This is a genomic window from Brytella acorum, from assembly GCF_029309905.1.
In the GTDB taxonomy this organism is placed as follows: Bacteria; Pseudomonadota; Alphaproteobacteria; order Acetobacterales; family Acetobacteraceae; genus Brytella; species Brytella acorum.
On record NZ_JARBJP010000006.1, the window covers coordinates 115,344 to 173,014 of the forward strand.

A 57,671-nucleotide genomic window follows, 5' to 3' on the forward strand; every position below is an offset into this window, starting at 1 on the left:
CTTCATCGCGTTCAAGCATCTCCCGCGCATGATGAGCGAGTGTTTCGAAAAACTCGATCTTGAGACGATAGCCTTCCTCGCCGCCCGAATTGCCGTTCGGAAGATAGAGGCCGCCGATCGTCAGCCTGTCGATTTCGATTTCGATGTATCGCGCCGCGTCATGGCTGAAACCGGGAAGGCGGCGATGGCGCACTTCAAAGGGTTTGCGGGCAATGACGGCAACCCCGTTATAGGCTTTCTGCCCGACGATGGCGACGTGGTAGCCAGCCTCGGCGAAGCTTGCGGGAAACTGGTGTTGCTCGCACTTGATTTCCTGAAGGCACAAAACATCGACCGGATGGTTGGACAGCCAGTCCAGAACGAGAGTTTCGCGTTGACGGATCGAGTTGATGTTCCAACTCGCGAAAGAAAAACTCACGCTCAGGCCAGGGAGAAGCTTGTTCCGCAACCACAGGATGTCGCTGCGTTGGGATTGCTAATCGTGAAATGGGCGCCCATCAGCTTATCGACGAATTCAAGCTCGGCGCCCGCGAGCAGATCCATGCTGACCGGGTCCACGAGAACCTCGGCGGAGTCACGCTTGATGAGGATGTCGTCGTCCCGTCGTTCACGATCCAGGCGGAACTGATACTGGAAGCCGTTGCATCCTCCCGCTTCGACGGAAACCCGCAATGCCAGACCGGCATTGTCGGGCTGCTGGGAAATGATATCGACGATACGCGCGGCAGCCGATGCTGACATCGAAAATGCGGGTATATCGGTTCCGGCAGGGAGCGTGCTCTGGGTCATGTCTCCCTATATAATGTGGACACCTTAAGTCTGAAAGGGAAAGCGCGCGTGATGATCGGCCAGAATGTTGCATCTTACGCGGTGAGGGTGGATCAGGCGCGCGGGCGTCTGCACCCCGAATCCGAAGCACCGACGCGCTCGCCCTGGCAGCGTGATCGCGACCGGATCGTGCATTCGACCGGGTTTCGCACGCTGCAATACAAAACCCAGGTCTTCATCAACCATGAAGGCGATTTTTTTCGCACGCGCCTCACGCATTCGCTGGAAGTGGCGCAGATCGCCCGTTCCATCGCGCGACAGTTGCGGCTGGACGAGGATCTGACCGAGGCCCTGGCACTTGCGCATGACCTTGGTCATACGCCGTTCGGCCATGCCGGCGAAGATGCCCTGAAACTGAGCATGAAGGGCTGGGGGGATTTCGACCACAATACCCAGTCGATCCGCCTGGTGACGTTCCTGGAGCGCCGTTACAACGATTTCGACGGCCTCAACCTTACCTGGGAAACGCTTGAGGGACTCGCAAAACATAACGGTCCCGTCGTCGATCCATCGCTCTATCTGCGGGATTACGACTCGCGGCATCACCTTGATCTCGGAAGCTATGCCTCGGCCGAGGCGCAGGTCGCCGCCCTTTCCGACGACATCGCCTATCACGGGCATGATCTCGATGACGGGTTGCGCGCGGGCCTGCTCCAGTTCGAGGATATCAAAGACCTGCCGATCGTCGGGGAGGAACTGGTGCGCGCCCGGTTGGGGGCGACGCGGGGAGAGGTCTTCGATCGGGACGGACGGATACGCCATGAGACCGTCCGGCAGGTGATCAACAGGCTCGTGACGGACCTTCTGCGGCAGACGCGCGCCAATATCGAGGCGCTGGCGCCAAAGAGCGCGGATGACATCCGTCATGCCGTGGCGCCCGTCGTGGCGTTCAGTCCCGACATGGCGGCGGCGAATGCGGCGATCCGTGCGTTCCTGTATGAGCGACTTTATCGGCACTGGCGCGTCAAGCGCATGACCCGCAAGGCGCGGCTCGTGACGGGTGAAATTTTCGCGGTCCTGGCCGAAGATCCGACGCTTCTGCCGGACGGATGGCGCGAGCGCGCCCTGGTCGAGGGCGGAGAGCCGCATCGGGTGGTCGCGGATTACATCGCGGGTATGACGGATCTCTTCGCGATGGAGGAACATCGACGGTTGACGGAACTCTCTGCACTGGGCTGATAAGGCGACCATCGAACCTCAAGGAACCGATCAAGCGATGTCCGACCCCGTACCGACCACCGACTGCCTGTTCGCGCGCTATCTGACGCAGGTGCGCGAGGCGCTCCGGGCTGTCGTGCCGGAACTGCCGGACGAGCTCATCGAGCGTGTCGAGCTCACCCCCGCGCGCGATGCCGCTCATGGCGACATGGCGACCAATGCGGCGCTCCTCGCGGCGAAACCGGCCCGACGCAAGCCGGTCGAGATCGCACGGGAACTGGCGGCCCGGCTCGTCGCATTGCCGGGCGTCGCCGCCGCCGAGCCTGCCGGTCCGGGCTTCGTCAACCTGAAGCTCCGCCCCGAGGTCCTTCAGTCGGTCGTACCGAGCGTGCTTACGGCAGGGCGGAGCTACGGCGATTCCCGCATCGGGCAGGGTCTTCGCGTCAATGTGGAATACGTATCCGCGAATCCGACGGGTCCCATGCATGTCGGTCATTGTCGCGGTGCTGTCGTCGGAGACGCGTTGGCGAACCTGCTTGCGAAGACGGGCCACGCGGTTCGGAAGGAATATTATATCAATGACGCGGGCGGGCAGGTCACAGCACTCGCCTGGGCGGCTTACTGGCGCTACCTTCAGGCGATCGGGACAACGCTGACGGAAGAGGCTTTCGCGGCGCTGACGCCGAGTGGCCTGCAATATGGGGGCGATTATCTCGTTCCCGTGGGTGAGGCGATCAAGGCGCGGCACGGAAATGCGCTGGCGGGGCCGGATGCGACACCCGCTGATCCCTCCGTCTGGTTCGACATCGTGAAGGCGGAGACGCTGGAAGTCATGATGGCGTCGATTCGTGAGGATCTGGGCCTGCTCGGAATACATCACGAGCTGTTTTCCAGCGAGGCCGCCGTTCTTGCGAGCGGACAGGTGGACGCCGCCATCGCGGCGCTTGATGCGAAGGGACTGCTTTACGAAGGAGTGCTCGAGCCGCCCAAGGGAAAGACACCAGAGGATTGGGAACCTCGACCGCAAACGCTGTTCCGTTCGACGGAATTCGGCGACGATACGGATCGTGCGCTGCGCAAGTCCGATGGGACGAACACCTATTTCGCCAACGATATCGGCTATCATTCCCAGAAAGCCATGGACGCCGATGTGCTGATCGACGTTCTCGGGGCCGATCACGGTGGCTATGTGTCGCGCATGAGGGCCGCCGTCAGCGCGTTGACGGATGGAAAGACAGGGTTCGAGGTCGTGATGTGCCAGATCGTGCGCATCGTGAAGGGCGGCGAACCGGTTCGCATGTCGAAGCGGGCAGGGACGTTCGTGACGATGCGCGACCTCATCGACGAGGTGGGAGCGGGCGCGGTCCGTTTCACGATGCTGACCCGCAAGGCGGACGCGCAGATGGAGTTCGATCTGGATGCCGTCGTTGCCCAGACGCGCGACAATCCGGTTTTCTATGTGCAATATGCCCATGCGCGTTGCTGCTCGGTCCTGCGCGGCGCGGCCGAGGCGTTCGGCGCGGAGTTCACCTCCGGCCCTTCACTGCTGGCAGCGGACACGGCATTGTTGTCGTCCGACGCCGAGCTTGCGCTTCTGCGCCGGATTTCGACCTTTCCGCGTCTTGTCGAGGCTGCGGCACAGGCGCGTGAGCCTCACCGGATCGCGTATTTCTGCGGCGAACTGGCTGGAGACTTTCATGCGTTGTGGAACCGGGGGCGCGAGGACACGACGTTACGTTTCATTCATGAAGGTGATGCGGCGGTGAGTCTGGCCAAGGTTGCGCTTGTGGCGGCTACGGCCTCATGCCTGCGCGCGGCCCTGGCCATTCTGGGCGTTGAGCCGCTTGAGGAACTGCGATGAGCGAAGATCAGGACTGGCGCACGGATCGCGATGCAAAGCGCCCGCCATCGACGGCGGAACGCGCGCGCGAGCGCATGAGCGCGGATTACGACGACGATGATCTTCCGCGTCGTCGGGGATCACCGGGGAAACTGGCGGCGCTGCTCGGCTCGGACGAAGCGACCCGCAAGCTGCTTTTCGGGGCGATCGGGGTTGGTGGAGTGCTGCTGGTCGGCATTGGCGGCTGGTCGCTGATGGGTCATCACACAAGCGGGATTCCCGTGCTCGGACCGCCTCCCGGTCCGGTGCGCGATGTCCCGGTCGATCCTGGCGGCATGCAGATTTCCGGTTCTGACGATGCGGTTTCGGATACGACGGGACAAGGGGAGGCCCATCTCGCTCCGGCTCCCGAGCAACCCCATCCGGATGCGCTGGCTCGTCAATACGGGCAGCCCGCGACGCCGCCGGAAACGCAGACGAAGACGTCATCGCCACCATCCGCCGAGACTTCGGGGGCATCAAAGGCCGATCTCGGAGACGGTGATACCGGGGACGATCTCGCACCGGTTGGTTCGGCCCCTGCCAAACCGGCGGAAAAGCCCGCAGCGGTTGCTCCGGCCCCGAAAGCAGCGCCTGCGTCCGGAGCGGCTGAGAAGAAAGCCGCGGAAGTGCCGCCCACGCCCCGGCAGCCCGCACCCGCTGCTTCTCCGGTCGCTCCTCCGGCAGCGCCGTCTTCTACGACGACGGGTGGCTTTGCCGTCCAGCTGGGGGCGCTCGATAGCGATGCGGAAGCGCAGCGCCAGTGGGAGATCGTCCGGAAGCAGGCGCCGGACCTGTTTGCCGACCGCAAACCTGTGGTCGAGCGTGCGGATCGCGGAGGGCGGACCTATTTCCGCCTGCGGGTCGCAGGCTTCGACAGCGCCCAGAGCGCCAAAGCGTTCTGTATCAAGGCTCATGCGCGCAGCGTCGCGTGTACGCCCGCCCGTTTCTGATTCGCTCGTTACCGGATGGATGTGAGCGGTACTGTCATGGAAATGCCCGGCGGGGGTGACGGGGTCATTCCCGCGCCGCATCTCTGTCTGGACGGCTTCGAGGGGCCGCTCGATCTGCTGCTCGATCTGGCCCGCGCCCAGAAGGTCGATCTGGCCCGGATTTCGATCCTGCAACTCGTCGAGCAGTATCTGACGGTCGTGGAGCAGGCGCGCTCCATCCGCCTCGAACTGGCTGCGGACTGGCTGGTCATGGCGGCATGGCTGGCATGGCTGAAATCCCGGCTCCTGCTACCGGCCGAGAACGCTCCGGACGATGACGCCGAGGAGGCGGCAGGGCTTCTGCACGAACGTCTCATCGAACTTGAACGCATGCGGGCCGCGGCGTTGTGGCTGGCCACGCAGCCGCGGCTGAGGGATGACGTCCATGCGCGCGGCATGGAGGAGAACTTCCGGGAGATCGACCGCACCGGGCTGCGTGTCGAAGTTTCGGCCCTGATCGGTGCCTATCTCTCGGTCATGCGACGTCGCAACCGGCGTCGGCATTACGCGCCGGTACGATTGCGATACTGGACCGTCACCGATGCGGTCGCGGCGTTGCGCCGTCTTCTGAACGCGCCCTCGGCTCCCGGATGGCAGAGCCTCACGGCGCTCGTGCCCGCCACGGAAACGACGCAGCAGGCCTGGCGCGCGGCGATGGCGGGCGCGCTCGTCGCCGGTCTTGAAATGGCGAAGGAAGGCTCAGTCGAACTGCGCCAGGAAACGCCATTCGCGGCTATTCTGTTGCGCGCGGCTGAAACGACGACGGCAATCCCTCATGGAGAGGAGATCTGACATGACTGTGCTGTCCCGTGCCATCGAGGCCATGATTTTCGCGAGCCAGGAGCCTGTTGGAGAGGCGTCTCTGCGCGATTTTCTCGAACAAAACGGCGCGTCACCCGAGGATCTGCCGCAGATGATCGCGGAGATTTCCGCTCGCTATGACGGACACGGCATCGAATTGGTGTCTGTCGCAAAGGGATGGCAGTTTCGCACATGCGTGGAGTTGGCGTCCATGCTCACGACGGTTGTCGAACGGCCCCGTCGCCTCAGCCGCGCCGCGATGGAAGCTCTGGCGGTCGTTGCCTATCATCAGCCATGCACCCGTGCGGAAATCGAGACTATTCGCGGCGTCGCTCTCAATCAGTCCGTGCTCGATGCCTTGCTCGGCGATGACCTCATCGTTCCCAGGGGTCGCAAGGAAGTGCCGGGGCGGCCGGTTCTTTGGGGTACGTCGGGAAAATTTTTAAGCGCGTTCGGACTTGTGGATCTGAACGCGCTTCCCCGGCGCGAGGAGCTGCTGGTCGAGCCGGTATCCGCCGAGGCGCCTGACGAGGACGGTATCGCGCCTGTTTCCGAGGACGGGCCCACGTGATACTCATGCGCGCTCCGCCGGATTGAAGATTGGGTGCATGTTCGATTTCAGTTGGTCCGAAATTGCGCTGACGGTCATCGTCGCGCTGGTTTTCATCGGACCCAAAGACCTTCCCGTCGCTCTGCGCACCCTCAGCAAGGGTGTTAAAGCCATCCGTCGCATGGCCTCTGAATTTCAGTCCCATGTCGATGAGATGGTGCGCGACGCCGATCTGGGGGAAGTGCGCGATCAGTTCAGGGATCTGAAAACCTTTAATATCCGGGATCGCTTCGACAGGGCGATCGACCCCGACCGCAGTATCGTGCGCAGCTTCGAGCCGCCGCCATCCCTCTCCGTCCCACCGTCGTCTTACGCGCCTGTCGCGGAGGTCCCGGTTCTGGAAGAAAGCGTTTCGGCGCCGGCCATTCTGCCTCCTGCTCTGGGACGGCGTCTGGCGCGCGAGCGGGCAAAATGGTACGCACCCGCGATCATTCCGCCGCCGACGGTGACACATGGCCGTCGTCGGGTATCACTTGGTCAATATCCCGATGTCACGGAACCGGATGCCCATACTTCCGGCGTCGCGGAGACGGAAGAGGGCATGCGCTGATGTCTCAGGACGGCAACCCCATCGAAGATCAGGCCATGCCGCTCCTCGATCACCTGATCGAGCTGCGCAAGCGCCTGATCTGGTCGATCGCGAGCTTCGCGGTCGCTTTCATGGTCTGCTATCACTTCGCGGGCCGCATCTATCTTTTTCTCGCGGCCCCGTTGGGCGAGATCATGCGCCAACAGGGCGAGCAGCCTCACCTCATCTACACGGCGCTGTATGAGGCATTCTTCACTTATGTGCGTGTCGCGGTGTTCGGCGCGGCATTCCTCTCCTTCCCCGTAATTGCCATTCAGGCGTGGATCTTCATCGCGCCAGGCCTTTACCGGAGCGAGAAGCGGGCCTTTGCGCCCTTCCTGATTGCAACGCCCATCCTGTTCTTCACCGGCGCGGCGCTGGCCTATTATTTCATCTTTCCCATCGCCTGGCGGTTCTTCCTATCGTTTCAGACCGCTTCAGGCGGCGAGCAGGGGATGCATATTGAATTACAGGCGAAGGTGTCGGAATACCTGACGCTGGTCATGAAGCTCATTCTGGCGTTCGGCGTGTCGTTCGAACTGCCCGTCGTTCTTGCGCTTCTGGCACGCGTTGGCATTGTCAATTCCAGGCAGCTTCGCAAATTTCGTCGGTATGCCGTTGTTATTGCAACTGTTGTTGCGGCGGTTCTCGCGCCGCCGGACGTTATCACCCAGGCAGGCCTCGCGATTGCGCTCGTGATCCTGTACGAAGTGTCGATCGCGGTGGCACGTCTGGTCGAGCCCCGTAGCCTCCCTGAAGACGCCTAATTTCCAGGACGGATAACATCCATGCATGATCTTCGCGCTCTTCGAGCCGACCCTGAAGCTTTCGACGCCGCGCTCGCGCGACGCGGTCTTCCTGCCGTGGCTGGTGCGATCGTCTCCCGGGACGAGCAGCGTCGCGCCGCGCTTCATGCGCTTCAGATGGAACAGGCTGCCCGGAAAACCCTGGCCAGGGATATCGGTCTTCGTAAGAAATCCGGGGAGCAAACGTCTGATCTTGAAGAAAAGGCGGTAGCCCTGCGTGATAAGATCACCGCTCTGGAAGCGCAGGCGACGGCTGTTGATCGTGAGATCGCCGACATGCTTGCCCGGTTGCCGAACCTGCTGGACGAGGGCGTCCCTGACGGGGCGGATGAGAGCGACAACGTGACCGTCAAGCAGTTTGGCACGCGGCGGGAATTCGCTTTTACGCCAAAGCAGCATTTCGAACTTGGCGAGGCCCTGGGCATGATGGACTTCTCCACGGCCGCCAAGCTGTCAGGATCTCGCTTCACGGTCTTGCGCGGCGCGCTTGCCCGTCTCGATCGGGCGCTCGGCCAGTATATGCTGGATGTGCATACGGATGAGTTCGGCTATTCCGAGACAGTCGTGCCGCTGCTGGTCAATGACGATGCGATGTATGGCACGGACAAACTGCCCAAATTCGCCGAAGACTCCTTTCGTACGGAAGACGGGCGCTGGCTCATCCCGACGGCGGAGGTTCCGCTAACGGCCAGTGTGGCTGGTGAAATTCTCGACGCCAGACAGTTGCCCATTCGCATGACCGCGCTGTCGGCATGCTTTCGCTCCGAGGCGGGATCAGCAGGGAGGGATGTTCGCGGAATGCTTAGGCAGCACCAGTTCTCGAAAGTCGAACTCGTTTCTGTGGTGTCGCCCGAGGAGAGTGAGGCCGAGCATGAACGCATGACACGCTGCGCCGAGACCGTGCTGGAGCGACTGGAAATTCCGTATCGTCGTCAGCTTCTATGTGCGGGCGATACCGGGTTCGGTGCGGCACGAACCTATGATCTTGAAGCCTGGTTGCCGGGGCAGGAGGCGTGGCGGGAGATTTCGTCATGCTCCAATACGCGTGCTTTCCAGGCGCGACGCATGAACGCCCGTTACAGGGCTGCAGAGGGTATTGCCTTCGTTCATACCTTGAATGGCTCGGGACTTGCCGTGGGTCGGACCCTCATCGCGGTCATGGAAAACTATCAGGAAGCGGACGGCAGCGTGGCCGTGCCCGAAGTGCTACGTCCCTACATGGGTGGGCTTGCGAGCATAACGACCTGAAGGGCATTTCCGCCCATGCCATGGCGCATCGCGCATGGTCGTGACGAGAGCGTAGAGGTGGCCAGTGTCTAAAGATCACGCGAATGACAGAGGCGATCCAGGAGCGCGAGGGGAGCGGCCGACGCTGGAGAGATGGACGAAAATCGCATTTCTTGCGGCGCATACGCCCGTGGCTCAGGCCGCGTTGCAGTCACTTGCGACCCGCTTCGGGAATGTGGCGCTGGACGAAGCGGAGGTTCTGGTTTGTCTGGGGGGAGACGGCTTTCTTCTGGAATGCATGCATCGTGTTCTGACGCTGGGGATTCCAGTCTACGGCATGAATTGTGGTTCGGTCGGCTTTCTCATGAATCCGATGGGCGAGGTGGGTCTGCTCGAACGCCTTCGCCGCGCGCAACCAACGGTGTTGCACCCGTTGAGGATGTCCGCCTATGACGGCGCCGGTGGGCTGCATGAAGCGCTCGCCTTCAACGATGTGTTTCTTTTTCGCCAGACACGACAGGCTGCGAAGATACAGGTCGAGGTTGACGGGCGCGTTCGTCTGCCGGAGCTGATTTGCGATGGTATCATCGTCGCAACGCCGGCTGGTTCAACCGCCTACAACCTGTCTGCGCATGGCCCAATCGTTCCGCTGAACGCGAATCTGCTTCCGCTGACGCCGATCTCGGCATTTCGTCCGCGCCGATGGAGAGGAGCGCTGCTGCCGTCCACGGCGGAAGTGCGCTTCACGCTCCTGGAGAGTGATAAACGACCGGCTGCGGCGGTTGCGGACTTTACGGAAATTCGCGGTGTCAGAAGCGTTGTTGTGCGGGAAGACAAAACGCTGCGCACGACGGTGTTGTTCGATCCGGATCACGGGCTGTCCGAGCGGATCATCGCCGAGCAGTTCGCGGAATAGACAAGTGTTCTTTCGTGACGGTCAGTTCATAAAATCGTTATTTTCCAGAGGTAACGGCGGTTTTCCTTGCGCTATCACGAAAACCGAACGAACGCACTGGGATTTATAACGTAAAATTTCTTTGTAATCTCATATCATGTTGTTCTATGAGGGCGATCCGATGGGACGAGGCTTGTTCGGCCTGCAACTTGGTATGTTACGTGCGTCATTGTGATCTGCCTCTCTAAGGGATGGGATTTCGTCGCCTTGAGTTCAGTGGCTTCAATCCCGGGCGAAAAACCTCTTGTGGGTGTGTTTTGGAAAGTGAAAGACTGTTGACTACGCTGCGGAATGATACGTTTTCGAGATCCGATCGTCGTGCCTCGAAGGGTACAAGCAGACGTAGTTCCAGCCGGAGCGTGTGCGAGGTGAGATCCGCTCGCAGGGTCGTGTCCGCGTTTGCTGGGATGGTTCTCGCTGGGGCGTGTTCAATCCCATTGGCCCGGGCGGACGACATCCTTTCGCATTCTGATCGGCAGGCTGCTGTTTCGCAGGCGGCTTCGCCGCGCACTGATACCGACTCTGTCGGACCGCTCGATCAGCAGATCCCGGGATTTATGCAATCTGCTTATGGACCGCCGTCTTTCGGTCCTCCTTATGGCACGACCCATTTTTTCGGCGACTGGGGTGGCGTGCAGCCCTGGTTGCAGAAGCACGGCATCTACTTCGCGCTTGATGTGTATGAGAGTCTTGCCGGCAACGTGACGGGCGGTCGTCATCATACGGAAACCAATGCGGGCCAGGTTGGCAGCACCCTCGACATCGACTGGAACCGGCTGCTTGGCGGAGAATGGTCGCGGGATTTCTGGCTGCATATGCTGGTGGTTAATGGACACGGGCGGAGCCTGAGCAACGATATCGGCGACAATGTTTCAGCTGTTCAGCAGATTTACGGCGCTCGTGGTAACGTCGTCGCGCATCTTGTCTGGGCCTATTTCGAAAAATCCTGGCTCAACAATCGTGTCGACTGGGCCATGGGCTGGATTCCCACAGGAACGTTTTTCAACAACTCCCCCTGGGTCTGCAGCTTCATGAACGTATCGCTCTGCGGTAACGTTACACCCACCAAATACCTTAATGGCGGTCGCGATTGGCCGTCGGGAAACATCGGCACCGTTCTTCGCCTGATGCCGTTCCGGCGGGTTTACATCATGGGGGGGCTTTTTGCCGTGTCCCCTCATTCCTACAACGGTGGCATTTCCGGCTGGGCATGGGCGCAATCCGGACTGAAGAAGCTGTCCACAGAAGTCGAAATCGGGTGGCTCCCGGAATGGGGACCTGACAAGCTCATTGGTCATTACAAGGTTGGCGCCATGTATGACAACTCAAAGTACAATGACTATTATTCGGACATCAACGGAAACCCCTGGGTATTGACGGGTCTTCCCGCGCGGCGCCAGAGCGGTCAGACTTCACCCTGGGTAATGCTGGATCAGATGTTGATCCGTCACGGCAAGGGAGAAACCAACGGTATGGTTCTTGCCGGGCAATATGCCTATGCGTCGGGCCAGACCTCTGCGGTTCGGGATCATCTCGTGGCGGCGCTTCTGGACACGGGCAAGGCCTGGGGACGTCCGAAGGACAGTTGGGGCGTGGCGTTTCAATGGTTCAATTTCAGCCGTTCAGCCATCCGGCAGCAGGAAGTGTCCTATGATTACGGATTGCCGTTCCAGGCGACCAATTTCGGAACCCCCCACGGCATTCAGTCTCACATGGATCTGTACGAACTCTTTTATACGTTCCATGTCATGAATGGCATGACGCTACAGCCTGACTTTCAGTATATTAATCGCCTGGGTGGAACCACAAAGTATAAGGATGCCGCCGTTCTTGGACTGGCGTTCAATATGCTTCTGTAAATCTATCGGACTTCATTTCCGTTCAGGGCGGAAAACTTTCTCCGCTTGATAAAAATATTGTTATCTGTTATTAATGCTCCGCCGTGTTCATGCGGCAACGAGATGACAGATTGAGTGTTCGTGAGCAGGGTCGAGCGAATGAAGCCATCATTCGCTTCCGGGTGGTTTTCCATAGCTGCCTGTAATGCCTGTTTTCCACGATGTGACTGCGCGTTCCAGCCGCAATCTCTCAAAACATCGACATATGTTTCCCTCGTGCCGTGAGGGAACATTTTCCGCCCTTGCGCGTCGTTGTCGCAACTTACCGAGGTCGCGTGGCTCGCTGACTTCGCCAGTTTGAGTGAGGAGACAACCAATCAATGATCGAGGCCGTCAAAGACCAGCAATCCACCGATAGCGGGACATCCGACAGTAAAAGTCAGATCAACAAAATCGACGTTCTTCCTTCGGCAAAGCGCACCCTCATGCTCGCAGCCGTCGTGGCCGCCATATGTGGCGGCCTCTACGGCTACGATACAGGCATTATCTCAGGTGCATTGTTGCTGATCACCGAAGATTTCAGGCTGGGCAGTACGGCCCAGGAAATAGTGGCGTCGGCGATTCTGCTTGGCGCTGTGATCGGTGCCGTCGGCATGGGGGCCGTTTCCGAGCGTTTCGGTCGACGTACAACAGTGATCATCGTGACCGCTTTGTTCGTGATCGGAGCTATCGCGTGCGCTCTGTCACCAGACGTCTATGCTCTCATTGCGGCTCGCGTGTTTCTGGGCGTGGCCGTGGGCGGCTCTACCCAGGTCGTTCCGATGTACATTTCCGAGCTCGCCCCCGCCGATAAGCGCGGCAGCCTGGTCACAATGTTCAATGTGGCGATCGGCATCGGTATCTTCACTGCGAATGTGATCGGGTTTGCGGCGCGTGAAGCCTGGGGCTGGCGACCGATGGTTGCGATCGCCGCGCTTCCCGCCGCTTTTGTATTCGTCTGCATGTTCTTTTTGCCGCGTAGTCCCAGATGGACCGCGGAGAATTGCGGGATCCCCGAGGCCATCGACGAATTGCGAAAAATTCGTGAGACCCCGAAGGAGATCCGCCAGGAAGTCGCCCAGATCCGGCAGAACGCCGAGGACGTCGATGAGCGTGATCGCGGCTGGAAAGGGTTGGCGCGGCCGTGGGTCCGGCCTGCGGTCATCGCCGCGCTGGGTGTTGCGTTTTTCACGCAATGCGGCGGTCTGGAAATGATGATCTATTATGCGCCGACCTTCCTGCGCGATGCGGGTTTCGGGGCTTCGTCGGCGCTCCTTGCGAGCCTCGGAGTATCGATCGTCTATCTGATCATGACGCTTTTAGGATGCCTGTTCGTCGATCGCATCGGCCGACGCCGCCTCATGCTCATCATGGGGCCTGGCTCCGTTCTCAGCCTGATCGGGCTTGGGACGATGTTCCTCATGCATCCTGACAAGGGAACGATCGGGTCATATCTCATCGTCGTCTTCCTCCTGCTTTTCATGATGTTCAATTCCGGGGGCATCCAGGTGGTCGGCTGGCTGCTGGGAGCGGAAATGTTCCCGCTGTCGATGCGGGGGCAGGCGACGTCGCTTCATGCATCCATGCTGTGGGGCAGCGATCTCCTCGTGACTTCCACGGCTTTGACGCTGGTTCAGATGATCTCGCTTGGCGGAACCATGTGGTTCTATGCCGGGGTCAATCTGGCCTCGGTAGTGTTCGTGTATTTCTTTGTGCCGGAAACGGCTGGCGCTACACTTGAGGACATCGAACAGGCTCTGAAAGACAAGCGTTTTCGTCCGACACCTGGCGACACGGCGATTGTCGCTCGCTAGGAGGCTCATCCGAACCGATCAACGCACCGCTAGACAGGAGCAGCATAGGCTTCTCAGGTTGAGCGAACTGAATTGATAATCTGCGCGATATCAGGCGGCCGGGACCTTGCTCCCGAGCCGCCTTTTTTCTTTTTGGATATCCCGTGGCATATGATCGTCTGTATGGACTTCGAGAGATCTGTGATTTCAGCGAGAGAAATCACCAATAAATGACATTAGATATGATTGAAATCTCATTAAAAATAGGAGAGATATCGCCAGCCGAGTTAGAATCGGAAAGGTGAGATAAATGAGTCGTATAGCCGTCATTGGCAGCAACATGGTGGATCTGATCACATACGTGGATCGCATGCCGAACGCTGGTGAAACACTCGAAGCGCCGCGGTTTGCGCTTGGTTGTGGCGGGAAGGGGGCAAACCAGGCGGTCTCCGCGGCTCGGCTCGGCGCCGACGTGCTGTTCATCACCTGTGTTGGCGATGATCTTTTTGCCGATGGCACCGTCGCGAATCTCGAGGCGTGCGGCATTGATACCCGCTATGTCCGAAGGATCTCCGGCGCTTCAAGTGGCGTTGCGCCGATCTTTGTACAGCCCGACTCTCACAACAGCATTCTTATTATCAAAGGTGCGAATAACAGTATACGCCCTTCGACGATCGATGAAGCGGCGGATGCTTTGAGGCAGTCCGCTTTGATCGTTCTTCAGCTCGAAATCGCGCTCGAGACTGTGTACGCCGCCATAGATTTCGCGAGCGAAAATGCCGTGCCGGTCCTGCTGAACCCTGCCCCCGCCGTGGCTGATTTCGATCCCGCTCGCCTTTCGAAGCTGGACTTCCTCATCCCCAATGAGAGCGAGCTTGCGTTGCTGAGCGGCCTCGAGGTTTCGTCGGTGGAGACGGCATTTGCCGCCGCACGCTTACTGGTCGAACGAGGTTGCCGTCATGTGATCGCAACGCTTGGCGAAAATGGTGCGCTTTATGTCGGTCAGGACGGGGAGTGGACCGTGCCGGGGCAACGTGTCCGCGCTGTGGATACAACGGGGGCCGGAGATGCTTTCGTAGGCTGCTTTGCAAAGTTCTGGAGCGACGGACATGACATCCGCCAGGCAATGCAGGAGGCGGTCGCTTATTCGGCGTGCTCGGTCACCGCTTACGGCACGCAGTCTTCCTATCCGGACGCCGCGGCTTTTCAAACTTTCTGTCATGAACGTTCCGCGGCCTGAGTGCAGCGACAACCGTCATCTGGCGACAACACACCGTGCCAGTTTGACCGAGGCTTATCATGAATAACGATCCGATAAGACAGACCCCCGACGGGCTGTATCTGAACCGAACCCCTTGGTTCGCATTCGTCCTGTTGTGCTGCATTTTCTCGCTATGGGCGGCTGCGGCAAGCATGAATGACGTACTGATCGCGCACTTCAAAAAAGCATTCGTGCTTTCGGATTTTCAGACGGCGTTCGTGCAGTCGGCATTTTATCTCGGCTATTTTTTTGTTGCGATCCCGGCCGCGCTCTTCGTTCGTCGCTTCAGCTACAAGGCGGCGATCCTTCTGGGTCTTGCTCTTTATATGCTCGGATGCGGTCTGTTCTTTCCAGCCGCCTATGCCGCGCGTTATGAAATGTTTCTGATTGCTCTGTTCGTGATCGCTGCCGGCCTGTCTTTTCTTGAGACATCGAGCAACACGTACTCCACTCTTCTCGGGCCTCGCGATGCAAGCACGAGACGTCTGAACATATCGCAGACGTTTCACCCGTTCGGTGCGATTACAGGTGTGTTCGTAGGCAGCCATGCGATGTTTCACGAGGCCGCGCCAGCAAGCGGGCTGACGTCCACACAACAGCAGTTGGTTATGATTCAGGATACGCTCGTTCCTTATAAATGGATGATCGTGGTCCTGTTGGCCGTGTTCGTGCTGGTGGCGGTTACAAAGTATCCCGCATGCAAGGGGCTGCCCCCCACCCGGAGCGGCGCCGATACAGAGCAGTTTTCCGGAGTTGACAGCACGCTTCGTCGCCTCTCCCAGAATCCGCGATTTGTGTTCGGTGTGCTGACACAGTTCCTCTATGTGGGCGCCCAGGTCGGCGTGTGGAGCTTCACCATTCGCCTGGCGATGCAACTTGGCCATATGCACGAACGTGACGCTTCATGGTTTCTGATGGGCACATTCGCGGCGTATTTCGCCGGGAAAATGATTGCCAACCTGCTGATGCGCAGGATGTCGGCGGCTCGCGTCCTGACACTTTATTCCGTGCTGTGCATCGGAACGCTTCTCTACGTGATACTCGTGCCCAACATTTCGGCGGTCTATGCGGCTGTTGCCGTCAGTGTGTTTCTGGGACCGGCGTGGCCTACGATCTATGGTCTGACCATTGAAGGACTGGGCAAGGACACAGCACTTGGTGGGTCCATTCTGGTGATGAGCATCGTGGGCGGTGGCGTCGTGCCTCTCATTCAGGGACTGATTTCCGATGCCTCCGGCGGCAATATGCAACTGGCTTACATCGTGCCGCTCGTCTGCTTCGTCGTGATTGTGATGTTTGGCCGTTATTGCGAGAAGCGCCCCGTCGCGCGCGTGCCCGATGTTCGTCCTCTGGCGGCGGAGTAATCTTCATGACAATCCACATCCCCCTTGATCGCAAGGCTTTCGGGTCCACGGCACAGATTTTGGTGAAATCCGAGGCATTTACGGTGACTGGATGGACCTATCCGTCCGGCGTGATGGCTGTCGCCATAGAAAATACGAGAGGGAGGCTGGTAGTTCTACCTTTCATGGGGCAGATGATCTGGTCCGCTGTATTTGACGGCTGTAACCTTCGGATGACGAGTATTTATGACGAGCCTCTGCCGTCCGTGGATATTCTTGGTACATATGGATGCTTCATGTTTCACGCGGGTCTGCTGCGAAACGGATGTCCAGGGCCGGATGACACGCATCCGCTCCACGGAGAGATGCCCTGCGCTCCGATGAATGAGGCATGGATTGACATCAATGCGGATGGGAAGGCGCTGACTCTGGGTGGTGTTTATCGCCATGTGGAAGGGTTCGGGAGTCGTTATGACGCCTATCCTTCCGTGACCCTGCGCGATGGGCAGGCCATGTTCGACGTTTCAGTCGAGGTCGTGAACCGTGGCGGAAAGACGATGGACCTCATGTATATGGCTCATACCAATTACGCTTATGTTCCGGACGCCGTGTTTGTCGAGCCTTTTGGTATTGGCCGCGTTGATGTGAGAACGAGCGTTCCGGCCCACGTACATCCAACCGAGCAATGGCAGAATTATATCAAGGCGCTGAAACATAAACCGGGTGGTTTGCAGAAGCTTGATGCGCCTGAAATGTATGAGCCTGAAATCGTCAGTTTTCTTCGTGACGTTGGCGTGGATTCCGACGGGCAGGCTCATTTTTTTCTTCGTCACCCCGAGGGAGCGGCGTTCTATACGCGCTATGCGCCCATACAGTTCACGGAAGCGACCCGATGGGTTCTGCATGATCCCGATTACCATGTCGCAGGATTCGTGCTTCCCGCGACATGCGATCCTGAAGGTTATCAGGCCGAAAAACGCAAGGGGAAGGTCCGGCAGCTCAAACCTGGCGAGCGGGCGGAGTTCGGCATCCATACCGGCTTTCTGAATGCCGAAGAATATAGAGACGAATTAAAGACGTTGAATAGAAACCAATAAAACCAGACGATTAATAGGGAGAATCAGAATGGATGCCGCCACCCTTTCCGCTGACAAATATGCAGCATATATTGACCACACACTTCTCGCCCCGGATACGACCTGCGAGCAGGTCAAGCGGCTCTGTGAGGAAGCCCTTGAATTCAAATTCCACTCTGTATGCGTCAATTCAAGCCGCGTGCCGCTGGCGTCACGGCTCCTGCGACATTCGCCAGTTGTCGTATGTGCGGTTGTCGGGTTCCCTCTCGGCGCCATGCTTTCGGACGTCAAGGCCATCGAGGCGTCTCACGCGATCGCAGCGGGCGCCGAGGAGATCGACATGGTTCTCAATGTCGGCTGGCTCAAGGATGGCGACCTGTCATCAGTAAGAGACGATATCGCGCAGGTTCTTGAAGCTTGTGGTGGCATACCTTTGAAAGTCATCCTCGAGACCGCGCTTTTGACAAAGGCCGAAAAGGTGGCCGCATGTGAGATCTGCCGCGACCTCGGCGTAGCGTTCGTCAAGACATCGACCGGCTTCTCCAAGGGGGGGGCTACCAGCGAAGACGTCAAATTGATGCGCAGCGTTGTCGGTGAGAAAATTGGCGTTAAAGCTTCGGGCGGTGTGCGGGACCAAAAGACCGCGGATAGCATGATTTCGGCGGGGGCTACGCGTCTGGGCACAAGTTCAGGTATTGCCATTGTTCAGGGAAGCGTCGGACAGACGACTTATTGAAGCTCGTCAGGAAGAGGGGGGGTTCTAGATCCTCTTTCGTGCGCCTCTCTTGCTTCTGGAGCATTTTCCTCTCAATCTGGTTCATATCATGCGGCGGAGATGAACTTCACGCATTCTGGGGGTGAGAACTGCTCGGTCAGGGCGGCGCTTTAGTCCCATAAGGCGCCGCAGGTGTTTTGAGCCGTGTGCGGTGGGCATCGAACCAGTCCTGCCGTCGCGTCGGGATGTCCGATCGGCGCGTTAGGGGGGCGTTTTTCCATGTGATCTGAGGGCGGTCGAAGAAACTCCACAGCGTGGCGATCGCAAAATGATGCCGGTTCCCGGCCAGCCGAGCGCGAATTTCAGCCGGCGTGAGATCGTCCTGCTCGGCGATCAGGGCATGAATACGCCCCGCTTGCGCCTCGATCCGCTGTGACAGGCGGTCGCCACCGCGCGACCTGGAGACGGCTTCCGTTCTCGGCAGTAAGCGCACGCCAGCGCACCGCGCGAACCGTTCGGTGGCCTAGCTGCGCGATAGGCCATACGACACGGTAGCAACAACCAGGTTACGCAAATCGAGAGGCGGCGTGCGTGTGGACATGCAGCGCCGACCTTCATCTTGAATCAGATCACCGCCAAAACGGGAATCCAAAAAACTTAGTCAGCGCAGAAAACGCTCTAAGCGTGTCCGAGACAAATCCACACTCAATCACTGGTTCGGTCCGTCGGGCAGCATCATCCGCATGGTGTAATGCATAGCTCTTGGTCTTTGGATCCATGCCAATGAGTCAGCAGGTCCATAGCCGCGAATAATCCTGTTCGGTCATCACCGAGATCACTGCGTCTTCCCGCAAGCTGGGTGTCGCGAATTTTTTGCCAGAAGGTCCTTCATCGTCTGTCTTCAACGGTCAGGCCTTACTTCAGCTCGAAGACGTTTCACGAGGAAGGGGCAAGCGCGACTGGAACCTCGGCTTTGGCTGAAAACGGCCAGATTTTTCACCTGTATATTTCTTCCACGGCTTCCACGCTATACGCATCAGGGTGCGCTTGTCGATTTCCGTAAAGCACCGAAACTGCCTGATGTGGACATTTTCGGCGGATCAAGATCGAAGACTGCCTTGTTTCCGGCGAATTCTTCTATGAAGAAGGGGTGGAAACGCTGATCCGTGGCATCCGCGATCATCTTGGGCACGGTAGAGAACAGGAGCTTCCTGATGTCGCAGACATTTTCTCCGTCGCCAGGAGCCGATATGGCTATGACGGGTCCAGTCTATCCGCTAGATATCTTCCGCCTTCTGAGCTGTGCCAAGATGTCGGGTTCAGCCGGAAATGATCAGGCGGATATCGCCTATGCCGAATATCTGCCGAATGGACCCTCTAAACAGACGCAATCCCGAGCTTCATATCTATACGGGCGAATGGACCGCATCAGAGTCGATCCGGCCTCTGCGTTCATTCACGTCCCATCGAGCCCGTGGAGTTATACCGGAAAAGTGGAGATTATGGCCAGATCGCGGTGGGAAATGAGTTTCGCGCTCCTGTGGGGGCATTTGCCGCGCCGGCCCGGTATCGTCCATCTTCCATTGTCATATTCTTGTCCGGTGAAAAGTCGAACGATCGAAAAATTTCTTAAGCGGACTTCCAGGTTTTTCGTTCCGACCACTCACAATGTCATGCAGTTGAATGTTCCGGAGCGTGGCTGCCCGCGCAAACAGAAGCGGCCGCGGTTGAAGAGCGTGCCGGGTCAGGCAGATGACATCCTTGTTCCGTTGGACGCTATCCGGCATGACTTGGTGACGATTCTGCGTGACGTCAACAACCTTCCAATATGGGCTCTGCCACATAGTACGTTCTCGGTTGGTGTATATAAAGCGGGCTGCATCATTCCAGAGCAGCCCTTTCCTGTCTACGCCAGCGTCATTGAGCCCAGGAAAAACCGTATGACGCTTTTCCATGCGTGGGGGAAAATGGTTGAAACAGCACTGCGAAGCGCGTGGACACTCGTTCTCGCCGGAAAGCGTGGGGGGGAAACGAGAATATCGTCGACCGGTCGGCGAGTTCCTGCCTTCTCTGGCCCATTCTCATCACGTATAACGGTCCGCTCGATGGGGAAACGTGTGTATCTCCCGGAAAGGAGGGCACGCGCTTCTCCTATTTGCTTACAGAAGGTTATGGGCAGTCGGTTGCAGAGGGGTTATGCGTGGGTGTTCCAGTCATCCGTTCAAATATTTCTGCTCTGAGGAAGATCGGGACGCAGGCTCAGGAGCGCATCGACCTCCTAAATGGAACAGTCTGGTCGGACATTATCATTGAGTATATGCGTAATAGTCTGCGGCGACGGAGCCGATTGCAACAATACATGCAGACCAACGTTTGCGTGGGATGATGACGTTTCCATGGCTTTCGGACGGATTGAAAGGCATCTCTGCGCAGGAGGCAAGCTGACACCAAGAAGGGATGGCCCCTCAGCCTCATATTGTAATACGGTTTTTTGAGATTTTTAAATGTATGGATGCCAGTATCGCTGGGTGGGGAGATAAATAAACGTGTCTGTCAGGTTATTCGAAAATAAATGGCTGGAATTGGTGACTGTTACCCCTATTAAGGTTTTTCTTCCTTTTTGGATTTGTGTCCTCATACCTGTCATTTATTCGATTTACCCGATTTCATTCCTGCGGGATGCTCTGATGGTTCTATCAGGTCTTTTTTTATGGACCATCGTTGAATATCTTTGCCATCGATACTTTTTTCATGCTTCGTCATCGGTTTCGTGGGTAAACAAGCTTGTATTCATCATGCATGGCAATCATCATGAGGATCCGGACGATCCGCTTCGTAATCTGATGCCACTTATCGTTACAGTTCCTTTGGCCGTGGGCCTCTGGTATCTTTTCGGGCTCGGGGGAAAGGATTACGGACGCCCCGCTTTCGTCGGATTCCTGATCGGCTATATCTGTTATGATTATGTGCATTACATGTGCCATCAGAGCGCCATGCGGAAACGCTTGGGTTTTCTGATCAAACGTCATCATATGTTGCATCATCACGCTCTTGAGAGCTGCAACTTCGGCGTAACGTCGACATTTTGGGATGTGGTTTTCAGAACCGGCTTTCGGAAGCTGACGAAGCGAAGCGATGCGCGTCGTCATTGATACCCGCAATATGGGCCAGAACGGTGGAACCGGAATAGCAACATACGCTCGTATGCTGTCCAGCACGTGCGAGGAAAGAGATTTTTGTGTCGCGTGGCTGAATGCGCAACACCGCGGCAAGGAGGTCAGGTCCGGTTTTTTCGGGCGCTTCGGGCGTTCGCTCAGAGGCAGACGCAGACCGTTGGCCATAGGGGGCAACTACGAGGTTGCCGATCTCTATCGAACTGCTGTCAGCCGCTATCGTATATTTTCCAAGGTCACTATCCTTGAGAACGATGCCCCCCCGGATATCATGCACTGGAGTTGCCCACTGCCGCTTCGCTGGAATGGCGTAGCCAACATTGTCACCATTCACGATCTGATCCCAATGCTACATCCGACGCTGGCACCCACCGTCTACGGGAACATCAGGAAATTTCTTCAGGACTGCTGTGATAATGCGAGTGCGATTGTCACAGTCAGCGAAGCCGTGCGCGACGATATCCTCTGTCATCTTGATGTTCCTGCTGCCAAGGTCGTCAATCTCTCACAGGCGGTCTCATTTGATGTCGGGCTCATGGCGGCGGCGGAGATTGCCGAACCGATCTGTCCTGAAGGGGGGTTTCTCTATTTTGGTCTTCTGGAGCGACGCAAGAATCTCGTAAGGCTGATCCGAGCTCACGGTCAGTCCCGTTCGCGAAGGCCGTTGACCCTGATAGGAACGCAGGGTCATGGTGGGGACGAGATATTGGCGGAGAGAGAACGTCATCCGGAGCCCGAGCGTGTCCGCATCATTCCATGGGCACGTCGGGAGCAGTTGCTGAGAGCGATAAAGGTGTCCCGGGCCGTTGTTTTTCCCAGCTTGGCGGAGGGCTTCGGGCTTCCCATCATCGAGGCGATGCTGCTTGGAACCCCTGTGCTCACCAGCCGAGGGCATGCAACAGAAGAGGTGGCCGGTGGAAGTGCGCTTCTGGTCGATCCTCTCAGCACGGCAGAGTTGGTCAGGGGGCTTATCGACCTGGATGAAGATGAGGCCCTCATTGACAGAATGAAAATACAAGGTGCTAAAAGGGCGGCTTCATTCTCCACGGCGGTTTACGGCGAACGTCTTGCAGCCTTCTACCGCAATGTCGCAACCTTGTGAGCACATACTCTCGCCTCGTAATCAGTCAAAGGTTTTTCCGATCTATGCGTGTTGGTCGCTTTTCAGGGAATACTCACTCATCCATTGTCATGGGATTGCTGCTCAATCTTCTGTCGCTCAGTGGCTGCAGTGCTCTGCCTGGAAATGCGCCTACCGAACATGGCGTGCTGAAGGTGGCGGCTGAAAAGAAGAATCCGCTGGATTTTCTTGTTTTGCCGATAACCTCAGAGGTTACTCAGGTTTTGGCCACTGAACATCCCCCGTTGATTTCGTCCCTCTACGCGGATAGTGCATATTCCGTATCCAACGACCGCATCGGTGTGGGAGACATTCTCGATATTACGGTCTTCGAGCTAGGGAGTGGATTATTTTCGGGTGCCGTCCCTGAGACCAGTGCGAATGTTTCGGTCTCTCCAGGAGGCGGGACAGCCAGTGTAACCCACCAGGCGCTTCCTCCGACTGAAGTCGAAGCTGATGGAACGATTACCATTCCCTATGTTGGACGGATGCATGTTGCGGGTGTCACGCCGCAGCGTCTTGCCGAACAAATTCGCGTAGCCTTCACCGGGAAATCGCAGAACGCGCAGGTCATGGTCCGTATTGGTTCCGATATCGCCAATACCGTGATTGTCTCTGGCTCCGTTCACCATCCGGGACGCGTTCTGCTTAGTACGGCGCAGGAGAGACTCTCCGACGTTGTCGCGATTGCGGGAGGAGCGAACTATCCGCCTGAAGATACCTTCGTGCAGCTCGTGCGTGGTGACAAATCCGGAGGGACAGATCTGGGTACACTGGAGACATACACGAAGGAAGATATTCAGGCGCGTCCCGGAGATCGCATTCATGTCGTCTATCAGCCAAGAAGCTATACGGTTTTCGGTGCGGCCTCGAAGAATGCCATGCAGGTTGATTTCAATTCGCCTACTGTGAATCTGGCAGAAGCGATTGCCCGTGTCGGAGGGCCGAACGATAGTCTTGCTGATCCGAATGCAGTTTTTTTGTTTCGATTTGAGGATCCCGTAGCGGCCAAAGCTTTGCATCTGAGAACTCCAGAGACGTTTCAGGGAATTCCGGTTATTTACAAGCTAGATATGATGAACCCGACGAGTTACTTTTTTGCTCAGAAAATTCCGATCAAGAGCAAGGACGTGATCTTGATTGCGAATGCGCAGACAAATCGCTTTTATAAGTTCAATCAGCTGATTGGTACTCTTATCAGTCCCGCCATTACGGCTGCATGGATTGCGAAATAGCTCTTATGGACGTGATAAGACTATGACCCGAGATCTAATTTGTCGTTTGAAGGGCCGGGAGTGGGATTGACAACCTTGCCTGCTCCCTCAGCGCGGCCGCAATCAGGGCCTGAAATGCTTCATGGCGATCGTGTTTGTTCAAGAGGTTCTATCTGGAGTGGGCGCGGGTGTTCCGTCGATACGTTGTTCATTTTCTCCAGAATTGGCGTTGTTTCCCCATCGGCATGCGGTAAAGGTTCACTTCGTTCATGAATGGCGTAAAGAAGATTTTCTCCGATTATTTGTTTATGGGGTTTGTTATCGTTCCGACCCTGCTGGCGGTTCTCTATTTTGGGTTTCTTGCATCAAGCGTTTACATTTCAGAATCGCGTTTTGTCGTGCGTTCGCCCGAAAAGCCTTCGGCGAGCGGACTCGGAGTTATGTTTAAAAGCGCTGGAATCGCCAATTCCAGTGATGAAGAATATGCAGCAGATGACTACATCCTCTCTCGGGATGCGCTACGCTCCATCAACATGGACCGTAGCTTTGTAAAAGCCTATACGGATCCGCATATCTCAATTTTAAATCGCTATGATCCACTAAATCTCTCTTCATCTTTCGAAGATATGTACCTTTACTTCAAGCATAAAGTTAAGGTTGATAACAACTCCACTACTGGAATTACGACTCTGACGGTCCGGGCTTATCAGCCTGAAAATGCTAAGAAATTTAACGAAGAACTTCTGAAAATGGCGGAGGATACCGTTAACCATCTTAACGAGAGGGCCCGTACGGATCTGATTGAATTTGCGAAGCGGGAAGTGCATGACGCTGAGCAGGAGGCCCAGAAAGCCGCTGTTGCCATCGCCGATTATCGGAACAGCCATCGGATCATCAATCCTGAGCAGCAAGCGTCGGGACAACTCCAGATGCTGTCGAAATTTGAGGACGCATTGATCTCAGCGCGTGCTCAGCTTGCAATGATGCAGAAGACGGCAGCAGACAATCCTGGTATCGCGGTTCTTGAAAGCCGCATCATGAGCATATCAAAAGAAATGGCGAGCGAGGTAAGCAGAATTTCTGGTACGGATACCTCTCTCGCTTCTCAAGCCTCTGAATATCAGAGTCTAATACTTGCAGATAAAATTGCGGCTAAACAGCTCACCGCGGCCGTCTCTTCACTCGAGCAGGCGGAAATGGAAGCACGGCGTCAGCAGAGTTATGTCGAACGGATCGCTCAGCCCAGTCTTCCCGATGCTGCCGGAGAACCTCATCGATTACGTGATATTTTCGCGACGTTCCTTATGGGGATTATTCTCTGGAACATAGCACGCATGTTGAACGCAAGTATTCGTGAGCATATGGATTAATGGGAATGATTACGCATGGCTCGCTCACTCGTTCTCTGATTATTCAGAGACGTGTTATCTGGGCATTGTTCCTGCGTGAAACCTTGACGCGTTATGGCCGACACAACATTGGTGTCTTATGGCTGTTCGGTGAGCCTATGTTGTTCACAATGGGCATTACAACTTTGTGGAGCCTGCTGCATCTATCGCACGCATCTCATATTCCGATCGTTGCCTTCGCGTTGACGGGGTATTCTACGGTTCTCGTCTGGCGAAATATGCCGAACCGTCTGAATAAAGCGATCGAGATTCACCTCGGGCTGATGCACCACAGGAACGTCCGGCCGATTGATATCTACATCGCTCGAGTGCTTCTGGAAGTAGGAGGAGTCACGACGTCCTTTGTCGTTCTCTCGGCGGTATTCTGCAGTCTCGGGTGGATGGACCCGCCAGAGGATATTATGGAAGTGATTGGTGGCTGGGCGCTAATGGTCTGGTTTGGTTCTGCTCTTGCAATCCTTGTCGGATCCGTCAGTGAGCATTCGGAACTGTTTGAGCGTCTGTGGCATCCCATTACTTATCTGTTGATAGGATTTTCCGGTTTGGGGTTTCTGGTCGATGCGATGCCTGCCGCCGCGCAGAAGTACCTGGTGTTGATTCCCATGGTGAACTGTTCTGAAATCATCAGGGATGGTTACTTCGGATCACTGTTTGTCGCACATTATGATGTTTTATACGTAGTGATCTGGAATATTGTCTTGACATTTCTTGCCATGATCGGCGTCAGGTCCGTGTCCCAAGGAACATCGCTGCAATGATTGAATTTCAGGATGTCCGTAAGAATTATCCTGTCCGAAAGGGGCTTAACCGGGTGCTGAGAGGCGCCGATCTGCTCATTCATCCGGGAGAAAAAGTAGGAATTCTCGGTCGCAATGGTGCTGGAAAGTCAACCACGATTCGCTTGCTAAGCGGCTCGGAACTTCCAACGTCGGGAACGGTCGATCGTAGGATGTCTGTTTCGTGGCCGTTAGCTTTCGGAGGTGCCTTTCAGGGAGCACTGACAGGGCGGGACAACGCGAAGTGTATCTCACGCATCTACGGGCGGGATATCGAGGATACCCTCGACTTTGTGCAGGATTTTGCCGAGCTTGGTATTTATTTTGATGAACCCGTAAGAACTTATTCGTCAGGAATGGCAGCGCGTCTGGCTTTCGCAATATCGATGAGTATCGAGTTCGATTGTTTTCTAATCGACGAAGTTGTTCATGTCGGAGATCATAAATTCCACGAAAAATGTCAGGTTGAACTATTTGAAAAACGAGCGGATCGAGCGCGAGTCATCGTTTCGCATAGCGAGGATTTTGTCAGGGAGCATTGCGATCGTGCTTATGTGCTTAAGGATGGTTTATTCCGGCCGTTCGATGACGTTGATGAGGCGATAGATTTCCACATAAATTCTATGCACGAGAAGAACGACGCGAAAGATATCGACAGGACGATTGCTGCCATGCCATCGCATGATCCGAATTCTATCTATTCCCCCCATCCGTCAACAATACGTCGACTGGATGTACCGCAAGGCACTCAGATCGAGTTGCATCTTCCGCCGTCCTCGTTTTTTCCTGAATGCCAGCATCGGACCTGGCTTTACAGGCCCGCCGGATACGATGGGAGTAGCGCTCTGCCGCTTATAGTTTTGCAAGACGGTTGGTGGTTCAAGGCTGATGACGGCCCCTGGCAAACACCAGTCGTCCTGGACAATCTAATTGCTGATGGTGTCATTCCGCCTGTTGCGGCGTTGTTGGTGGAGCCTGGAAAAGCAAACCATGAGCATGGACTTGCGAGCGAGCAGAGATCCTTTGAATACGACAGCCTGTCGGACCGCTATGTTCGCTTTCTAGAGGAAGAGGTCTTTCCTGAGGCTCGCAAGCATATCACGATCGCCGATGACCCGGCAATGAGGGCAATCGGGGGTTTCGGTAGTGGTGGCATCTGTGCGTTCACGGCTGCCTGGCAGCGCCCTGACGTATTCGGACAGGTCTTTTCGTTTTGTGGGAGCTTTGTCGATATTCGCGGTGGTGGCTCGTATCCTGATAGCATCATGCAGACAGATCCGAAGCGCCTGCGTGTATTCCTGCAGGTTGGGATTAATGCGAGGCCTTCAGGTCGTTTTGACGGATTGGACTGGCCATCCGGCAACCGCGCGATGGCGAGGGCTCTCGCGTTCAAAGGATATGATTATCAGCTCGTGACAGGGGAAGGGGATTTTTCCCACATTCATGGGGTATCCATTCTTCCTGATGTTCTGAAATGGCTTTTGCGTTAAATCGCTTTCTTTTGCAGTTTGGAACGGAAAGTTTCCCCAAATACGTGTGATATGTCTCGAGATGATAACTGCCATTGGGGTGCCTCTGGATATCATCAGAGGTTTTATCTTCGGACTTTTACGATCTTGTGGCGACCGCCGTTTCGAATGGAGCGTCATGTGGTCAGCGAGCGGAAAGGTTTGGCGCTAACTCGTCGAATACGATTTGTTAACGCTCTTCAGTTGTTGGGAGCGGTAATGTCACCGTTAGCCTGCGGAGCAGGATCATGAGGCTGAATTGTGCGATCGGCGGCGACAGTGCTCAAGCCCATATCGATCGCATCGTCGTGTGCGATTTGCGACGCTGTGACAGCTTTATCATGGGTAATCTTGGATCGTGAAAAAGACTGGACATTTAGATCGCGCTCAGAGTCTCATCTGTCGCCGTAAAGTATCTCCCGTTCTACAGTCCTGACACATCGGGCCTTAGAAGACCGTGATGGATGAATCAAACCGACGGGAGACGTAAGTTCCACCAGAGCGGCGATGGTGTGAGCTAAATTGAGAGGAAAGCACTTCAGTGGGTTCTCTTCCACGATAGGAACATGGTATCCATTCTTCAATCAAGAAACTTCTGATGGTTTTTTTTTCTTATTCGTGGCGTCGGTCTTTCGGAGAGTTTTGAATGCGTTATCTTGTTACCGGTGGGGCAGGTTTCGTCGGTAGTCATGTTGTTCTTGCTCTGCTCGATGCGGGTCATGATGTTGTTGTCCTGGATAATCTGAGCACAGGGTATCGCAAGGCCGTTCCCGCTGGCGTAACCTTTCACAAGGTGGATCTTCTGGATTACGCTGCGACCTCGGCCGTGGTGGGGCAGGGAGCATGGGATGGCGTTCTGCATTTCGCGGCTCTTTCTCTGGTCGGCGACAGTATGCGTGATCCCTTTTACTATCTTCGTCAAAACTACCTGACAGCGCTGAATCTCGTACAGATATGCGTTGAGCATTCCGTCAAGAAGATCGTATTTTCTTCGACTGCTGCCCTTTTCGGTGGACCCGAACGGCTAGGCCCTATCCCGGAGACCGCACCCGTTCAGCCTGGATCCCCGTATGGTGAAAGCAAGTTCATGATCGAACGCGTGCTGAATTGGGCTGACGCGATCTATGGTCTCAGAAGTGCATGTCTGCGATATTTCAATGCTGCGGGGGCGGATCCTCAGGGCCGCGCAGGCGAAGATCACCGTCCTGAGACTCACTTGATTCCTCTGACCGTTGACGCTGCGCTCGGCCGCCGATCCGCGCTGAAGTTGTTTGGTACAGATTATCCGACCCGAGACGGTTCCTGTATTCGTGACTATATTCATGTCACGGATCTTGCCGATGCTCATGTGAGGGCACTTGGTCAGATCGACCATCGCAGTGTCACATATAATATTGGCAATGGCCAAGGATATTCGAACCTCGAAGTCCTCCAAAGTGTCGAGCGGGTCAGTGGCCGAAAAGTTCCTTGGGAAGCTGCTCCCAGACGAGAAGGAGATCCTGCCTTTCTCGTGGCGGATTCCACAGCTCTAAAAAATGATACGGGATGGGCGCCTCGCTTTGGGAGTATTGATAGTATCGTCGAGACAGCATTGCTGTGGCGTAAAAAAAACCCGAACGGTTACGAAGTGTAACTAGAAGAAATTAACGGATTACGGATAGAAGATAATGAGATTTTGTATTGTTGGTGCTGGATTCAGTGGTGCCATTATTGCCCGTCATCTTTCAGAGAAAGGGCATAAGGTCTTGCTACTGGATGAACGGTCCCATATCGCCGGGAATTGTCACACTGAGCGGGACGATAAGACAGGCGTGATGGTGCATCGTTATGGACCGCATATCTTTCATACTGCTGACGAGCGTGCCTGGAGTTACATCCAGAGTTTTGGGAAATTCCGCCCCTATATCAATCGGGTGAAAGCGATTTCCCAGGGACGTATTTACACTTTGCCGGTCAACCTCCTGACGATTAACCAGTTCTTCAATGCAGTGATGTCGCCCGCTGAAGCACGCATGTTCATTGAAGAAAAGGCCGATAAATCGATCAAGGATCCAAAAAATTTCGAGGAGCAGGCACTCTCGATGATTGGTCCGGAGCTATATAAGGCATTTTTCTACGGGTATACGCGAAAGCAATGGGGACTGGAACCGACGGAACTTCCAGCTTCCATTCTCAAAAGGTTACCTCTTCGCTTTAATTATAACGATAATTACTTCAATCATCCTTATCAGGGAATGCCGGAAAACGGATACTCTGCGATTGTCGAAAATATTTTGAAGTCTGAAAATATTGAAATTCGTCTCAATACAAAATTCGAGGACCTATCAGAAGACTTCCAGCATATTTTTTATACGGGTCCAATAGATCGTTATTTCTCGTTTGATCTCGGACGTCTAGGATATCGCACACTTGATTTTGAGCGCATTGACAGCGATGGCGATTATCAGGGTGCGGCAGTGATTAATTACTGTGATCAGCAAGTGCCGTTTACGCGCATTTCGGAGCACAAGCATTTCGCGCCATGGGAAGCGGAGTCCTTGCAAAAGACAGTTGCCTTCAGAGAATATAGTCGTCTGGCTGAACCTAACGACATTCCTTATTATCCTATCCGTCTCGTCAATGAGAAAACCATGCTCGATAGCTATATCGCTCGGGCACGGGCTACAGCAGGCGTTTCTTTCCTTGGCCGACTTGGAACGTACCGGTATTTGGACATGGATGTGACGATTTCCGAAGCTCTCAACGCCTGTGATCAGATTGATCAGCGATTGGAAGCAGATGCTCCACTTCCGGCGTTCTTTATCGATCCGTCTTAAATCTCTCTCGTGTTTCTGTTCCCTGCGATTTCTTTTATCGTGGGGAAGAGATAGACTCGTATCAATGATCTTTCGAAGGCTTCGGCGCGTTAATGACCAATTCAAATCGTGATGCCGCGACACAGACTTACTCACATGTCGATCGTTTTCCATTCTTTCCGATAAATTTTTCTCCAGATCAGAGAAGCAAGCCACTGTATATGGTCAAGCCGTATACGGATTTGGACGACGCAGGGAACATTATCGTGGAACGTGGTCGCGTTGTCACGTTTGATGGTTTCATGACTGCGCTTTACGAGCGTGAGATCAATCAGATTGTTCCGAACGCCAGGCTTTACCTCGAACTGGAAGTCAGCGGTAACTGCCGCGTCGGTCTGTTCCATCGCTCTCAGGCCGGAGAGGTCATTGAATACGCGATGGAAAAGCACGTCGCGGCGACCCGAGATGAGGTCCGCACCATCCGGATTGATTTCGATATTGTGGGAGCCGAGGCCAAGCTCGGCCGGTGGTATTTCACGATCGAAGCGCTGGATTTCTATTCCACGACCTCGGAAGTTGCGGATAAATCCCCCTCAGAAGCAGAAACGCTTATGCATAAAGCGTATCGCAGTGCGTGGAATGCTTTGGGGGCTGAGGGCACACCGACAGATGTCATCCTGCGACGTGCAACGTGGGGGCTGCATAATGCAAGGTTGCAGGATGTGCGCCCCTGTTTCGTGATCTGCACGTTCCGACGCGAGAAGCAGCTTGTTGGTAATGTTGATCTTCTCGTTAAAGCGCTTGAAGCTGAATATCCGTCCTATGGCATCATCATTGTTGATAATGCTCGCACGGTTGAGCGTCAGAATTACTGGCCCGAAAACGTCCGTATTATCCAGCAGCGGAATGTTGGTGGTGCCGGTGGCTTCGGCCGCGGTATGTTCGAGGCATTGGAAGATGGCGGTTACACTCACATTGTCATGCTTGATGATGATGCCGACGTTGAAAAGACAGCCATTGCGCGTATGACCAATCTTTTCCGAGTCAGCCTGGACCCAGAGGTTTTCATCGGTGGCGCGCAGTTGGATGTCTACGATCCCGTGCGGTTGGCAGATGGAGGCGCTCACTGGGTGCCGGATCGCTTCGAGCGTCCGTTTGCGCGGCTGGCGCCAAGCGATCTTGGAGAGCTTTCGGCGAAGGACGCACTTATGCGTAACCATTCGCTCAACTTCAATGGTTGGTGGCTTTTCGGCGGTCACGTAGACGGATTCCGTAAATTTGGAATGCCTCTTCCCTGTTTCGTACATCTTGATGACGTGGAATACGGTGTGCGGCTTACTATGCGAGGCGGGCATGTTCTCTCGGTTCCGGGTATCGCGGTTTGGCATGAACCGTATTATGCGAAGCCGGAAGGTTGGTTTGCTTATTATAACATCCGTAACGAGCTGATCCGCCTTTCTTGTCATATCGAAGTGCTTTACGCGTTACTTGTTGGCGATGATTTCGAAGATGTCCGCGTTCAGGTTGAGCAGCGTATCTCTAAGATTATGAGGCGTGTCATGCGTCTTCTCTTGCGACGCTTTCGCGGCTTCGCAGATATTTATCACTATGGTTCAGCGATGCTGCTGGTTCTGGCCGTCGAGGATTATCTCAAAGGACCGAGTATTCTTGCCACGACTGATGCTGCGGATCTGCATGCAGACATTATGAACGTTTACAAGCGGTTCAATTCTAATTATCGCTTTGCGGCGTCGCTGCCTGCGGGTGTTATTCCAACTCCACCGGGCACTTCGGATAAGTTCGTTGTGCCGTGGGTCAGTAACACGAAGCGTGGGCGCAGCATGTTGTTGCGCGGGTATAATATGTACCAGCGCCTGAGCCGCAATGGAAACATTTCCCTTCTACCGAAGAAAAAGACGTCCCTGGATGCGATTTCCGCCCGTCGACGTCAGATGACGGTCTTCAACAGTCGGAATGATATTAACTGGCGTGATATTCGTTCCGGACGTGACTGGGCCTATTACGATCCTCAGAAAATCGGATATCATATTTTCTCCAACGATCCTGAGCTTTATAAGGAAGCGCGTGAGCGTCTTGCAAAGGCGCTCCAAGCGTACCGCAAGGATGTTTCTCGTGTGCAGCCTGAGTGGGCGGCTAATTACGATCATCTGATTTCAGAGCCCTTCTGGCGCGAACTGATAAAGACGTTTGACCGTAACTGAGCGTGGATAAGCCGCCAGTCTGGTATATGCTCCAGCCATGGAGAGCCTCGGCTTCGTTACCTTTTTTTTCGAAGTCGCTCTTTCCTCTGGCCTGGGGTGGCTATGCACGATTTGAACAACTTGGGTTGCAGATTCGGACGGGGATTCCCATTGTCGTCAAGGTGTTTCGACAATGGGGCCGGGAGGGACCAGAGCAGGTTTCCGAGCATGCTTTTGCGCCCGGACATTCAATTCTTGCTCTACCAACCCTGAGCGAGGCAGGCAGTCGACTGTTTTACAGTTTGCATGGGATTGATCAGGCGAGCCTGCCAGATAAGTCGGATGTTATTATAGACTGGGTTTGTGACAGGGCCCCGGAACATGCGGTGCATCTTGCCGTCGTTATATGCACGCGCGATCGGGAAATACAGATTCAGACGCTTCTGGATCAGATCGATACTCAACGTGAGGATCTGACGACATGCGTCATCGTCAATCAGGGCGCGACGGGTCTGCATGAGCGGTTGACAGTACGTGAGGCTCAAAAATATCTTTTTGTCGAACAGGAGAATTTTGGCGGAGCTGCGGGATTTACCCGTGGGATCATCGAAGCCCTAAATAATCCTCATATTACTCACGTCGTGCTTATGGATGACGATGTGGAAATCGACTCAGGTGTCTTGTGTCGTATCCGCTTTGCTCTGGCCTATATCCCCCCAGAAATTTGTATAGGCGGTGTGATGGTGGACCGGGATTGCCGACAGCACCTCTTGTCTGTTGGACACGATTTCGATTCCCGTCGTGCCATGACGACTGATCGGCTCGTTCGCAGAGACTTGCATCTGGAGGACGACATGGCTCGTTCCTTGTTGGAATATCCTCTGAATGTTGGGTTTTGTGGCTGGTGGTGTTTCTGCTTCCCTCGACAGGTCGTAGAAACCTGCGGATTGCCGTTGCCTCTGTTTCTTCGGGGAGACGATGCGGAATATGGCTTGCGATTGAAGCGTGCCGGATTTCCAACAGTCATGTGGCCCGGTATTTACGTCGCCCACCCTAATCTACAGAATCAGACGCGACCTTGGCATAATTATTACGACCGTCGAAATGCCTTGATCTGCGCCCTTCTTGAGCGTGGTATCGTATCATCCAAGGCTATAATGCGGCTTATGCGAGGGGTATTCAACGCCTTAGCCTTGTACCGCTATGCTGAAGCACGCGCAAGTCTGGACGCATTGAGGGCATATCTCGGAGGGGCAGACAGTCTGGAGTGCTGGAATGAAAACATACATCGCGCGCGTGTAAATGATGATGAGATGTCAAAAATTCTTCCAGCAGGGAACCTTGTTTTTCTTGCTATTCATCGTACATCTTTTGTCAGGACAGTCGTTACTATATTGCGGGTTTGTAGGGATATTTTTTCACTTGGCTGGGGTAAAACCACGATTTCCAATGATTCAATTTTGCAAATTGATGAGGCGAGTTGGATGGTTGGTACCGTTCAACGCCCTGAGAGAATTCAAGTTGTCAGCGGACGCAATGTAACTGAGTTAAGGAGGGATCCATCGCAAGCGCGTAATCTGTTTTTCAGCATGCTTCGTATCCTATGGTTCACTATGACACATCTTGCGCCAAAGCCTGAAGATTTTTTGAGGTTATCAACGCCAGTTTGGTGGAGCGCACGTCTGGAAACGATCAATAGGAAGTCAAAATCTAAATAAATGTGGTCCGGAATGGAGGGAAGAAACGATCTTATTAATCGATTTCGTTCTCTTATTCTATATTTATGGTGAGATATGAAGTACCAACATAAACCATATAAATAACTTATAAATATATCGGACGAACGAAGAACAACGGATTGGTTCCATTGCATCCTGATTTCGGGCACGCGGAGTGTCTGTTGAAGTGCTCCCTGAAAACCCGGCTAATTTGAATTGGAATTTTCCACATATGATCCCGTAAAGCGGGATGAGGAAAATTTCATGAAGGCATCGAAGTCCACCGAGGTGCAGATCGCGTTTATTCTGAAGCAGGCGGATGGAGGAACACTTGTCGCCAGAGTTTGGCGGAAGGCAGGCATTTCGGATGCGACGTTCTACTACTGGTGGAAGAAATATGCCGGTCTGATGCCGTCCGAGATGAAGCGGTTGCGGAAGTTTGAAGACGAAAACGCGAAGCTGAAACGGATCGTGCTGGACCTGTCGCTCGACAAGTTGAGGCGTGGCACGCAGGCCGAACCGACCCAGCGGATCCGGGAGATCTGCGCAACCCGTGTGCGCTATGGCTATCACCGCGTTCGTATCCTGCTGCAACGAGATGGCCTATCTTCAACGTCGGGAAAACCGTGACGTTTCCTACTGCTATCCCTCCAATCAAAACCAAAGGAAGGAAGTCACAGTGAGTGGTTCGTGACAAAAGAGGTTTCCTGACTCCCCGATTACAGCTTTCTGTTGCCTATCTTTAAGAGAGTCTTGTAACTTATAGCTTCCTGTGTAGTTAGGCTCTCCGATCTGGAGAAAATAGCCCGATGACGCACGTTTCTGTGGATGATCCGAAGACAGGGAAGTCACAAGGAACTCTGTCAAACCGCGCATTATTTTCATTATGTGCCCTGAACTTTTTCATGGCCGACGTGCAGGCCGGTATTGGTCCCTTCCTGGGCGTGTTTCTCCAGCGTCACGGCTGGCAGACAGGGCCGATCGGATCCGTCATGACGGCTGGCGGCATTGTCGGAATGCTCGCCACCATTCCTGCCGGTGCGCTTATCGACCAGACGACAAAAAAGCGTCTTTTCGTTGTTGTCGCAGCATTATGCACCATTTCTGCCTCACTTCTTTTACTGAGTTCCCAATCGATTTTTGTCGTGACCGTCAGTCAGCTCGCTACCGCGCTGGCGGGAGCAGGGATTGGTCCGCTGATGGCCGGTATGACACTCGGGATCGTTCGCCAGAAAGGTTTCAACACGCAGATTGGGCGCAACCAGGCATGGAACCACGCCGGTAACATGGTGGGAGCCGGTTTGTCCGGCTGGCTCGGCTGGCAGTTTGGTTTGTCCGCCATTTTCTTTCTTGGAATCACATTTGGGCTGCTGGCTATCGCTGCCGTACTCCTGATTCCTGAGAAATCCATTGATCATCAGGCGGCACGCGGACTGGAAGATACAGACAGTCAAGATACCGGCAAGGCCGAGGGACTACGGTCATTTCTGCGGCACAAACCTCTGCTGATCCTCGCGGCCTGTCTATGTTTCTTTCATCTCGGCAATGCTGCGATGTTGCCGCTTTACGGTATGGCGGTGGTTAGCGCCGGGAAAGGTAATCCCGCGATGTTTACGGCGATGACCGTGGTAGTGGCTCAGGCCGTGATGATCGGTGTCAGCCTTCTGGCCATGCGTTTCGTAGCAAACCGTGGATACTGGATCGTATTGCTGGTTTCATTTGCCGCCCTGCCGCTGCGCGGCATGATCGCGGGTACGTTCGTCCAGCATTGGGGTGTGTGGCCCGTGCAGTTTCTGGATGGGATAGGGGCCGGACTACAAAGTGTTGCCGTGCCGGGTCTGGTGGCAAAGCTTCTGAATGGCACGGGGCGAGTCAATGTGGGGCAGGGTGTCGTCATGACCGCACAAGGCATCGGAGCAAGCCTTTCGCCCGCGCTGGGCGGCTGGCTGGCCGAGGATCTGGGGTATGCGACGGCATTTTATACTCTGGGCTGTTTTGCAATCCTGTCGTTAGGACTGTGGATTTCCTCAGCATCAGTCATGCGTTCTGCGGATCGTGCACCAGTATGATGCTGCATCGTGAGGCGATCTGCGCGGTCGCAAGCCTGACGACTGCCGGGGTCATTACCCGGCCATTTCGGATTGCCGAGTGGGTGTGGGCTGTAACAGGAGCCGCGCTGTTGGTCGTGACGGGCCTGATCCCCGTTTCCATGGCGGAAACAGGTATTCTGAAAGGCGGAGATGTCTATCTCTTCCTGACCGGCATGATGCTGCTCAGTGAAACGGCGCGGATCAACGGCCTGTTTGACTGGATTGCGACATGGGCCGTCAATCATGCTGCGGGCTCAACGACCCGATTGTTCACGCTGGTCTATCTGGCTGGCGTCGTGGTGACGACATTCATGTCCAATGATGCGACAGCTGTCGTGCTGACACCTGCGGTTCTGGCTGTAGCGACCCAAGCAAAAGCGGACCCTCTTCCTCTGCTGTTCGCATGCGCGCTCATCGCCAACGCTGCCAGTTTCGTCCTGCCGGTTTCCAATCCGGCCAATCTGGTTCTCTACGACGGCGCTCTTCCGGCTCTGGGATCGTGGATGGCATCCTTCGCGCTGCCGTCGTTTATGGCAATCGCGACGACCTATCTGGTCCTTCGCGTGGTTGAACACAAACATCTCAGACAGGAATACGCGCCTCAGGTTGAGACGGAGCGTCTGACGACCGGTGGCAAGGCTGCCTTCGGGGGAATCGTGTTGACGGCAATCCTGCTTGTGACGATTTCGGCATTCGACCGTCCTCTCGGACTGCCTACAGCGCTTGCGGGTCTCGTAACGGCCCTTGGTGTATCCGCATTGGCGCGACGCTCACCACTGACGCTGGCGCGGGAAATTTCATGGGGCGTTCTGCCCCTTGTGGCAGGGCTATTCGTTTTGGTCGAAGCCATAGACAGCACCGGACTGATCGGGGAGATCGCTCGGATACTTCGAAATGCGGCCCGGTCTAACCCTGTGATGACGGCTTGCGGCTCCGGCACGCTTCTGGCTTTTGTTTCAAATATCATGAACAATTTGCCTGCCGGGCTGATTGCGAGCGAGGTTGTGGCACAGGCTCATCCCCCGCGCCTGGTCGTCGATAATCTCCTGATTGGCGTGGATCTTGGTCCCAATCTTTCGGTCACGGGCTCTCTGGCCACAATTCTGTGGCTTCAGGTGATCCGTCGCGGCGGCGAGGATGTCGGGTTTCTGCAATTTCTCAAGGTGGGCGCCGTGGCCATGCCTGTAGCGCTGTTTGCGGCCCTCGGTGCGCGATTGCTGATGGGGTGAGGTTTTTGCTCACGGTCCCATGGAATTCATGTTTCCCAGCACATGTTCGAGGCGAGAGTTATGTATCTCATCGTCGGTTAGAGCCTTCGTCGTTTCAGAATTGCCCTGACGGAGCATTGCGCGTCCTGCCGGAAGTTTTTCCAAGGTTGCAGCCGTCAATGAAACGAAGCTGGAGCGTTTGTCCTCGGGATCCGGCACCGCTACACGATGCCGTCCCGCTTCATCCGGGAAAGCATCCGCGCCATAGTCATTATTGTAGGCAGTCTCCCTTGTCCGTGGCGCTTTCGTGCATCAACGCGATCGGCACCAGCGCTGCCAGCGAGAGCAGGGCAAGGAGAGTATAATGGGCGCCGAAGCCCATGTGATCGATCAGCCATCCCGCCACGGGCGCTGCGATCACCCCGGAGAGACCCAGTCCGATCCCGACCATCAGTCCCAGTCCGGATGCTGCTGATTTGGGAACGATATCGATGACGGCCGCGTAAAGAACGGGATAGGGCGAATTACGAAACAATCCCCACCCCATAAGAAGCAGCCATGCCATCGACACGCTACTGATGTAGCCCATAAGGAAAATGCTGACCGCACTTCCGATCGCCAGAAAATTCAGCGAAAATTTACGACCGCGATGATCGGAAACGGTCCCCCAGAAGATCTGCCCCATCCACCCGGTGATTCCCGAAGCACCGGAAATGGTTGCGGCCTGTGCAAGAGAAATATGAATTTCCCGGGTAAGCTGGAGCGTCAGGAAGCCTGTTACAGCGGCCTCGGTCCAGAGAAAGAGGAAGTTGGTGATGACGGCCAGAAGCACGTTACGATCGCTCCGCATGGCGTGCATCAGGATGGGAAAGGGATTTTTGAGATAGGGGGAGGGCTTGTCGTCTCGTGTCAGAGAAGGCGTCATGCCCTTGTCGTTGATCCAGGCATTGACGCTGTCGAGATGTTGCCAGCGCGCCAGGACGATCTGGAGGATGACGACGGGCAGGGCGAGAAGAGGAAGTACAAGAAAGGTTTCACGCCACGTGGCGAAAGCGACAATTCCCGCAATCATCAGAGGTCCTAGGAACTGACCGATGGGAAAACCGGTATGATGGGTTCCGACGGCGAAGCCACGATGCTCCTTGGGCCACCATTCGCTGATCATCGCGACGTTGATCGGCTCGAGGCCACCGGTGCCGATACCCATGGTGACGCGCAGGATCTTGAAAAGCGTCATGCTGCGCGTCCAGGCCGTGGCGACGGATGAGAGGATGACGATCATGACCGTGACCAGCCATGCCCAGGCGCGGCGCGGACCACCTCCCATGGCGTCTCCGAATATTCCGAGAATGACACCACCGATAGTGCTTCCGATGAAACTCAGCGAGACCAGTATGCCGCCCTGCGTGGCATCAAGATGAAAATCCGTCAGCAGGGCGGGCAGGACTGTCGGCAGGATCGCGCGATCAATGGAGGTGATCAGAACAGCCCCGGTCGTGACGAGAAGCATCCACCATGAGATGGAATGGGCGCGAGGAACGAAGCGTGTGAGGGAGCGCATCGTGGATTTCTTTCGAACGGGTGGAAAGAGGGCACGAACCGATTTACTGACTGATATCTTCCAGTTCCTGGCCGGGAGGAATGTCGCGGAACAGGAAGGTGATCACCAGGCCGCAGGGCACGAAGACTGTCAGCACGAGCCATGTCACGTCCGGGGCGTAATGGTTGCTCAGGAAGGTCCATAGGATCGTGCCCAACACGAAGCCCAGAACCTGCATGGCGCTGAGAAATCCGATCGCGGTGCCACGCATGCGCGTCGGAAAACTCTCGCCCTGATAGGCATAGCCGGCGCCCGACCATGTTCCGTTCGTCGCCTGATAAAGGCAGAAATAGATCACGCAGACCAGCCAGGGAGCCTGTACGAGCCAGAACAGGAGGCCGAGCGGAGCGATGGCCAGGCTCGTCCAGATGATGACGGCGCGACGTCCATAGCGCTCTCCGAGCATCCCTCCGAGAACGTAAAAGAAAAAACCGATGCCGCCGCTGACGAGAAGGAGCAGGCTGGTCGCTTCGCTGGAAAACTGTTTGTGGGTCGTGAGCCAGTAGGCAATGTAAAAATTCGAAGCAACGAAGCTGGTCGCATAGATGATCCATGCGCACGAAAGAATGACCAACTGCTGGCGCAGAACGCCGGGCGTGGAAAAAAGCTGTTTCAGACTGACGCGTTCCAGTGCCCCGACATCGACCGCGTGGTGTTCGAGCAGACGTGAGATCGCTTCCGAATTGCCTGATTTCTGCGCTTCCTTCAGTTGTTGGACATGCTCGAAACGTTCTGATTCCCGGATAAACATCCGACCGATGATCACGGCGAACAGAGGTATGACGCCGAGAAGAAACACGAACCGCCAGCCCAGATGGCCGAACATCAGATAGACGCCCGAGGCCAGGAAAACTCCGATTGGCCATCCGCCCTGCACAATTGAGTAGAGCAGACCGCGACGCGCGGCGGGGACCTGCTCGTTAACAATCGTGATCGATACGGCAAGTTCCGCATAGGCCAATCCTGATGCCAGCGCCCGGACGGCGACGAGTTGCCAGAAACCCTCTACGAAATAGGTCAGCCCCGTGAAGACGGCACTTCCCGTCAGACAGAACATCCAGACCTTGCGGCGCCCGAATGTATCCATGCCGTAGCCCGCGAAGATCGTGATGCAGAATTGCGCGGCATAGACGAAGAAGCCCAGCGTCCCGAGGGCTGCCTGGGAAATATCGAGACTTTTTGCGATATCCGGCAGCGCCAGCACAAGCAGGTTGACGTCGTAGGACGCCAGGGACCAGCCCATGAGCGCCATGATGACCAGATAGAAGATATAGCGGTTCTGGGAGTCCGTCGTGGTGCCTGAAATGCGCCGGAGACGGTTTGTGAATGTGCCCGTCCCGGAGGAAGGGCCGATCATGTTTTTCATCGCAAGGCCTTCTTCATGACGAATGTCACGAATCAGATTGTTCTTGTTCCGTTATCGAAAAGATAAACGCTGTAGAGGGAGGTTGTGCCGCAGATATAGAGACGGTTGCGATGCAGCCCTCCGAAACAGACATTCGCTACGGTTTCGGGGACGCGTATTTTCCCGATCAGCGTTCCGTCAGTCTCGATGCAATGAACGCCATCCTGGGCGCTGCTCCAGATGCGGCCGCGTTCATCGATCCGAAATCCGTCGAAAATACCGCTCGTGCACTCGGCGAACACCCGTCCGTCTCGCAGGCGACTCTCTGACGAGACGTCGAAAACGCGGATATGAGCGGGATGGTGATCGCCATGGGTGCGACCGGTGTCGCTGATATAGAGTTTCGTTTCGTCCGGAGAAAAGGCGAGACCATTGGGCTTGACGAAGTCGTCGGCCACGCGGGTCACTTCTCCCGAGAGCGGATCAATGCGATAAACATGGGAGGCGCCGATTTCACTTTCGGCGCGGCCGCCTTCGTAGTCGCTGTCGATGCCGTATGTCGGATCGGTGAACCAGATCGAGCCGTCGGACTTGACGACAACATCGTTAGGGCTGTTGAGACGTTTTCCCTCGTGATGCGTGGCCAGAATCGTGATCGATCCGTCGTAGTTGGTGCGCGTGACTCGCCGGGTGTGATGTTCACAGGAGATCAGGCGGCCGGTGAGATCGACGGCATTGCCATTCGAGTGATGGGACGGCACCCGAAAAACGGAGACGTGACCGTCATTTTCGTCGTAGCGAAGCATCCGGCTGTTCGGGATGTCGGACCACAGAAGATATTTTCCGGCGGCGAAATAGGCCGGCCCTTCCGCCCATCGACAGCCATCGTATAATTTCTCGATCCGCGCCGTCGGGTTGATGAGCCAGCGAAAACGCTCGTCAATAATTTCGTAGGGAGATTGCATCATGATGCTTTTCCATGTCCATCAACGCCGGAAAGTCGATGTTTTTTCAACTGCGCCAGCTTCGTCGAATTTCTAAAATGTTCCGATTTTATCATCCAATATTATTTATGGTGGTCGTAATCGGGGAATGGAATTGCCATCCCGAATAGCGGGATCGTTCAGAAAGCCGAGCGCAGGATCATATCCTCGGTGATATCCTCTGGCATGTTGACGCCAAGGAGCGCCATGTCGATATCGATCTCGGTTTTCAAGCGTGAAATCGCTTGCGTCACCGCACGCTCCCCGCCCAGCGCGGCGGCGAAGAGGAAAGGGTGACCGATCAGAATGCCGTCTGCGCCCAGAGCCAAGCCTTTGAGAATATCCGTGCCTCGCCTGAAGCCGCTATCCGCCAGAACGGTCATGGTTCCGGCTTCGGCTCGTATGGCCTGGAGAACATCCACGGGCGAAACCGCGCTGTCGAGCTGACGGCCGCCATGGTTGGATACGACGATCCCGTCGGCGCCGATTTCCCGCGCAAGGCGTGCGTCACCCGGTGAGAGAATACCCTTGAGCACGAAAGGGCCCTTCCAACAACGGCGGATCTGCTCGGCATGACGCCATGAAAATCCCGCATGGCCGGTGACAGCGCCTATGTTGCGGGAGAAAATACTTGGCCGCGCGATAGGATCGACGTTGCTGATGCGGGGAAGGCCCCGATGACGCATAGTGCGGAGCATGGTTCCAAGGGCCCATCGCGGATGCCTCAATACATCGAATCCGAGTCGTTTCGACATGCGAAACGGCATCGTGTAGCCGGTACGGACGTTGTTCTCCCGGTTCGAGGCGACGGGAACGTCCACCGTAAGCATGTAGAGCGACAACCCCGCATCCGCGACACGCAGACACATGTCCTCGATCTTGCGTGCGTCGGGAGACTGATAGGCCGCGAACCATGCACCGGGATAGGTACGGGCCATTTCCTCGATGGGCGTGATGGAGTTGGCGCTGAGTACAAAAGGAATGCGCGCGGCTCTGGCTGCGCGAGCCATGCTGTTGTCCGCGTCGTAACCCACGATCGAGGATGCTCCCATGGGAGCTACAAGAAAGGGCGCGGAGTAGGTCTGGCCGAAGAGTGTCGTTTCCTGCGTCCGGGTCGAGACGTCTACAAGCACTTTCGGGATCATGCGGATTGACCGGAAGACCTCGCGATTATGGCGGCATGCCTCTCCGTCATCGGCACCGCCCTCGACATAGCCAAATACGGAGCGCGGGAGGCGACGCCGCACGAGGCGTTCGTAATCTTCAAGGTTCAGGGCATGGCGCAGACTGGAGGGACGAGGGCGGGTCAGGCGTTTGGACATGGTCATCTCGCAATCGGGTGAGCTTCAGAAAGAGGCGTCACGATGTCTGGTGTCATCCGGTCTGCTGAAAGAACGAGAGGTTCAACCCGCCCGACGATGAACAGATAGGACAAGGCGCCCAGCACGCTGAACGCGCCCGTGACGCAAAGAGGAATGATGAACGACCCGTTTGTGAAGCCGACCATGATGCCTGTGAAACTGGAAGTCATGATACCTGCCACGTTGGCCGCGCTGTTCTGAAGACCGGCCAGGGTCGCCACATGTCCGGGATCGGGAGCGACGTCACTGGGAAGCGACCAGATGTTCGCACCCGTGAAAGCGATCCCCGAGAACGATAGGCACAGCAGGACAATGCACCATGACGCGCTGCCGATAAAAGCAGTCAACGCGATCACGGATGACACGAGAAGGCCGCCGACGAGGCATGTCTTGCGCGCCGCGGTCAGGCTCCAGCCCGAGCGGTGCAGACGATCGGACGTCCAGCCTCCCAGCCAGGCGGAGGGAACGGAGGCGAGGCCTGGCAGCATGCCCGCAATGCCGAGATCCCGGAGCGAAAATCCATGAGCCTGCACGAGATAGGTGGGAAACCAGGTCGCGTAGAAATAGAACACGAAATTCGTACAGAAAAAGCCGATCATCATCCCCCAGACCGTGCGCCGTCGAAGCATGGCTCTCCATGAAGCATGCGACGCGGGCTGGACTGGCTGGGCTGCGCGCAGCGCACGGAGTTCTGACGCCGAAACGCGCGGATGAACGTCGGGGTCGCGATAGAGGATCCACCATGCAAACGTCCAGAGAACGCCGAGCGACCCGGCAGCCACGAATGCCAGCCGCCAGCCGAGCGTCGCGATCAGGAAGGCGACGAATGGAATGGAAACAGCGGCCCCTGCGCGCGATCCGCTGTCGAAAATTCCGGCGGCGAGTCCTCGCTCCTGTTTCGGAAACCAGAGGGAAGCGACCTTCGTGTTGGAGGGATAGCTGCCGGACTCTCCTATGCCGAGCGCGAGGCGCAGTCCAAAGATCGAGACCGCCCCCTGTACGAGCGACGTCAGGGCGGTACACACGGACCACCAGAGAACGGCAAGGCTGTAACTTTTGCGAACGCCCAGGCGGTCCACCAGCAGACCGAAGGGTAACTGCATGAAGGCGTACGTCCAGAAGAACGCGCCCAGAAGAAAGCCAAGCGTAGCCGGGCTGATATTCAGGTCTTTCGCCATGAAAGGGGCGGCGACCGCGATCGTCGCGCGATCGACATAATTGATGGTCGTCGCGGCGAAACACAGCGCGATCATCAGCCAGCGTAAACGGGGCATGACAGTCGTTCCCGCGATCCCCGGCGGCCATGTCGGGGATCGCTTTTCCATGCTTTTATTGCGGCAGGATACGCCGGAGATATTCGCGGTTCGTCGCACTCACGCTCAGACCGTCGCCGCCGTAATGTTCGCAGAGGAAAGCGCTCTGGAAACCATGAGCCAGCGCCATGCGGATCGCGGCGCGGTAGCTGATCACCCCGAACTCCAGTGGAGCGGGCGCGGTGACGATCATGCCGGTCGTGGCGTCTTCGGTGCGGAAATAATTTTTCGCGTGCCAGTAGCGCGCGAACGGCGCCACCTTTTCCATCATGGACGCCCAGTGTTCAACCGGACGGTGCAAACGCACCAGATTGCCCAGATCCGCGTTGAGTCCGACCGACGGGTGATCGACGTCCTGCACGAAGCGGACGGCGCTTTCCGCGCTGCCGAGATAAGTGTCTTCATACATTTCGAGCGAAATGCCGACACCGACTTCCTCGGCGTGGCGGCCGAGTTCGCGGATGCGTTCGACGGCTTTTTTCCATGTCGCCGGATCGTCGGGACTGCTGTAGCCTTGAGCGGTCCAGAACCAGAGCGCCTTTTTCTGTGCTTCGTTGAGGGGATAGAACAGCCCGAACGAGACTTCCTTCGCGCCGATTTTCGCCGCTGTATCGAGTACGCGATGGCAATATTCCAGAAATTCGTCGCCACGTTCAGGATCTATGACGGAGCGACGGGACGTCGAAATGGCCGGAATGGTCAGACCGGCATCCCTGATGAGGCCGAGAAACGTGTCGAGCCGTGCAGGCGAGAGATCGGCAAGGCGCAGCCATGAGTCCGTCGGATCGATCTCGGTGAAGCCGGCGTCGGTGACGTCGGCCAGCGTGGCGGCCCAGCCTTCCGGCGATTGGTCCTGCACGGAGGAACCATCAGGCAGAATGTTGGGATACTGGATCATGGCCGCCGCGATGGGCCAGTTGTGGCGGTTGAGCTTGGTTGTTGTCCTGGACATGGAGAAATCCTTCCGATGAGGGGGAAATCAGAGAGCCGGACGCACGGAGGCTGGCGTGCGTGCCGGCAGGAAAGCGGTAATGACGAGACCAATCACGCCAGCGGTCGCCACGGCGTAGAGGCCCGCCATGGGGGTCTGCCAGAGGTGGATGGCGAGGGAGCGGATATTTGGGGCCGCGAAACCACCCAGATTGCCGACGGCATTGATGAGCGCGATGGCGCCTGCCGCCTGAAGGCCGCTGAAATGGGCCAGCGGGAAGTTCCAGAACACGGCCTGCACTGTTACGACCCCGGCGGCGGCGAGACATAGTCCCGCCAGCGCGAGCGGCCCGAAACCCGAGCCGGACATGACCAGCCCCACAGCCGAGGCGACGAGGCATACGATCACGCCCGTCCGGGGCGCGTTGAAACGTTGAACGAAGCGCGACATGACATAGGTCGAGAGAACCGCGCATCCCCAGGGAAGCGCGCTGACCAGGCCGACTCTCGGGCCAATTTTTTCATGCAGGATGCCGGAGACCTGCTCCGGCAGGTAAAATACGACGCCATAGCTTGCGATCTGCATGACGCCATAAAGAGCGAGAAACTGGAGCAGCTTCGCCGAGCGCAGCATGGCGAGCATGTCGCTGCCATGTCCTCCCTTAAGCGCGCCTTTGCTCGCGTCTTCCGCGGCGAGTACGGTTTGGAGCGTCTGTTTTTCCGCGTCGGTCAGCCATTTCACGTCGGCGGGACGATCCGGCAGCACGAACCATGTCATAACGCCGACAATGACCGCCAGCGCGCCTTCGATGAGGAACATCCACTGCCAGCCGCGCAGTCCCAGCATGCCGTCGAGACCAAACAGAGCGCCTGAAAGCGGGCTGCCGAGCGTCATGGCGAGCGGATAACCGAAATAGAAGAAGCCGAGCACGCGCGTGCGTTCTTTTTCCGGAAACCAGAAGGTGAGATAGAGCATGATGCCGGGGAAGAAACCCGCCTCGGCGATGCCGAGCAGCGAGCGCAGGGCGATGAAGGATTTATCGCCCGAAACGAACATCATGGCTGACGATACGACGCCCCATGTGATCATGATGCGCGTCATCCAGCGCCGCGCTCCCACACGATAGAGGATGAGGTTGCTGGGGACCTCGAAAATGGCGTAACCGACGAAGAAAACCCCTGCTCCGAACGCGAAGACGGCGTCGGAAATGCCGATATCGGTGTGTAGCGCCTGCTTCGCCGATCCGACATTCGACCGGTCGAGAAACGCGATCATGTACATCAGGATCAGGAAAGGCAGCAGTTTCCAGAGGGCTTTTCGTACGGCGTTCGTGCGCGCAGGGTCCTCGACAGGAGGCAGCGTTGTGATGGTATCGGACATGACTGGCAACTCCCAACGCGTGATCCGCGCGATCTCTTCACGCGATATGACCGCCGAGCTCGTCGTCGATGTGAGCCCGGATGATGTCCTCGAAGTTCGTCTCGGCGACGAAGCCAAGGGCCAGGGCACGCTGCGGATCGAAGGCGCGCGCCCATCCCGCGACGATGCGGGCGATCACGGGGTCCGGCTCGCGTCTGATATGTGCCACGGCCTTTTCCCCCGCGACGCTGCGCAGCGCTTCGATCTGCTCGCCCACGGTGACGGAAAGCGCGGGCATGGTCAGGTTCGGACGATCACCGACCCGCGCCGGATCGAGGATTGCCGCATGTCGCAGGAACTGCACGGCCGAACGCGGGCTGGTCATCCAGTGACGGGTGCTGTCGGGTACCGGCAGAACAGCGTCCAGCCCAACGAGAGGCTCGCGGATGATGCCGGAGAAAAATCCCGAGGCCGCGCGGTTTGGTTTTCCCGGACGGACGCAGATCGTTGGCAGGCGCAGGCCGATTCCGTCGAAAAATCCGCGCCGCGTATAATCCGCAAGGAGGAGTTCGCCGATGGCTTTCTGTGTGCCGTAACTCGTCTGGGGGGTGAGAATGTAATCGTCCGGAATGACGTCCGGAAAGTCACCACCGTAAACGGCGTTGGATGATGCATAGACGACGCGGGGGCGCCAGCCCTCTTGCTGGTTCGCATGGCGAATGGTTTCGAAGAGCGCGCGCGTGCCGTCGAAGTTGACGCGATAGCCTTTTTCGAAATCGGCTTCCGCTTCTCCCGAAACGATGGCTGCCAGGTGGAAAATGATGTCGGGCCGTCCCGAAAGAAGATTTTCCGCCGCTCCCGTCTGCGTCAGGTCAACGGTCAGAGTCGTGGCAGGGCCGGAAAAACCGGATGGAACGGTGGGCGCGACGACGTCGGCCAGGGTCAGGGCTGAGACGCGCGCACCATTTTCAAAGGGGTTTCGAACAATATTCTCGGCGAATTTCCGACCGATCATCCCGGCCGCGCCGATAATAAGAACATGCATGAATCGTGCTCCTGTCCGGTCATGGCGGCTTGGCACGATCCAGGCAGCGATGACGGCGAACGATGGTCATGAAAATGTCTTCAGAAATTCCCTGCTGCCTACAAGCAAGTTTGAACCGGCCGATCGGCTTTTCCGATCACGTGCTCCAGCAGGGCGTCGCGGACGAATGAAGCCGCGGGTGTCAGCGGTCGATCCTCGGCGGCAATGAGGGAATAGGCGCCGAGAAATTCGGGTACGGGAACCGAAAGACGTCGCAGAATGCCGGTGTTCTCATAATGCCTGCTCACGCTGCACGGTATGACAGCCAGCATCTTGCTGTGTTGCAGCAGGTCGATTGTGGCGAACATCGACGAGGCTTCAACCGGATGTGATGGAAAAGGCAACATCGCTATGGTGAAGGCGGCCTCGACGGCACGCCGCATCGGACTCGGTGCGGTCTGCAGGATCCAGCGCTCGGAGGCGACGTCGCGGAGGCTGAGCTGACCATGGTCCACGATCGGGCTGCGACAGCCTGCCACCACGCAAAGGGGCTCCTGCGCGAGTTCCACGCTGGACAGGGCCATGGGACGGGGAGCGCCCAGCATTCTGCCGACCATGAAGTCGATACGGCCATCTTCGAGCGCCAGAAGGAGGGCATCGCTCGTATCGACGGAGAGTGACACGCTGATGCCCGACGTGGTGTCCGATATTTGGGCGAGGACCGGGGACACCAGTTCGGGCAGGGAGGCGACGATGGCGCCCAGCCGCACGCTGCCGAACGTGCCCGTGCGCATGCCGTCCATGTCTCTTTGCATGCGCGCGAGATCGTTCAGCATCAGCCGCGCGTGACGTGCGGCGAGGGTGCCGAAGGGCGTGGGAAACACGCCTTGGGACGAGCGCTCGAAAAGCGGTACGTGGAGGGCGTGTTCGACTTCCTGAAGCAGCTTCGAAACCGAAGGTTGCGAGAGGTTCATGCGCTCGGCGGCTCGATGCAGGTTATGAGTGGTCTCGAGTTCGAGGATCAGGCGCAGATGCCGAAGCTTCAGCCGGTTGAGGAGCGGATATGGATCGGTCATGAACAATGTCATGCGAAGAGCTCAGATGACTGCTGCGTTGAAGATCGCGTCGGGCTGAGGGCAGGGGCCGCGATGGACGAGGCGACGAGGTGCTGTTCACACGTCTCCAGAAAGCTCGAAAGCGCGGGCGAAACGGGACGATGGCGAGGGCGGATCAGACCATAGGCCGCTCCGCCGAGATCCAGGGTTACGGGGATGATCGAAAGCTGCCCGCAGGCTGCCTGTTGCAGCGCCACAGCTTCCGAAATGACGGATAGGGCGTCGCTGCGTTGCAGATAGGCCAATGTCATCAGCAGGGAATTCGTGTTGACGATATGCCCCGGCAGCGGCAGGTCCGTGCCCGAAAATATGGCCTCGAACCACAGGCGAAGAGTCGAGCCGCGATTTTGGATGACCCAGTCGAATTTCTGGAGAGCCTCCGCATCAAGGGGGCCGGCATTCGCCTGTGGGTGGTCCTTGCGGCCAACGATTGCGAAACGTTCCATCTCGATCTCACGATAGCTGAACGCATCGGGGTTGAAGGCCGGAATCACGCGCCCGAACATGACCTCGATCTCGCCCCGGGAGAGGCTTTCAAACAACTGCTGGCTTGAACCCGTTTCCACTTCCATTTCGATCAGGGGGAATCGCGCGCGCATGGCGGCCAGAACGTCTGCGAGATAATTGACTGTAGGACCGTCGATTGCGCCGATCGTCACGCGTCCGCGTCGTCCGTCTATGAGCGCGGAAAGTTCGTCCGAAGCCTGTTCCAGTTCGCGAAGCATGGCCTGGGCCCGGTGAGTCAGAACGGTACCCAGCGTGTTGGGAATGAGCGTGCGCCCCCTTCTTTCAAACAGGATATGCCGAACCGCGTATTCGAGATCCGCCAGCAGCTTCGATGCGGCGGGCTGCGAAACGCCGATCTCGGTGGCCGCACGGTGCAGTGCGGGGAAACGCGCCAACGCGGCCAGCAGGCGGAGATGCTGCAATTTGATGCGACGTTCCATGAACCATTGTCGCGGAATGCAGGACGAGGCGGACATTAAAAAATCTCACATAAGAACATTATCTATCAATGAATTAATCATATTGGACGGCGAGACAAATCATATGCACGTTATATACGTAACGTAACGATGAGATAGGCGTCGTCCCCGCTCACAGGACCGGGTTAGGAGGCGCGCCTCGACAGGGAACGCGAAAACATGATCAGGACCATCGAAACAGTCGCTGTTGTGGGCGCCGGATATATGGGAGGCGGCATCGCCCAGTCTCTGGCCTCCGTTGGAATCCGCGTCGTCATCGCGGACGTTTCCGCCGAAGCGACCGCGGCGAACTATGCGCGCCTGTTGCGTGAGGCCGACGAATTTGAGGCGCAGGGGTTGTTTCCAGAAGGGGCTGCGGCCGCGGTACGTGCAAATCTTTCTGCCGCCGATACGATCGAGGAGGCGGTCCGGACCGTCGATTTCATCGAAGAAGCCGTGCCGGAAATTCCAGCGATCAAGCAGGCGGTCTATGAACGCATCAGCAAGGCGGCTCGGACGGACGCCATCATCGGGACCAACACCTCTACATTGCCCGTTCATACGCTGGCGCCCTATGTCAGCCATCCCGAGCGCTTTCTCACGGTCCACTTCAGCAACCCTGCGCCGTTCATTCCGGGCGTCGAACTGGTGTGCGGCGCCGAAACAAATCCGGCGGTCATTCCCGTGATCAAGGAGATGCTCTCTCGCGCCAAACGTTGCAGCGCCCAAGTGGCCGACACGCCGGGTTTCGTGCTGAATCGCCTTCAGTATGTGCTGCTCAAGGAAGCCGCGACCATCGTTGAGGCGGGAATCGCCACGCCGCGCGATGTGGATACGATCGTGCGCAGCACGTTCGGTTTCCGGCTTCCTTTTTTCGGACCTTTCGCGATCGCGGACATGGCGGGGCTCGATGTCTATGTGAACGGGTTCAAGACGGTCGAGGACGCGTTTGGTCCTCGCATGGCGGCTCCCGAACTGCTCAAGACGCTCGTGTCCGAAGGCAAATACGGTACCAAGAACGGCGAAGGATTCTACGGGAAATTTACGCCCGAACAGGTCGCGCAACTCGTGGCTTATCGGAACAAAGCCTATGCGGGGATGGCGCGTTTGATGGAAGAACTCGGCCCTTCGGTCTACGATGACCCGCTCATGTCATGACATCAGCGGAAAGGGGAACTGTCAGGGCAACTCGATATCTCAAAGCTTTTGCAAAAACCGTGAAGGCGAAACTCCTTTGGCGATCGGCCAGAAGCATGCGTCAGGAGGTCGAACAGACCATCACACGCAGCTTCGACGATTTCCGCAATCCGCAGAGGCTTGCTTTGCGAACGCCGCCGGTAAAAGCGCAGGGATCATGAGCGCGAAGCCGCCTGACAGGTAATCCATCGTTCAGAACTGAACCGTGACGCGCCCGGTGTTTCATGAAACACCGGGCGCGTTCATTGGACATTCTGATTTCCCGCCAAAGGAGTGTTCGTCAGACGTCGAAGCTGTGAGGCAGAAGGACGAGATCGCGCACGACCGTTCCTTTGCGGCGGGTCAGCATGAACACGAGGGCTTCGGCGACATCCGCGGGCTGCATCATGGCGCCAGCTTCGATGTTCGCCTTGAGGCGTTCAGGATCCCAGTCATTGAGCAGAGGCGTGACAACGGGGCCGGGCTGGATGGCGCCGACACGGATCCCGAAGGGAGCGAGTTGGCGACGTATGGTATGGGCAAATGCCTGCACCGCGTGTTTGGACGCGGTATAGATTGGTTCCGCCGGAATGGGGACGATGCCCGCGATCGAACTCGTCAATACGATGTCGCCGCTTTTCTGCTTCATCATAGCTGGCATGACCGCGCGAGCTGATCGAAAGGCGGCGTTGATATTGAGATTAAGCATTTTATCCCACGCGTCGGGATCGCCTTCCCAGATATTACCGCCGATATAAGCGCCTGCGTTGGCGTGGAGAATATCGATATGATCCTGTTCGGACAGGATGGTCTCGATGGCGCGATCAACCGTTTCGTAACGGAACAGGTCGACCTCAATCGTATGAAGGTGCTTTCCCAATGCCGCCCGCGCCGCTTCGAGAGCCTGATGGTCGCGATCGAGAACATAGACCGTTGCGCCGTTCTCAACGAGTTGGCGTGCGCATTCCAGGCCGATACCCGAGGCGCCGCCGGTGACGATGGCCACCTTATTCTGAAGTGAGGAAGTCATTCTCTGTCTCCTTGGTTGTGTATCTTCGCGTCAGTGAGCCGCGCCAGGGCGGGTTTGACGGCTGATGAATATGGCCAACAGGATGATTGCTCCCTTGATGACGTTCTGGACATAGGGCGAGACGTTCATCAGGTTGAGGCCATTGTTGAGGACGCCGAGCAGGAGCGCTCCGACCAGCGTTCCGATAATCGAGCCGCGACCGCCCGAAATGGCCGTTCCACCGAGCACGACGGCTGCGATGGCGTCCAGTTCGAAGCCCATGCCCGCGTTGGGCTGACCGCTCATGAGCCGCGAGCTCAGCAGTATCCCCGCGATGGCGGCGGTCACGCCGCTGATAAGATAGACGATGATCTTGTAGCGTCGTGCATCGATGCCCGAGAGGCGCACGGCGTCTTCATTTCCGCCGATGGCGAGGATGTAACGGCCGATCGGCATCCGTTGCAGCAGGATGTAAGCGATCGCGTAGGTCAGGATTGTGATCAGGACCGGCGTCTGGATGCCGAGCACGGAGCCACGCCCAAGAAAGGAGAACCAGTCGGGAAGGCCCGTGATGGGATAGCCGTTGGTATAGATCAGTCCCAGTCCACGCGCGATGCTCATGGAGGCGAGGGTGACAATGATCGGTGGCATGTGCAGCCGTGCGATGCACAGGCCGTTTCCGAGGCCGAAGATCATGCCCGTGCCGATGCCCGCCGCGATCGCGACGATGCCCGGCACACCGCTGGCCAGCAGCCCGGCCGTGAGCGTGCCGATGAAGGCCATCGTTGCGCCGACCGAAAGGTCAATGCCGCCCGTGAGAATGGCAAATGTCATTCCGACGGAAATAATGGCGTTGATCGAAACCTGCCGCCCGATATTTTCGAGGTTGCCGACCGACAGAAAGCGACCGTTCAGCAGGATCATGCCGAGTACGACGACAATGAGCCCCATCGCGGGAAGAAAGGCTGTCGAGCGCCGCGCCGTTTTCCATAGATGTTCGACCCGGAACGTCGGCTTAGTGCTGGACGGGTGTGGGAGCGCTTGCTGTTGCATGACGCATGACCTCCTCGGCGTTGATGTCGGCTCCTTCGAGAATTCTCGAGATCGCGCCACGATGGAACACGGCGACGCGGTCGCACATCCCGATGACTTCGGGCAGTTCCGATGAAATCATAATAATCGCGTAACCTTCCGCCGTAAGCGCGCGCATGAGGCGGTAGATTTCCGCCTTGGCCCCGACGTCGATCCCGCGTGTCGGTTCGTCAAAAACAAGAACGCGACTGCGCCGGTTGAGCCAACGGGCGATGACGACTTTTTGCTGGTTGCCGCCACTGAGCGAAACGGCCGGCGTTTCTTCGGACGGCGCCTTGATCTGAAGTTCGCGCATCAACGTCAGCGTTGTTTCGCGCTCCAGCCCGCGGTCGATCCACCCGCTTTTGCGGGTATATTTCGGCAGGTTATTGATCGAGATGTTGTCGCGGATGCTGAATGGCAGGATCAGGCCATCCGCCTTGCGGTTCTCGGGCAGGATGCCGATTCCCGCCTTGAGAGCCGCCGCCGGGCCGTCGATCGCCGTGATCTTGCCGCCGATCGTGACCTGCTTGCCGCGACACGGGATCGCACCGATCAATGCCAGGGCCGTCTCGGTGCGCCCGGAGCCGACCAACCCCGCGAAGCCGAGGATTTCGCCTTCCCGCAGATCGAAATGGCTCTTCGGGCCGCCATCATGAATGCTGAGGTCTCTGGCTTCGAGCAGCACTTTATCCGGCACCGTCGATGGCTTTGCCGGAAAGCTGTTCTCGATCCTGCGCCCCACCATGACTTCGACCAACTGGTCCATGGTGCAGTCGTCAACGCGCGTCAGACCGACATTGGCCCCGTCGCGCAGGATCGTGATGCGGTCGCAGACCTCGAAAATCTCATCGAGATGATGGGAGACGAAGAACAGGCCGATACCTTCATCGCGCAACTGACGCATGACGCGAAAGAGGAGGGCGGCTTCGTTGGGCGTGAGCGGCGCGGTCGGTTCGTCCAGGATCAGGATACGCACATCGAGCGACAGCGCCTTGGCGATCTCGATGAACTGCTGCTCCGCGACGCTCAGGCGACCGACGGGAAGAGTCAGGTCGATGGATACGCCGATCCGTTCAAAAAGGGCGCGGGCCCGCTCCGTCATGACACGCTTGCGCGACAGGCCGAAGCGATCGCGCATTTCGCGCCCGAGGAAAATATTGTCCACGGCGTCCAGATCGGGGACGAGGCTGAACTCCTGAAAGACAATCCCGATGCCGCGGGCAATGGCGTCACGATAGCTGGAAAAGCGGCATTCCTCGCCATCGAGCAGAATCCGCCCTTCGTCGGGAGATTGGATGCCACCGATGATCTTGATGATCGTTGATTTTCCGGCGCCGTTCTCGCCGAGCAAGGCATGGATTTCGCCCCTGTCGAGTTCCAGCGAGACCTCGCGCAAGGCCTTGACGCCTGGAAAGCTTTTGGAGATGCCTTCCAGTCTCAGGAGCTGACCTGTCATTGTGCTGTTCGTTGCTGACATGGCGCGTTTCGCCTCTTCGTGGCCGTGTCGCCGCTCACCAGTGGAATGTTTTCGCACCATTCGCATCGACGAGCTGCACATCGACGGGAACGGTGGCCGGAGGCGTCGCGCCCCACAGCTTCGCCAAAGCCATGGCGAGTGCGAGGCGGATCTGCTGGCGCGGGAACTGCGCGGCCGTGCCGATAAATTTCGATCCGGGCTTGGCGATGGCTTTTATGGCTTCCGGCGCGCCATCGACGCTGACGAGCTTGACATCCTGGCCGCTGGATTCGATGGCCGACAGCACCCCCAGGGAGCCGTTGTCGTTGACGCTGAAGATCCCCTTCAGGTCCGGGTTGGCCTGGAGCATGTTCTCCGCCACCGTCAGGGCCTGGTCCCGCTCCTGCTTGCCGTTCTGGACACTGACGATCTTGATATCGGAAAATTTGCCCAGAGCGGCGCGACAACCTTTCACGCGCTCCAGGATCGGCACTACGGGGATGCCATCGACGATGCCGACATTGCCGCTTTTGATCGTCTGTCCGAGATAGGCGCAGGCCTTGTAGCCCGCGTCGTAATTCTTGGAACCGACGAAGGAGTCGATCGGACCGCTGGCCTGCGCATCGACCGAGACGATCGGAATATTCTTGTCGTGCACGGTTTTGACGATGGAGGAGACGCCAGCGGAATCGGTCGGATTGATCAGGACAAGCCTGACGCCCTGCTGGAGCATATCTTCGATGTCGTTGACCTGCTTGGAGACGTCGTGATGGGCGTCGCTGACGACCAGCGTCGCACCGATGGTATTCGCGGCATCCTGAAGCGCATCTTTCATTGTCACGAAATAAGGATTGTTCATTTCCTGAAAGGAAACGCCAATCCGCAGCGGTTCGGCCGCGGAGGCCATAGCGGTGCTGCCCATCAGAAGGGATGCCATGAAAAGCGTGCGAAATTTCTTCATATCACAACCGTATTGAATGGGCTGTCTGTCGCAGCCATGTTCAGTGAAGCGTCCATCCGCAACGGGACAGGCGCGGGATGGGCGAAGAGGTGCGAAAGGCGTGTGAAACTGGGAAGAGCTTCAAAGAGCGGTGTAGCCGCCGTCCACGAAGATCTCCTGACCGTTGACCATCCCCGAGGCCGGAGAGGCGAGATAGAGAACGAGGTCGGCAACTTCCTCAGGCGTTGCGACGCGGCCCGCAGGAACCTTTTCGAGGAACGTCTGGAGCTTGTTGCCGACGCCCCAGACGCGCTCTCCCATCGGCGTCCAGACGACGGTCGGACACACAGCATTGGCCTGAATGTTGTGGCGGGCCCATTCCGCTGTCATGACTTTGGTCAAACCATTGAGCCCCGCCTTGGAGGCCACGTAAGAGCCGTGATCGGTGAGGGCGATCGTGCTGGCCATGGAACTGATGTTGATGATCTTGCCGCCGCCGCGCGTGATCATGTCCGGCGCAAAGGCGCGGGCCATCAACCAGGGCGCGCGCAGGTTCAGATCGAGAACAGCATCCCACTCCTCCACGCTCTGTTCGAGGAGGGATTTCGGAAGGCTCATGCCCGCGTTGTTCACAAGAATCGCGGCTTCGCCCAGCTCTGCGCGGACGTGTTCCACGATATTCCGGGGCGCCGTCGGATTGGCAAGGTCGGCGGCAATCGTCACGCAGCGGCGACCATGCGCTTCGACGATGGAACGGGTTTCGCCCAGCAGGGCCTCATCGCGTGCGACGGCGGCGATATCCGCGCCTGCCGCGCTCAGCACATCGCAGATCGTAACGCCTAATCCGCGCGACGCGCCGGTGACGACGGCAATGGTTCCAGCGAGGGAAAATCTTTGAGGTAGTGTGGTCATGAATTTCAGCTTTCCTGTAGGGCTGGCGCATTGACGATCTGACGGGACTGGCGTCGGAAGTCGCGCGGGGTGCAGCCTCGGAACCTCAGGAAGGTCCTGTTGAAGTTCGAGATGTTGCTGAACCCCGACGCGCAGGAGATATCGGTGATGGGCTCGTCGGTCGTCGCCAGAAGATGGCAGGCATGGCCGATCCGCAGCCGCTGCAGGAAGCTCATCAGCGTCTCCCCGGTCGTGGCACGGAACTGACGCGAAAAAGTCGACGGACTCATGCCCACCGATTCCGCCAGTGTTTCATGTCGGATTTCGGCTGGATCGGACGAGAGCAGCGTGCGGATGAGCCCGTTCATGCGACGGATTTCGGGGCGGTCTATGTCCGGCGCACCAGCCCGAATGGCGAGCTTGCGAAAGGAACATTCGGACAGGCTCGCAATGATGGAAATGCACGCGGAAAGCCGCGCGGTCCCTTGCAGCGTGCCCAGATCTTCCAGGGCCATGCCGAGGCGCAATGCACGGTCACCCGTAAATTCAAGGCCATACGAAGCGTCCTTGAAGATGCGTGCGACCGCTCCGAGTTCCGGACAGAGCGCGATGAGGCCCTCGATCCATTTCTGGGTGAACTGCAAAACGACATCGCGACCCTGAAGGGTCTCGCCCTCGGCCAGCGGACTGAACCAGGCATGGGGCAGTCCCGGCCCGATCAGGACGAGCTGCCGGGGAGCGAATGTGCCGATATGATCGCCGATCATCATGCGTCCCGAGCCGTGCGTGATCAGATGCAACTCGTATTCGGGATGATAATTCCAGCATGCGATTGAAGCGGGATAATCATGTCGGTGCCAGCGGAAGCTCTCGTCACGTGGCGGAAGAATCAGTTCACAGACCGCCGCCCGCCGGGCTTCGGCGTGGTGCTGTGCTCCTGAAGGGTTGCGCATATGCGACATAGTAGCCTGAGACTGCTTCGCTTACAGGGCGATCTGGATCTTGACGTCAGCGGGACGGCCTTCCGCTGCGCGTTCGAACGCCGCCACGGCATCGCGGAAAGGGTAGGTCGCCGAAATCAGAGGTTTGAGATCAATGCTGCCGGAGGCGACCAGCGCGATCGCGCGGTCATAGACATGGGCATAGCGGAACACCGTCTCGATGCTGAGTTCCTTGGCCTGGGCGGCGACGATATCGAAACCGACCTTGTGCGGCGGCATCCCGACCAGGACGAGCGTTCCGCCCGGTCTCGTGCAGGCGAGCGCGTCGGCATAGGCGCTTTCAAATCCGCTCGCCTCGAATGTTACATCCACGCCCCAATCGGCCCCGCAAGTCGCGTCCACGGCATCGCGGATGCCGGCATGAGTGAGATCGACGGGCAGCACGCGATCATAGGATCCTGCGATGCGAAGCTTGGCTTCCGAAATATCCGTGATCAGGACGCGGCTTGCCCCGGAAGCCAGCGCCGACAGAGCCGTCATGATTCCGATCGGGCCCGCGCCTGTGACAAGGCAGATATCTCCCGGCTTGATCCGCGCCTTGACGCAGGCATGCACACCCACGGCGAGAGGCTCGATCATCGCGCCTTCAGCAAACGAGACGTTGTCGGGCAGGCTGTATGTGAACGCGGCCGGATGCACGACGGTGGGCGTCAGACATCCGTGTACCGGCGGCGTGGCCCAGAAACGTACTGCGGGATCAATGTTGTAAAGACCCAGTCGGGAAGATCGCGATCCCGCATCGGGAATGCCCGGCTCCATGCAGACCCTGTCGCCAATGCGGAGATGTCTGACATTCTGACCGATCTCGATGACGGTTCCTGCCGCTTCATGACCGAGGATCATGGGTTCGCGCACCACGAAGGGACCGATCGCGCCATGTTTGTAATAATGCACATCGCTACCGCAGATGCCGACCGTATGCACGGCGATCCGCACGTCGTCCGGCCCGAGTGTCTCGGAAACGGCAATATCCCGCAATGCGATTTTGTGGCGTTCTTCCAGAACGAGTGCCTCGGCCATATTGGGT

49 protein-coding genes and 1 pseudogene (1 of these 50 only partly in view) are annotated in these 57,671 nt (G+C 57.1%); 30 read left to right on the forward strand and 20 right to left on the reverse strand.

The genetic code is table 11. The features are described 5' to 3' along the window. Both xth and erpA read right to left on the reverse strand, forming a co-directional pair. On the reverse strand, positions 1-418 hold the 5' portion of the coding sequence (gene xth, locus PWM43_RS10985; protein ID WP_289842553.1) for an exodeoxyribonuclease III. Its footprint begins 365 nt before the window's first position; the window shows 418 of its 783 coding nt (coding positions 1-418); the start codon lies at positions 416-418; its stop codon lies beyond the left edge, outside the window. 2 nt (positions 419-420) lie between these two features. Beyond that, entirely contained in the window at positions 421-789 is a 369-nt protein-coding gene (gene erpA, locus PWM43_RS10990) for an iron-sulfur cluster insertion protein ErpA (RefSeq protein WP_289842554.1), read from the reverse strand. A gap of 51 nt (positions 790-840) precedes the next feature. Between erpA and PWM43_RS10995 the strand changes: the two genes are divergently transcribed. From PWM43_RS10995 to deoC, 15 genes are all read left to right on the forward strand, one after another. Next, positions 841-2,007, forward strand: a complete 1,167-nt coding sequence (locus tag PWM43_RS10995) for a deoxyguanosinetriphosphate triphosphohydrolase (protein WP_289842555.1) — start codon at positions 841-843, stop codon at positions 2,005-2,007. A 37-nt stretch (positions 2,008-2,044) separates the two neighbouring features. Then, positions 2,045-3,847, forward strand: coding sequence for an arginine--tRNA ligase (locus tag PWM43_RS11000; RefSeq protein ID WP_289842556.1), 1,803 nt, complete (start codon positions 2,045-2,047; stop codon positions 3,845-3,847). Beyond that, positions 3,844-4,818 (forward strand): SPOR domain-containing protein, encoded by a 975-nt coding sequence (locus tag PWM43_RS11005; RefSeq protein ID WP_289842557.1) that lies wholly within the window; start codon positions 3,844-3,846, stop codon positions 4,816-4,818. The genes PWM43_RS11000 and PWM43_RS11005 overlap by 4 nt, the downstream gene beginning before the upstream one ends. A gap of 42 nt (positions 4,819-4,860) precedes the next feature. Beyond that, positions 4,861-5,649, forward strand: a complete 789-nt coding sequence (locus PWM43_RS11010; protein WP_289842636.1) for a segregation and condensation protein A — start codon at positions 4,861-4,863, stop codon at positions 5,647-5,649. 1 nt (position 5,650) lies between these two features. Further along, positions 5,651-6,229 (forward strand): SMC-Scp complex subunit ScpB, encoded by a 579-nt coding sequence (gene scpB / locus PWM43_RS11015; protein WP_289842558.1) that lies wholly within the window; start codon positions 5,651-5,653, stop codon positions 6,227-6,229. 37 nt (positions 6,230-6,266) lie between these two features. Continuing rightward, entirely contained in the window at positions 6,267-6,818 is a 552-nt protein-coding gene (gene tatB, locus PWM43_RS11020) for a Sec-independent protein translocase protein TatB (RefSeq protein ID WP_289842559.1), read from the forward strand. Continuing rightward, positions 6,818-7,603: a twin-arginine translocase subunit TatC gene (tatC, locus tag PWM43_RS11025; protein ID WP_289842560.1), complete on the forward strand. Its 786-nt coding sequence runs from the start codon at positions 6,818-6,820 to the stop codon at positions 7,601-7,603. The genes tatB and tatC overlap by 1 nt, the downstream gene beginning before the upstream one ends. A 21-nt stretch (positions 7,604-7,624) precedes the next feature. Then, the gene (gene serS, locus PWM43_RS11030) at positions 7,625-8,890 is read left to right on the forward strand and encodes a serine--tRNA ligase (protein WP_289842561.1); all 1,266 of its coding nucleotides are present in this window, start codon (positions 7,625-7,627) and stop codon (positions 8,888-8,890) included. A gap of 124 nt (positions 8,891-9,014) precedes the next feature. Continuing rightward, positions 9,015-9,785 (forward strand): NAD kinase, encoded by a 771-nt coding sequence (locus PWM43_RS11035; protein ID WP_394356073.1) that lies wholly within the window; start codon positions 9,015-9,017, stop codon positions 9,783-9,785. Between the two features lie 596 nt (positions 9,786-10,381). Beyond that, positions 10,382-11,683, forward strand: coding sequence for a carbohydrate porin (locus PWM43_RS11040; protein WP_289842562.1), 1,302 nt, complete (start codon positions 10,382-10,384; stop codon positions 11,681-11,683). Between the two features lie 359 nt (positions 11,684-12,042). Beyond that, entirely contained in the window at positions 12,043-13,515 is a 1,473-nt protein-coding gene (locus tag PWM43_RS11045; RefSeq protein WP_289842563.1) for a sugar porter family MFS transporter, read from the forward strand. A 289-nt stretch (positions 13,516-13,804) separates the two neighbouring features. Further along, a complete protein-coding gene (gene rbsK / locus PWM43_RS11050; protein ID WP_289842564.1) occupies positions 13,805-14,734 on the forward strand; it encodes a ribokinase in 930 nt (309 codons plus the stop codon). A gap of 59 nt (positions 14,735-14,793) precedes the next feature. Next, on the forward strand, positions 14,794-16,119 hold the full coding sequence (fucP, locus tag PWM43_RS11055) for an L-fucose:H+ symporter permease (RefSeq protein ID WP_289842565.1): 1,326 nt from the start codon (positions 14,794-14,796) through the stop codon (positions 16,117-16,119). A gap of 5 nt (positions 16,120-16,124) precedes the next feature. Further along, positions 16,125-17,195, forward strand: a complete 1,071-nt coding sequence (locus tag PWM43_RS11060; RefSeq protein WP_289842566.1) for an aldose 1-epimerase family protein — start codon at positions 16,125-16,127, stop codon at positions 17,193-17,195. A gap of 28 nt (positions 17,196-17,223) precedes the next feature. Beyond that, positions 17,224-17,910 carry a deoxyribose-phosphate aldolase gene (deoC, locus tag PWM43_RS11065; protein WP_289842567.1) on the forward strand — a complete coding sequence of 229 codons (687 nt, stop codon included), beginning with the start codon at positions 17,224-17,226 and terminating at the stop codon, positions 17,908-17,910. A gap of 136 nt (positions 17,911-18,046) precedes the next feature. Here the strand turns inward: deoC and PWM43_RS11070 are convergent, their stop codons facing one another. Next, on the reverse strand, positions 18,047-18,382 hold the full coding sequence (locus PWM43_RS11070) for a hypothetical protein (protein ID WP_289842568.1): 336 nt from the start codon (positions 18,380-18,382) through the stop codon (positions 18,047-18,049). Positions 18,383-19,103: 721 nt separating this feature from the next. Between PWM43_RS11070 and PWM43_RS11075 the strand changes: the two genes are divergently transcribed. The 14 genes and pseudogenes from PWM43_RS11075 (at position 19,104) to PWM43_RS11140 (ending at position 37,122) form a co-directional block, all read left to right on the forward strand. Then, positions 19,104-20,129, forward strand: a complete 1,026-nt coding sequence (locus PWM43_RS11075) for a hypothetical protein (protein ID WP_289842569.1) — start codon at positions 19,104-19,106, stop codon at positions 20,127-20,129. Between the two features lie 306 nt (positions 20,130-20,435). Next, positions 20,436-21,041: a sterol desaturase family protein gene (locus PWM43_RS11080; protein WP_289842570.1), complete on the forward strand. Its 606-nt coding sequence runs from the start codon at positions 20,436-20,438 to the stop codon at positions 21,039-21,041. Next, on the forward strand, positions 21,025-22,164 hold the full coding sequence (locus PWM43_RS11085; protein WP_289842571.1) for a glycosyltransferase family 4 protein: 1,140 nt from the start codon (positions 21,025-21,027) through the stop codon (positions 22,162-22,164). The genes PWM43_RS11080 and PWM43_RS11085 overlap by 17 nt, the downstream gene beginning before the upstream one ends. A gap of 44 nt (positions 22,165-22,208) precedes the next feature. Then, positions 22,209-23,417: a polysaccharide biosynthesis/export family protein gene (locus PWM43_RS11090; RefSeq protein ID WP_289842572.1), complete on the forward strand. Its 1,209-nt coding sequence runs from the start codon at positions 22,209-22,211 to the stop codon at positions 23,415-23,417. Positions 23,418-23,665: 248 nt separating this feature from the next. Next, positions 23,666-24,766, forward strand: coding sequence for a hypothetical protein (locus tag PWM43_RS11095; protein ID WP_289842573.1), 1,101 nt, complete (start codon positions 23,666-23,668; stop codon positions 24,764-24,766). A 5-nt stretch (positions 24,767-24,771) separates the two neighbouring features. Beyond that, positions 24,772-25,563, forward strand: coding sequence for an ABC transporter permease (locus PWM43_RS11100; protein WP_289842574.1), 792 nt, complete (start codon positions 24,772-24,774; stop codon positions 25,561-25,563). Beyond that, complete coding sequence (locus tag PWM43_RS11105; RefSeq protein ID WP_289842575.1) at positions 25,560-27,071, forward strand: alpha/beta hydrolase-fold protein; 1,512 nt, start codon at positions 25,560-25,562, stop codon at positions 27,069-27,071. The genes PWM43_RS11100 and PWM43_RS11105 overlap by 4 nt, the downstream gene beginning before the upstream one ends. Before the next feature lie 664 nt (positions 27,072-27,735). Then, positions 27,736-28,722 (forward strand): UDP-glucose 4-epimerase GalE, encoded by a 987-nt coding sequence (gene galE / locus PWM43_RS11110; protein WP_289842576.1) that lies wholly within the window; start codon positions 27,736-27,738, stop codon positions 28,720-28,722. Between the two features lie 34 nt (positions 28,723-28,756). Further along, positions 28,757-29,905: a UDP-galactopyranose/dTDP-fucopyranose mutase family protein gene (locus tag PWM43_RS11115; RefSeq protein WP_289842577.1), complete on the forward strand. Its 1,149-nt coding sequence runs from the start codon at positions 28,757-28,759 to the stop codon at positions 29,903-29,905. Between the two features lie 92 nt (positions 29,906-29,997). Beyond that, a complete protein-coding gene (locus PWM43_RS11120; protein ID WP_289842578.1) occupies positions 29,998-32,106 on the forward strand; it encodes a glycosyltransferase in 2,109 nt (702 codons plus the stop codon). Positions 32,107-32,108: 2 nt separating this feature from the next. After that, positions 32,109-33,803, forward strand: coding sequence for a glycosyltransferase (locus tag PWM43_RS11125; RefSeq protein ID WP_289842579.1), 1,695 nt, complete (start codon positions 32,109-32,111; stop codon positions 33,801-33,803). A 264-nt stretch (positions 33,804-34,067) separates the two neighbouring features. Further along, positions 34,068-34,406, forward strand: a pseudogene (locus tag PWM43_RS11130) (transposase); the annotation flags it as partial. 206 nt (positions 34,407-34,612) lie between these two features. After that, the gene (locus PWM43_RS11135; RefSeq protein WP_289842580.1) at positions 34,613-35,872 is read left to right on the forward strand and encodes an MFS transporter; all 1,260 of its coding nucleotides are present in this window, start codon (positions 34,613-34,615) and stop codon (positions 35,870-35,872) included. Beyond that, a complete protein-coding gene (locus PWM43_RS11140) occupies positions 35,869-37,122 on the forward strand; it encodes an arsenic transporter (protein WP_289842581.1) in 1,254 nt (417 codons plus the stop codon). The genes PWM43_RS11135 and PWM43_RS11140 overlap by 4 nt, the downstream gene beginning before the upstream one ends. Before the next feature lie 250 nt (positions 37,123-37,372). Here PWM43_RS11140 and PWM43_RS11145 read toward each other — a convergent pair whose 3' ends face one another. The 10 genes from PWM43_RS11145 to PWM43_RS11190 all read right to left on the reverse strand — a co-directional run bounded on the left by PWM43_RS11145 (position 37,373) and on the right by PWM43_RS11190 (position 49,079). Further along, positions 37,373-38,662 (reverse strand): MFS transporter, encoded by a 1,290-nt coding sequence (locus PWM43_RS11145; RefSeq protein ID WP_289842582.1) that lies wholly within the window; start codon positions 38,660-38,662, stop codon positions 37,373-37,375. Positions 38,663-38,705: 43 nt separating this feature from the next. Further along, a complete protein-coding gene (locus PWM43_RS11150) occupies positions 38,706-40,067 on the reverse strand; it encodes an MFS transporter (protein ID WP_289842583.1) in 1,362 nt (453 codons plus the stop codon). Positions 40,068-40,099: 32 nt separating this feature from the next. After that, positions 40,100-41,014, reverse strand: a complete 915-nt coding sequence (locus PWM43_RS11155) for an SMP-30/gluconolactonase/LRE family protein (RefSeq protein ID WP_289842584.1) — start codon at positions 41,012-41,014, stop codon at positions 40,100-40,102. A 155-nt stretch (positions 41,015-41,169) separates the two neighbouring features. After that, positions 41,170-42,351, reverse strand: a complete 1,182-nt coding sequence (locus PWM43_RS11160; RefSeq protein WP_289842585.1) for an alpha-hydroxy acid oxidase — start codon at positions 42,349-42,351, stop codon at positions 41,170-41,172. A gap of 2 nt (positions 42,352-42,353) precedes the next feature. Continuing rightward, a complete protein-coding gene (locus tag PWM43_RS11165; RefSeq protein ID WP_289842586.1) occupies positions 42,354-43,664 on the reverse strand; it encodes an MFS transporter in 1,311 nt (436 codons plus the stop codon). Between the two features lie 55 nt (positions 43,665-43,719). After that, a complete protein-coding gene (locus PWM43_RS11170; protein ID WP_289842587.1) occupies positions 43,720-44,655 on the reverse strand; it encodes a sugar phosphate isomerase/epimerase family protein in 936 nt (311 codons plus the stop codon). A gap of 27 nt (positions 44,656-44,682) precedes the next feature. After that, complete coding sequence (locus tag PWM43_RS11175) at positions 44,683-46,014, reverse strand: MFS transporter (protein WP_289842588.1); 1,332 nt, start codon at positions 46,012-46,014, stop codon at positions 44,683-44,685. Positions 46,015-46,051: 37 nt separating this feature from the next. Then, positions 46,052-47,038: a D-erythronate dehydrogenase gene (gene denD / locus PWM43_RS11180; protein ID WP_289842589.1), complete on the reverse strand. Its 987-nt coding sequence runs from the start codon at positions 47,036-47,038 to the stop codon at positions 46,052-46,054. Positions 47,039-47,136: 98 nt separating this feature from the next. After that, the gene (locus PWM43_RS11185) at positions 47,137-48,093 is read right to left on the reverse strand and encodes a LysR family transcriptional regulator (RefSeq protein WP_289842590.1); all 957 of its coding nucleotides are present in this window, start codon (positions 48,091-48,093) and stop codon (positions 47,137-47,139) included. An 8-nt stretch (positions 48,094-48,101) separates the two neighbouring features. After that, positions 48,102-49,079 carry a LysR substrate-binding domain-containing protein gene (locus PWM43_RS11190; protein WP_289842591.1) on the reverse strand — a complete coding sequence of 326 codons (978 nt, stop codon included), beginning with the start codon at positions 49,077-49,079 and terminating at the stop codon, positions 48,102-48,104. Between the two features lie 198 nt (positions 49,080-49,277). Here PWM43_RS11190 and PWM43_RS11195 point away from each other — a divergent pair, with 198 nt between their 5' ends. Beyond that, on the forward strand, positions 49,278-50,255 hold the full coding sequence (locus PWM43_RS11195; protein WP_289842592.1) for a 3-hydroxyacyl-CoA dehydrogenase family protein: 978 nt from the start codon (positions 49,278-49,280) through the stop codon (positions 50,253-50,255). 319 nt (positions 50,256-50,574) lie between these two features. Here PWM43_RS11195 and PWM43_RS11200 read toward each other — a convergent pair whose 3' ends face one another. The 7 genes from PWM43_RS11200 to PWM43_RS11230 all read right to left on the reverse strand — a co-directional run bounded on the left by PWM43_RS11200 (position 50,575) and on the right by PWM43_RS11230 (position 57,664). Next, positions 50,575-51,303, reverse strand: coding sequence for an SDR family oxidoreductase (locus PWM43_RS11200; RefSeq protein ID WP_289842593.1), 729 nt, complete (start codon positions 51,301-51,303; stop codon positions 50,575-50,577). 30 nt (positions 51,304-51,333) lie between these two features. Continuing rightward, positions 51,334-52,335, reverse strand: coding sequence for an ABC transporter permease (locus tag PWM43_RS11205; protein WP_289842594.1), 1,002 nt, complete (start codon positions 52,333-52,335; stop codon positions 51,334-51,336). Further along, positions 52,298-53,812, reverse strand: a complete 1,515-nt coding sequence (locus PWM43_RS11210; RefSeq protein ID WP_289842595.1) for a sugar ABC transporter ATP-binding protein — start codon at positions 53,810-53,812, stop codon at positions 52,298-52,300. Before PWM43_RS11210 ends, PWM43_RS11205 begins: the two co-directional genes overlap by 38 nt. A 55-nt stretch (positions 53,813-53,867) precedes the next feature. After that, complete coding sequence (locus PWM43_RS11215) at positions 53,868-54,749, reverse strand: substrate-binding domain-containing protein (protein ID WP_289842596.1); 882 nt, start codon at positions 54,747-54,749, stop codon at positions 53,868-53,870. 144 nt (positions 54,750-54,893) lie between these two features. Next, positions 54,894-55,664, reverse strand: coding sequence for an SDR family NAD(P)-dependent oxidoreductase (locus PWM43_RS11220; RefSeq protein WP_289842597.1), 771 nt, complete (start codon positions 55,662-55,664; stop codon positions 54,894-54,896). Between the two features lie 5 nt (positions 55,665-55,669). After that, positions 55,670-56,596: an AraC family transcriptional regulator gene (locus PWM43_RS11225; RefSeq protein ID WP_289842598.1), complete on the reverse strand. Its 927-nt coding sequence runs from the start codon at positions 56,594-56,596 to the stop codon at positions 55,670-55,672. Positions 56,597-56,626: 30 nt separating this feature from the next. Further along, a complete protein-coding gene (locus tag PWM43_RS11230) occupies positions 56,627-57,664 on the reverse strand; it encodes an NAD(P)-dependent alcohol dehydrogenase (protein ID WP_289842599.1) in 1,038 nt (345 codons plus the stop codon). Positions 57,665-57,671: the final 7 nt, after the last annotated feature.

Bases quoted from the DNA above. Each gene is read 5' to 3' on its own strand.
- erpA (WP_289842554.1), bottom strand. From the start codon at position 789: ATGACCCAGAGCACGCTCCCTGCCGGAACCGATATACCCGCATTTTCG.
- PWM43_RS10995 (WP_289842555.1), top strand. From the start codon at position 841: ATGATCGGCCAGAATGTTGCATCTTACGCGGTGAGGGTGGATCAGGCG.
- PWM43_RS11000 (WP_289842556.1), top strand. From the start codon at position 2,045: ATGTCCGACCCCGTACCGACCACCGACTGCCTGTTCGCGCGCTATCTG.
- PWM43_RS11005 (WP_289842557.1), top strand. From the start codon at position 3,844: ATGAGCGAAGATCAGGACTGGCGCACGGATCGCGATGCAAAGCGCCCG.
- PWM43_RS11010 (WP_289842636.1), top strand. From the start codon at position 4,861: ATGCCCGGCGGGGGTGACGGGGTCATTCCCGCGCCGCATCTCTGTCTG.
- scpB (WP_289842558.1), top strand. From the start codon at position 5,651: ATGACTGTGCTGTCCCGTGCCATCGAGGCCATGATTTTCGCGAGCCAG.
- tatB (WP_289842559.1), top strand. From the start codon at position 6,267: ATGTTCGATTTCAGTTGGTCCGAAATTGCGCTGACGGTCATCGTCGCG.
- tatC (WP_289842560.1), top strand. From the start codon at position 6,818: ATGTCTCAGGACGGCAACCCCATCGAAGATCAGGCCATGCCGCTCCTC.
- serS (WP_289842561.1), top strand. From the start codon at position 7,625: ATGCATGATCTTCGCGCTCTTCGAGCCGACCCTGAAGCTTTCGACGCC.
- PWM43_RS11040 (WP_289842562.1), top strand. From the start codon at position 10,382: ATGCAATCTGCTTATGGACCGCCGTCTTTCGGTCCTCCTTATGGCACG.
- PWM43_RS11045 (WP_289842563.1), top strand. From the start codon at position 12,043: ATGATCGAGGCCGTCAAAGACCAGCAATCCACCGATAGCGGGACATCC.
- rbsK (WP_289842564.1), top strand. From the start codon at position 13,805: ATGAGTCGTATAGCCGTCATTGGCAGCAACATGGTGGATCTGATCACA.
- fucP (WP_289842565.1), top strand. From the start codon at position 14,794: ATGAATAACGATCCGATAAGACAGACCCCCGACGGGCTGTATCTGAAC.
- PWM43_RS11060 (WP_289842566.1), top strand. From the start codon at position 16,125: ATGACAATCCACATCCCCCTTGATCGCAAGGCTTTCGGGTCCACGGCA.
- deoC (WP_289842567.1), top strand. From the start codon at position 17,224: ATGGATGCCGCCACCCTTTCCGCTGACAAATATGCAGCATATATTGAC.
- PWM43_RS11075 (WP_289842569.1), top strand. From the start codon at position 19,104: ATGTCGCAGACATTTTCTCCGTCGCCAGGAGCCGATATGGCTATGACG.
- PWM43_RS11085 (WP_289842571.1), top strand. From the start codon at position 21,025: ATGCGCGTCGTCATTGATACCCGCAATATGGGCCAGAACGGTGGAACC.
- PWM43_RS11090 (WP_289842572.1), top strand. From the start codon at position 22,209: ATGCGTGTTGGTCGCTTTTCAGGGAATACTCACTCATCCATTGTCATG.
- PWM43_RS11095 (WP_289842573.1), top strand. From the start codon at position 23,666: ATGAATGGCGTAAAGAAGATTTTCTCCGATTATTTGTTTATGGGGTTT.
- PWM43_RS11100 (WP_289842574.1), top strand. From the start codon at position 24,772: ATGATTACGCATGGCTCGCTCACTCGTTCTCTGATTATTCAGAGACGT.
- PWM43_RS11105 (WP_289842575.1), top strand. From the start codon at position 25,560: ATGATTGAATTTCAGGATGTCCGTAAGAATTATCCTGTCCGAAAGGGG.
- galE (WP_289842576.1), top strand. From the start codon at position 27,736: ATGCGTTATCTTGTTACCGGTGGGGCAGGTTTCGTCGGTAGTCATGTT.
- PWM43_RS11115 (WP_289842577.1), top strand. From the start codon at position 28,757: ATGAGATTTTGTATTGTTGGTGCTGGATTCAGTGGTGCCATTATTGCC.
- PWM43_RS11120 (WP_289842578.1), top strand. From the start codon at position 29,998: ATGACCAATTCAAATCGTGATGCCGCGACACAGACTTACTCACATGTC.
- PWM43_RS11135 (WP_289842580.1), top strand. From the start codon at position 34,613: ATGACGCACGTTTCTGTGGATGATCCGAAGACAGGGAAGTCACAAGGA.
- PWM43_RS11140 (WP_289842581.1), top strand. From the start codon at position 35,869: ATGATGCTGCATCGTGAGGCGATCTGCGCGGTCGCAAGCCTGACGACT.
- PWM43_RS11145 (WP_289842582.1), bottom strand. From the start codon at position 38,662: ATGCGCTCCCTCACACGCTTCGTTCCTCGCGCCCATTCCATCTCATGG.
- PWM43_RS11150 (WP_289842583.1), bottom strand. From the start codon at position 40,067: ATGAAAAACATGATCGGCCCTTCCTCCGGGACGGGCACATTCACAAAC.
- PWM43_RS11155 (WP_289842584.1), bottom strand. From the start codon at position 41,014: ATGATGCAATCTCCCTACGAAATTATTGACGAGCGTTTTCGCTGGCTC.
- PWM43_RS11160 (WP_289842585.1), bottom strand. From the start codon at position 42,351: ATGTCCAAACGCCTGACCCGCCCTCGTCCCTCCAGTCTGCGCCATGCC.
- PWM43_RS11165 (WP_289842586.1), bottom strand. From the start codon at position 43,664: ATGCCCCGTTTACGCTGGCTGATGATCGCGCTGTGTTTCGCCGCGACG.
- PWM43_RS11170 (WP_289842587.1), bottom strand. From the start codon at position 44,655: ATGTCCAGGACAACAACCAAGCTCAACCGCCACAACTGGCCCATCGCG.
- PWM43_RS11175 (WP_289842588.1), bottom strand. From the start codon at position 46,014: ATGTCCGATACCATCACAACGCTGCCTCCTGTCGAGGACCCTGCGCGC.
- denD (WP_289842589.1), bottom strand. From the start codon at position 47,038: ATGCATGTTCTTATTATCGGCGCGGCCGGGATGATCGGTCGGAAATTC.
- PWM43_RS11185 (WP_289842590.1), bottom strand. From the start codon at position 48,093: ATGACCGATCCATATCCGCTCCTCAACCGGCTGAAGCTTCGGCATCTG.
- PWM43_RS11190 (WP_289842591.1), bottom strand. From the start codon at position 49,079: ATGGAACGTCGCATCAAATTGCAGCATCTCCGCCTGCTGGCCGCGTTG.
- PWM43_RS11195 (WP_289842592.1), top strand. From the start codon at position 49,278: ATGATCAGGACCATCGAAACAGTCGCTGTTGTGGGCGCCGGATATATG.
- PWM43_RS11200 (WP_289842593.1), bottom strand. From the start codon at position 51,303: ATGACTTCCTCACTTCAGAATAAGGTGGCCATCGTCACCGGCGGCGCC.
- PWM43_RS11205 (WP_289842594.1), bottom strand. From the start codon at position 52,335: ATGCAACAGCAAGCGCTCCCACACCCGTCCAGCACTAAGCCGACGTTC.
- PWM43_RS11210 (WP_289842595.1), bottom strand. From the start codon at position 53,812: ATGACAGGTCAGCTCCTGAGACTGGAAGGCATCTCCAAAAGCTTTCCA.
- PWM43_RS11215 (WP_289842596.1), bottom strand. From the start codon at position 54,749: ATGGCATCCCTTCTGATGGGCAGCACCGCTATGGCCTCCGCGGCCGAA.
- PWM43_RS11220 (WP_289842597.1), bottom strand. From the start codon at position 55,664: ATGACCACACTACCTCAAAGATTTTCCCTCGCTGGAACCATTGCCGTC.
- PWM43_RS11225 (WP_289842598.1), bottom strand. From the start codon at position 56,596: ATGCGCAACCCTTCAGGAGCACAGCACCACGCCGAAGCCCGGCGGGCG.
- PWM43_RS11230 (WP_289842599.1), bottom strand. From the start codon at position 57,664: ATGGCCGAGGCACTCGTTCTGGAAGAACGCCACAAAATCGCATTGCGG.